General features: G+C 47.4%; 48 protein-coding genes, 5 tRNA genes and 1 pseudogene (1 of these 54 running past the window's edge). 36 read left to right on the forward strand and 18 right to left on the reverse strand.

Annotated elements, in window-relative coordinates; translation table 11 throughout:
• Positions 1-20: 20 nt before the first annotated feature.
• The 19 genes from gspD (at position 21) to GA693_RS13710 (ending at position 20,262) form a co-directional block, all read left to right on the forward strand.
• Positions 21-2,270 carry a type II secretion system secretin GspD gene (gene gspD / locus GA693_RS13620; RefSeq protein ID WP_160241691.1) on the forward strand — a complete coding sequence of 750 codons (2,250 nt, stop codon included), beginning with the start codon at positions 21-23 and terminating at the stop codon, positions 2,268-2,270.
• 66 nt (positions 2,271-2,336) lie between these two features.
• Positions 2,337-3,044, forward strand: coding sequence for an FHA domain-containing protein (locus GA693_RS13625; protein ID WP_160241690.1), 708 nt, complete (start codon positions 2,337-2,339; stop codon positions 3,042-3,044).
• Between the two features lie 63 nt (positions 3,045-3,107).
• Positions 3,108-3,776, forward strand: coding sequence for a phosphoglycolate phosphatase (gene gph / locus GA693_RS13630; protein ID WP_160241689.1), 669 nt, complete (start codon positions 3,108-3,110; stop codon positions 3,774-3,776).
• Positions 3,777-3,884: 108 nt separating this feature from the next.
• Positions 3,885-5,378 carry an anthranilate synthase component I gene (trpE, locus tag GA693_RS13635; RefSeq protein WP_160241688.1) on the forward strand — a complete coding sequence of 498 codons (1,494 nt, stop codon included), beginning with the start codon at positions 3,885-3,887 and terminating at the stop codon, positions 5,376-5,378.
• 98 nt (positions 5,379-5,476) lie between these two features.
• Positions 5,477-5,552, forward strand: a tRNA-Thr gene (locus GA693_RS13640).
• Positions 5,553-5,608: 56 nt separating this feature from the next.
• A tRNA-Tyr gene (locus GA693_RS13645) sits at positions 5,609-5,692 on the forward strand.
• Between the two features lie 36 nt (positions 5,693-5,728).
• Positions 5,729-5,804, forward strand: a tRNA-Gly gene (locus tag GA693_RS13650).
• 15 nt (positions 5,805-5,819) lie between these two features.
• A tRNA-Thr gene (locus tag GA693_RS13655) sits at positions 5,820-5,894 on the forward strand.
• A 148-nt stretch (positions 5,895-6,042) separates the two neighbouring features.
• The gene (gene tuf / locus GA693_RS13660) at positions 6,043-7,233 is read left to right on the forward strand and encodes an elongation factor Tu (protein WP_104513317.1); all 1,191 of its coding nucleotides are present in this window, start codon (positions 6,043-6,045) and stop codon (positions 7,231-7,233) included.
• Positions 7,234-7,284: 51 nt separating this feature from the next.
• Positions 7,285-7,360, forward strand: a tRNA-Trp gene (locus tag GA693_RS13665).
• Positions 7,361-7,432: 72 nt separating this feature from the next.
• Positions 7,433-7,873, forward strand: a complete 441-nt coding sequence (gene secE / locus GA693_RS13670; RefSeq protein WP_005181678.1) for a preprotein translocase subunit SecE — start codon at positions 7,433-7,435, stop codon at positions 7,871-7,873.
• A 7-nt stretch (positions 7,874-7,880) separates the two neighbouring features.
• Complete coding sequence (nusG, locus tag GA693_RS13675; protein WP_005181681.1) at positions 7,881-8,414, forward strand: transcription termination/antitermination protein NusG; 534 nt, start codon at positions 7,881-7,883, stop codon at positions 8,412-8,414.
• A 118-nt stretch (positions 8,415-8,532) separates the two neighbouring features.
• Positions 8,533-8,961: a 50S ribosomal protein L11 gene (gene rplK, locus GA693_RS13680; protein ID WP_004868049.1), complete on the forward strand. Its 429-nt coding sequence runs from the start codon at positions 8,533-8,535 to the stop codon at positions 8,959-8,961.
• A gap of 3 nt (positions 8,962-8,964) precedes the next feature.
• A complete protein-coding gene (rplA, locus tag GA693_RS13685) occupies positions 8,965-9,660 on the forward strand; it encodes a 50S ribosomal protein L1 (protein ID WP_005181684.1) in 696 nt (231 codons plus the stop codon).
• 350 nt (positions 9,661-10,010) lie between these two features.
• A complete protein-coding gene (gene rplJ / locus GA693_RS13690; RefSeq protein WP_075167586.1) occupies positions 10,011-10,517 on the forward strand; it encodes a 50S ribosomal protein L10 in 507 nt (168 codons plus the stop codon).
• Between the two features lie 48 nt (positions 10,518-10,565).
• Positions 10,566-10,937: a 50S ribosomal protein L7/L12 gene (gene rplL, locus GA693_RS13695; RefSeq protein WP_004774018.1), complete on the forward strand. Its 372-nt coding sequence runs from the start codon at positions 10,566-10,568 to the stop codon at positions 10,935-10,937.
• A gap of 309 nt (positions 10,938-11,246) precedes the next feature.
• On the forward strand, positions 11,247-15,335 hold the full coding sequence (gene rpoB / locus GA693_RS13700) for a DNA-directed RNA polymerase subunit beta (protein WP_104470485.1): 4,089 nt from the start codon (positions 11,247-11,249) through the stop codon (positions 15,333-15,335).
• Positions 15,336-15,490: 155 nt separating this feature from the next.
• A complete protein-coding gene (rpoC, locus tag GA693_RS13705) occupies positions 15,491-19,681 on the forward strand; it encodes a DNA-directed RNA polymerase subunit beta' (protein ID WP_075167624.1) in 4,191 nt (1,396 codons plus the stop codon).
• A 224-nt stretch (positions 19,682-19,905) separates the two neighbouring features.
• Positions 19,906-20,262 carry a hypothetical protein gene (locus GA693_RS13710; protein WP_005181692.1) on the forward strand — a complete coding sequence of 119 codons (357 nt, stop codon included), beginning with the start codon at positions 19,906-19,908 and terminating at the stop codon, positions 20,260-20,262.
• 56 nt (positions 20,263-20,318) lie between these two features.
• Here GA693_RS13710 and GA693_RS13715 read toward each other — a convergent pair whose 3' ends face one another.
• Entirely contained in the window at positions 20,319-20,801 is a 483-nt protein-coding gene (locus tag GA693_RS13715; protein WP_045796201.1) for a DUF4442 domain-containing protein, read from the reverse strand.
• Positions 20,802-20,935: 134 nt separating this feature from the next.
• On the opposite strand from GA693_RS13715, the gene GA693_RS13720 reads away from it, so the two are divergent.
• The 5 genes from GA693_RS13720 (at position 20,936) to htpG (ending at position 26,777) form a co-directional block, all read left to right on the forward strand.
• Positions 20,936-21,811, forward strand: coding sequence for an alpha/beta fold hydrolase (locus GA693_RS13720; protein WP_160241687.1), 876 nt, complete (start codon positions 20,936-20,938; stop codon positions 21,809-21,811).
• A 110-nt stretch (positions 21,812-21,921) separates the two neighbouring features.
• A complete protein-coding gene (locus tag GA693_RS13725; RefSeq protein WP_005181697.1) occupies positions 21,922-23,289 on the forward strand; it encodes a Na+/H+ antiporter family protein in 1,368 nt (455 codons plus the stop codon).
• Between the two features lie 357 nt (positions 23,290-23,646).
• Positions 23,647-24,249, forward strand: coding sequence for an OmpW/AlkL family protein (locus GA693_RS13730; protein ID WP_104500484.1), 603 nt, complete (start codon positions 23,647-23,649; stop codon positions 24,247-24,249).
• Between the two features lie 171 nt (positions 24,250-24,420).
• Positions 24,421-24,765, forward strand: a complete 345-nt coding sequence (locus GA693_RS13735; RefSeq protein WP_016659674.1) for a lysozyme inhibitor LprI family protein — start codon at positions 24,421-24,423, stop codon at positions 24,763-24,765.
• 92 nt (positions 24,766-24,857) lie between these two features.
• Entirely contained in the window at positions 24,858-26,777 is a 1,920-nt protein-coding gene (htpG, locus tag GA693_RS13740; RefSeq protein WP_005181707.1) for a molecular chaperone HtpG, read from the forward strand.
• A gap of 61 nt (positions 26,778-26,838) precedes the next feature.
• On the opposite strand, the pseudogene GA693_RS13745 reads toward htpG, so the two are convergent.
• The 4 genes and pseudogenes from GA693_RS13745 to GA693_RS14800 form a co-directional block, all read right to left on the reverse strand.
• A pseudogene (locus GA693_RS13745) lies at positions 26,839-27,801 on the reverse strand (hypothetical protein); the annotation flags it as partial.
• 262 nt (positions 27,802-28,063) lie between these two features.
• Positions 28,064-29,401, reverse strand: coding sequence for a hypothetical protein (locus GA693_RS13750; protein WP_160241686.1), 1,338 nt, complete (start codon positions 29,399-29,401; stop codon positions 28,064-28,066).
• A gap of 9 nt (positions 29,402-29,410) precedes the next feature.
• Entirely contained in the window at positions 29,411-29,590 is a 180-nt protein-coding gene (locus tag GA693_RS13755; RefSeq protein WP_005181710.1) for a hypothetical protein, read from the reverse strand.
• Between the two features lie 322 nt (positions 29,591-29,912).
• Positions 29,913-30,074 (reverse strand): hypothetical protein, encoded by a 162-nt coding sequence (locus GA693_RS14800; RefSeq protein WP_171293443.1) that lies wholly within the window; start codon positions 30,072-30,074, stop codon positions 29,913-29,915.
• Between the two features lie 405 nt (positions 30,075-30,479).
• On the opposite strand from GA693_RS14800, the gene GA693_RS13760 reads away from it, so the two are divergent.
• Entirely contained in the window at positions 30,480-30,680 is a 201-nt protein-coding gene (locus tag GA693_RS13760; protein ID WP_005181715.1) for a dodecin family protein, read from the forward strand.
• 65 nt (positions 30,681-30,745) lie between these two features.
• Here the strand turns inward: GA693_RS13760 and GA693_RS13765 are convergent, their stop codons facing one another.
• On the reverse strand, positions 30,746-31,429 hold the full coding sequence (locus tag GA693_RS13765; protein WP_160241685.1) for a DsbA family oxidoreductase: 684 nt from the start codon (positions 31,427-31,429) through the stop codon (positions 30,746-30,748).
• A gap of 283 nt (positions 31,430-31,712) precedes the next feature.
• On the opposite strand from GA693_RS13765, the gene GA693_RS13770 reads away from it, so the two are divergent.
• Both GA693_RS13770 and GA693_RS13775 read left to right on the forward strand, forming a co-directional pair.
• Complete coding sequence (locus tag GA693_RS13770) at positions 31,713-32,462, forward strand: hypothetical protein (protein WP_104471815.1); 750 nt, start codon at positions 31,713-31,715, stop codon at positions 32,460-32,462.
• A gap of 544 nt (positions 32,463-33,006) precedes the next feature.
• Complete coding sequence (locus GA693_RS13775; protein WP_160241684.1) at positions 33,007-34,368, forward strand: nucleobase:cation symporter-2 family protein; 1,362 nt, start codon at positions 33,007-33,009, stop codon at positions 34,366-34,368.
• A gap of 146 nt (positions 34,369-34,514) precedes the next feature.
• Here the strand turns inward: GA693_RS13775 and fadA are convergent, their stop codons facing one another.
• Positions 34,515-35,687: an acetyl-CoA C-acyltransferase FadA gene (gene fadA / locus GA693_RS13780; RefSeq protein ID WP_075175015.1), complete on the reverse strand. Its 1,173-nt coding sequence runs from the start codon at positions 35,685-35,687 to the stop codon at positions 34,515-34,517.
• Between the two features lie 12 nt (positions 35,688-35,699).
• A complete protein-coding gene (gene fadB, locus GA693_RS13785; protein WP_160241683.1) occupies positions 35,700-37,853 on the reverse strand; it encodes a fatty acid oxidation complex subunit alpha FadB in 2,154 nt (717 codons plus the stop codon).
• A gap of 489 nt (positions 37,854-38,342) precedes the next feature.
• On the opposite strand from fadB, the gene lpxO reads away from it, so the two are divergent.
• The gene (lpxO, locus tag GA693_RS13790; protein WP_075167599.1) at positions 38,343-39,257 is read left to right on the forward strand and encodes a lipid A hydroxylase LpxO; all 915 of its coding nucleotides are present in this window, start codon (positions 38,343-38,345) and stop codon (positions 39,255-39,257) included.
• 122 nt (positions 39,258-39,379) lie between these two features.
• The gene (locus GA693_RS13795; protein WP_005181729.1) at positions 39,380-39,796 is read left to right on the forward strand and encodes a PH domain-containing protein; all 417 of its coding nucleotides are present in this window, start codon (positions 39,380-39,382) and stop codon (positions 39,794-39,796) included.
• On the opposite strand, the gene GA693_RS13800 is transcribed toward GA693_RS13795, so the two are convergent.
• Positions 39,785-40,861: an AAA family ATPase gene (locus tag GA693_RS13800; protein ID WP_127798513.1), complete on the reverse strand. Its 1,077-nt coding sequence runs from the start codon at positions 40,859-40,861 to the stop codon at positions 39,785-39,787. The genes GA693_RS13795 and GA693_RS13800 overlap by 12 nt on opposite strands.
• A gap of 173 nt (positions 40,862-41,034) precedes the next feature.
• Here GA693_RS13800 and uvrC point away from each other — a divergent pair, with 173 nt between their 5' ends.
• The 3 genes from uvrC to pgsA all read left to right on the forward strand — a co-directional run bounded on the left by uvrC (position 41,035) and on the right by pgsA (position 44,439).
• Positions 41,035-42,834, forward strand: coding sequence for an excinuclease ABC subunit UvrC (uvrC, locus tag GA693_RS13805; RefSeq protein WP_160241682.1), 1,800 nt, complete (start codon positions 41,035-41,037; stop codon positions 42,832-42,834).
• A 114-nt stretch (positions 42,835-42,948) separates the two neighbouring features.
• A complete protein-coding gene (locus tag GA693_RS13810; protein ID WP_160241681.1) occupies positions 42,949-43,743 on the forward strand; it encodes a thioesterase family protein in 795 nt (264 codons plus the stop codon).
• Positions 43,744-43,851: 108 nt separating this feature from the next.
• On the forward strand, positions 43,852-44,439 hold the full coding sequence (pgsA, locus tag GA693_RS13815; RefSeq protein WP_034598126.1) for a CDP-diacylglycerol--glycerol-3-phosphate 3-phosphatidyltransferase: 588 nt from the start codon (positions 43,852-43,854) through the stop codon (positions 44,437-44,439).
• An 82-nt stretch (positions 44,440-44,521) separates the two neighbouring features.
• Here pgsA and GA693_RS13820 read toward each other — a convergent pair whose 3' ends face one another.
• Positions 44,522-46,324 (reverse strand): ABC transporter ATP-binding protein, encoded by a 1,803-nt coding sequence (locus GA693_RS13820; protein WP_005181751.1) that lies wholly within the window; start codon positions 46,322-46,324, stop codon positions 44,522-44,524.
• A gap of 137 nt (positions 46,325-46,461) precedes the next feature.
• Here GA693_RS13820 and GA693_RS13825 point away from each other — a divergent pair, with 137 nt between their 5' ends.
• Positions 46,462-47,085 carry an alpha-ketoglutarate-dependent dioxygenase AlkB family protein gene (locus GA693_RS13825; RefSeq protein ID WP_016659661.1) on the forward strand — a complete coding sequence of 208 codons (624 nt, stop codon included), beginning with the start codon at positions 46,462-46,464 and terminating at the stop codon, positions 47,083-47,085.
• Between the two features lie 85 nt (positions 47,086-47,170).
• Here the strand turns inward: GA693_RS13825 and GA693_RS13830 are convergent, their stop codons facing one another.
• The 4 genes from GA693_RS13830 to recN form a co-directional block, all read right to left on the reverse strand.
• A complete protein-coding gene (locus GA693_RS13830; RefSeq protein ID WP_016659660.1) occupies positions 47,171-47,938 on the reverse strand; it encodes an IclR family transcriptional regulator in 768 nt (255 codons plus the stop codon).
• 119 nt (positions 47,939-48,057) lie between these two features.
• Positions 48,058-48,498 carry a Holliday junction resolvase RuvX gene (gene ruvX / locus GA693_RS13835; RefSeq protein WP_005181760.1) on the reverse strand — a complete coding sequence of 147 codons (441 nt, stop codon included), beginning with the start codon at positions 48,496-48,498 and terminating at the stop codon, positions 48,058-48,060.
• A complete protein-coding gene (locus tag GA693_RS13840; RefSeq protein WP_005181761.1) occupies positions 48,491-49,045 on the reverse strand; it encodes a YqgE/AlgH family protein in 555 nt (184 codons plus the stop codon). Before GA693_RS13840 ends, ruvX begins: the two co-directional genes overlap by 8 nt.
• A gap of 109 nt (positions 49,046-49,154) precedes the next feature.
• Complete coding sequence (recN, locus tag GA693_RS13845) at positions 49,155-50,819, reverse strand: DNA repair protein RecN (RefSeq protein WP_104989178.1); 1,665 nt, start codon at positions 50,817-50,819, stop codon at positions 49,155-49,157.
• Positions 50,820-51,529: 710 nt separating this feature from the next.
• Between recN and ppnP the strand changes: the two genes are divergently transcribed.
• The 3 genes from ppnP (at position 51,530) to GA693_RS13860 (ending at position 53,649) form a co-directional block, all read left to right on the forward strand.
• Entirely contained in the window at positions 51,530-51,853 is a 324-nt protein-coding gene (gene ppnP / locus GA693_RS13850) for a pyrimidine/purine nucleoside phosphorylase (RefSeq protein ID WP_075167606.1), read from the forward strand.
• Between the two features lie 105 nt (positions 51,854-51,958).
• Positions 51,959-52,711 (forward strand): 23S rRNA (guanosine(2251)-2'-O)-methyltransferase RlmB, encoded by a 753-nt coding sequence (rlmB, locus tag GA693_RS13855; RefSeq protein ID WP_005181769.1) that lies wholly within the window; start codon positions 51,959-51,961, stop codon positions 52,709-52,711.
• A gap of 17 nt (positions 52,712-52,728) precedes the next feature.
• A complete protein-coding gene (locus GA693_RS13860; protein ID WP_016659657.1) occupies positions 52,729-53,649 on the forward strand; it encodes a DMT family transporter in 921 nt (306 codons plus the stop codon).
• Here GA693_RS13860 and coaE read toward each other — a convergent pair.
• The 4 genes in view from coaE to pilB are tightly spaced (at most 30 nt apart) and all read right to left on the reverse strand, a layout consistent with a single transcriptional unit that may run on beyond the window.
• The gene (gene coaE, locus GA693_RS13865) at positions 53,646-54,254 is read right to left on the reverse strand and encodes a dephospho-CoA kinase (protein WP_075175011.1); all 609 of its coding nucleotides are present in this window, start codon (positions 54,252-54,254) and stop codon (positions 53,646-53,648) included. The genes GA693_RS13860 and coaE overlap by 4 nt on opposite strands.
• Positions 54,255-54,264: 10 nt before the next feature.
• Complete coding sequence (locus GA693_RS13870; protein ID WP_005181774.1) at positions 54,265-55,125, reverse strand: prepilin peptidase; 861 nt, start codon at positions 55,123-55,125, stop codon at positions 54,265-54,267.
• Complete coding sequence (locus GA693_RS13875; protein ID WP_160241680.1) at positions 55,125-56,351, reverse strand: type II secretion system F family protein; 1,227 nt, start codon at positions 56,349-56,351, stop codon at positions 55,125-55,127. Before GA693_RS13875 ends, GA693_RS13870 begins: the two co-directional genes overlap by 1 nt.
• A 30-nt stretch (positions 56,352-56,381) precedes the next feature.
• On the reverse strand, positions 56,382-57,671 hold the 3' portion of the coding sequence (gene pilB / locus GA693_RS13880) for a type IV-A pilus assembly ATPase PilB (RefSeq protein WP_075167609.1). It continues 417 nt past the right edge of the window; 1,290 of the gene's 1,707 nt are visible here — the last part of the coding sequence; its start codon lies off the right edge, out of view; the stop codon is at positions 56,382-56,384.

Below are 57,671 nucleotides of genomic sequence, written 5' to 3' on the forward strand. Positions count from 1 at the left end.
GTTAGGAAACACGGTAGATTATGGCTTTATTAAATCATGAGCGTCCGCTTTGGGCATTGATGGTCGGTGCACCTCTGGTGGCTATGGTAAGTACGGCGAGCTATGCACAAACCTGGAAAATTAATTTACGTGATGCTGACCTGACTGCATTTATTAATGAAGTGGCCGATATTACCGGTAAAAACTTCGCGGTTGATCCGCGGGTGCGCGGCAATGTTACGGTCATTTCCAACAAGCCGTTGAACCGCAATGAAGTCTATGACCTGTTTCTGGGCGTGCTTAATGTTAATGGGGTAGTGGCTATTCCCTCGGGTAATACCATCAAGCTGGTGCCAGATAACAATGTCAAAAGCTCCGGAATTCCGTTTGATGCACGCCAGAATGCGCGCGGCGACCAGATTGTGACCCGGGTCATCTGGCTGGAAAATACCAATGCCAATGACATGATTCCGGCTTTACGGCCTTTAATGCCGCAATTTGCCCACCTGTCTGCGGTGGCCGGCACCAATGCCCTGATTGTTTCGGACCGGGCCAGCAATATCTATCAGCTGGAAAATATTATCCGTAATTTGGATGGCACCGGCCAAAATGATATTGAAGCCATCTCGCTACAGTCCAGTCAGGCCGAAGAAGTGATCGGGCTATTGGAGTCAATGAGCTCGACCGGCAATGCCAAAGATCTCAAAGGCTCGCGGGTGCGAATTGTGGCGGATAACCGGACCAATCGCATTATCATTAAAGGCGATACTGCCACCCGCAAGCGCATCCGCCAGATGATTGAAATGATGGATGTGCCGGCGGCCGACCGTCTTGGTGGCTTAAAAGTCTTTCGTTTGAAATATGCCAGTGCGCAAAGCCTGGCGGAAATTCTGCAAGGGCTGGTATCGGGGCAGGCGGTCAGCAGCTCATCTTCCAATACGAAAAATAGCAGTAACAATAGCGTTAGCAGTCTGGTCAATAACAGCAGTAACAGCACATCCAGCAATAGCACAGGCAGTACCTCGCCAAGTATTACCCTGAATAACGGTTTTGATCAGCAGAGCCAGATCACCAGCTTTAATGGCAATGGCGTCAGTATTATTGCCGATAGTAGCCAGAACGCCCTGGTGGTCAAAGCCGATCCACAGCTGATGCGTGAAATTGAATCTGCGATTCAGCAGCTGGATACACGCCGTCAGCAGGTACTGATTGAAGCCGCGATTATTGAAGTAGAAGGCACCGATGCCGATCAGCTTGGCGTGCAATGGGCCCTGGGTGATTTAAGCAGTGGCATTGGCCTGATCAATTTTGATAACTTGGGGTCTAGCCTGAAAAATATTGCCGCCGGTTATTTAACTGGAGGTGCAGCGGGTGCGGGTGGCGCGATTGGCGCGGGTACCTCACTGGTGTTGGGGGATTATCAGGAAGGCAGTGATGGTTCACGCCGTTTGTATGGCGCGCTGATTCAAGCTTTAAAAGAAACCACCAAATCCAATCTGTTGTCGACCCCATCTATTGTCACCATGGACAATGAAGAAGCCTATATCGTGGTTGGTGAGAACGTGCCGTTTGTCACTGGTTCGGTCAGTACCGGAAATGGTACCGTCAATCCCTATACCACCATTGAGCGTAAGGACGTCGGGGTCACCCTAAAAGTGGTGCCGCACATTGGCGAAAATGGCACAGTGCGTCTGGAAGTGGAACAGGAAGTTTCTGGGGTTAAATCCAGCAAAGGTCAGGCGCAGGACTTGGTCACCAGCAAACGCGCAATTAAAACCTCAATTCTGGCCGAGCATGGTCAGACTATTGTCTTGGGTGGTCTTATTTCAGATAACACTGCCTATTCTCGCCAGGCCGTGCCGGGGTTAGGTGCCATTCCAGGACTGGGACGTTTATTCCGTTCCGATGGCAAGTCCAATCAGAAGCGTAATCTGTTAATCTTTATTCACCCGACCATTGTTGGGGATCAGAATGATATCCGCCGGATTTCGCAGCAGCGTTATAGTCAGCTGTATAGCCTGCAACTGGCACTGGATCAGGATGGTAATTTTGCCAAACTGCCGGAGCGGGTGGAAGATATCTATCAGCAGCGGGTGCCGGTGTCGAAAACTCCACTAAATCAAACCCGTTATCAGCAGGTGCCATCCGCGACACCTGTGGCACAGTCGGGGGCGGCTGTGGTGACCACGCCCGTTGCGGTAGAACCGGCGCTGCAGCGTCAGACCTTAAGCCCGCAAGTCAACAAAACCACCAATACCACCACCACGACCACCTTAAGACCGCGCTCTTAACAGAGCGGACATGGAATCTGGTTTTGAGCATGTTATGATGGGCAAAAATTTAAAGAGAAGTTCGCTATGACTTGGAAATTACAAGCAATTACGGGTGAATTTACCGGGCAGGAAATTAGTGTTGATCATGACATGCTGGTGGGGCGTCATCAGGAAGCTGATGTGGTACTGCAGTCGGCTGAAGTATCACGCAAACATGCTGCGTTGTTGCTGAAGGCTGAAGACTTGTGGGTCCAGGACTTAAATTCATCCAATGGCACCTTTGTGAATGACCTGCGAATTGAGCAGGAAACCCCACTGCATGAGGGTGATATTGTCCAGTTTGCCAGCTTTAAATTTTCAGTCCTGGCACCAGCCAAACCGGAACTGTTGCCGGATGAGCCGCTTGCGCCTGCAGGCACCGAAGTAGAACAGATTCCTGAGCTGGATGTGGTGGAAACCACTACTGCAGCCGAGCCGACAGAAACGGTAGCAGTGAAAACGCCGGCACAGCAGATGAATGATCAGGGTATGCCTGAGCTGAAAGAGCGTGATGCATCGGTGCAACTGACACGTGATGGCATGCCAACCAATGTTGGTGTACCAAAACCGGCACCAATTCCTGAAGGGACCGATTTAAGCGCAGCTACACCTGAACCACAACCAGTACCGGTTGAGCAGCCTGTATCACGGGTTGAGCAGGAAAAAGAGCAGCAGAAAAATGCCTCTGTCGGCCTGATGACCATTATTGTGCTGGTGATCCTGGCAATTATTGCCTGGCTGTTGTTTAAATAAACCGCGACACAGCATACAATCGAGGCATGCTTTGGCATGCCTTTATTTTTTGAGAGGACCAAAATGTCTGTGGCTAAACTTGACACCCGTGAGCTGATTTTATTTGACCTGGACGGTACGCTGGTCGATTCAGCCACCGATCTGTATCGTGCCATGAATATGAGCCTGAATGTTTTGCAGCTACCACTGGTGACTGAGGAACAGGTACGGGTCTGGATTGGTAAAGGAACGTCTAAGTTCTGTGAAAGCGTACTCCAGCATCTGGTAGGAGAAGTATTACCTGCCCAGCATCAGGAATTACTTACGACGTTCCTGGAAATTTATAATGCCGATCCTTGTGTGGATACCAGGCCATTTGACGGAATTATCGAGTTTCTGGAATGGGGTAAGGCTAACGACAAAAAACTGATCTGTGTGACCAATAAACCAGAAGAACCGGCACGCAGTATTCTGGATATCCTCGAAATGGCGAAATACTTTGATGACACCATTGGTGGTGATCGCTTTGCCGAGCGTAAGCCAGATCCGCGTCAGTTGTTGCATTGTGTGGAGCATTATGGCGTGACCAAAGATCAGGTACTGATGATCGGGGACTCAGTCAATGACATCGAAGCTGCGCGCCGTGCGGGTATAGATTGTATTGTAGTCAGCTATGGCTATAATCATGGTGAAAATATAGCAGACTGTGATCCTCAAGAAATTGTTGATGATCTACGTGAGTTGCTTGCTTAAATAGGGTACGAAGGAAATAAGATGAATAGTTGTAAGGTTTTTCGATGGCGTCGCTCAGTCCAATTCCATTTTCATACTGAGTAACCCTAATTTAAAGAGAAAAACCGAATGACAACTTCAGCTCAATTCCAGCAACTTGCATCTCAAGGCTACAACCTGATTCCAGTATACCGTCAGCGTCTGGCTGATACCGATACTCCTTTATCTATCTTTGCCCGTCTAAAACAGCACCAACAGGCTTATCTGTTTGAATCTGTTGAAGGTGGTGAAAACTGGGCGCGCTATTCAATTATCGGTCTGGGTGAATCCACTGTATTCTCCTGTAATGCGGGTGAACTGACTGTTCAGCATCCAGATGGCTCTATTGAAAAACAGCACTGTGCCGATCCATTCCAGTATATCCGTGACTTTCAAGCACAGTTTAAAGTACCTACTCAGGTGGAACTTCCAGCCTTACCAAGCTTTACTGGTGGTCTTGTCGGTTATTTTGGTTATGACTCAGTACGTTATATCGAACCTAAGCTAAAAAATGTGCCTGAAGCCGATCCTGTAGGCTTGCCAGATATCTGGATGATGCTGTCCAAAACCGTCATCGTATTCGATAACTTGAAAGATACCCTGTTCCTGATTGTACATGCCGATGCAGCTGATCCGGCAGCTTATGATAAAGCACAGCAGCAGCTGGATGAACTGGAAAATATTCTGGCGACACCGGTAAGCCTGAAAGCAGAAAAACATACAGCACCGCATTTTGAGTCTTTAACTGGACATGACAACTTTATTGCCTCTATTGAAAAGGTAAAAGAGTACATCCGTGCCGGAGATGTGATGCAGGTGGTGCCAGGTCATCGTATGGTTTCTGATTTCGATGGTGAGCCTTTACAGGTCTATCGCGCATTACGTCACCTTAATCCATCACCATATCTGTTCCTGGTGCAAGGGCGAACCTTGGACAATAACACCCCGTTTCATATTGTCGGTTCATCGCCGGAAATCCTGTCGCGTCTGGAAAATGGTATTGCCACCGTGCGTCCACTCGCTGGCACACGTCCACGTGGTAAAACCAAAGAAGAAGATCTGGCCCTGGAAAAAGATTTACTTTCTGATGAAAAAGAGATTGCCGAGCATTTAATGCTGATTGACTTGGGTCGTAATGATGTTGGTCGCGTCTCAAAAATTGGTAAAGTGCAGGTGACTGATCAAATGGTGATCGAACGTTATTCGCATGTCATGCATATTGTGTCCAATGTGCAGGGTGAAGTGCGCGATGATGTTGATGCATTGGATGTTTTTAAGGCAACTTTCCCGGCAGGCACACTTTCTGGGGCACCAAAAATCCGTGCCATGGAAATTATTGACGAAGTTGAGCCAGTAAAACGTGGAATTTTTGGTGGTGCTGTTGGTTATTTAGGCTGGCATGGCGAAATGGACATGTCGATTGCGATTCGGACCTGTGTTATTCGTGAAAATAAGGTCTATGTGCAGGCTGGCGCAGGCCTTGTTGCCGACTCAAATCCTGAATCTGAGTGGAATGAAACCCAAATAAAAGCTCGCGCAGTGATCAAAGCGGTTGAATTATCGTCAAACGGATTGATTTTGTGAGTTTTTGACGGTTTTTTTAAAAAAAACACTTGCACGGATTTCAAGTTTTGCTAAACTGCACACCGTTCCGATACGAAACGTACGAAACACTAAGAAACGCCGGCATAGCTCAGTTGGTAGAGCAACTGACTTGTAATCAGTAGGTCCACAGTTCGAATCCGTGTGCCGGCACCATCTTAGAGAATTCGAGATGTGAAGTAAAGAACGAGCACTGCAATAAGTGTGATATTGGTGGGATTCCCGAGCGGTCAAAGGGAGCAGACTGTAACTCTGCCGCGTAAGCTTCGAAGGTTCGAATCCTTCTCCCACCACCATTAACTTCGAATGAAGTGGTACATTACCAACAATGTGCGGGAGTAGCTCAGTTGGTAGAGCGGCAGCCTTCCAAGCTGCATGTCGCGAGTTCGATCCTCGTCTCCCGCTCCATCATCGAAGATGATCGCTCTTATAGCTCAGTGGTAGAGCACTCCCTTGGTAAGGGAGAGGTCTCGAGTTCAAATCTCGATAAGAGCTCCAGATACAGTTTAGCAACTTAGTTGCATGAGATTTAAAGAAAGCAGGCTATTTAGTCTGCTTTTTAAGTATTAGGTGTCTAGTTTTTTAGGCGATATGTCGAGGCTGGGTATTACTCAGATTGTGTTCGACGTAAACGAGGAAAATAAACATGGCTAAGGCTAAGTTTGAACGTAATAAGCCACACGTTAACGTGGGCACAATCGGTCACGTTGACCATGGTAAAACAACTTTAACAGCTGCAATTGCAACTGTATGTGCGAAGAAATTCGGTGGTGAAGCGAAAGATTACGCTGCAATCGACTCTGCTCCAGAAGAAAAAGCACGTGGTATTACAATTAACACTTCTCACGTAGAATACGATTCTCCAACTCGTCACTACGCTCACGTTGACTGCCCAGGTCACGCCGACTATGTTAAAAACATGATCACTGGTGCTGCTCAGATGGACGGTGCGATCCTTGTTTGTTCAGCGACTGATGGTCCAATGCCACAAACTCGTGAACACATCCTTCTTTCTCGTCAGGTAGGTGTACCTTACATCATCGTATTCTTAAACAAATGCGATATCGTAGACGACGAAGAGTTAATCGAATTAGTTGAAATGGAAGTTCGTGAACTTCTTTCTACTTACGACTTCCCAGGCGATGACACTCCAGTAATCCGTGGTTCAGCGCTTGCTGCACTTAACGGTGAATCAGGTCAATATGGCGAAGACGCTGTTGTTGCTCTTGTTGAAGCACTTGACTCTTACATTCCAGAGCCAGTACGTGCAATCGATCAAGCATTCTTGATGCCAATCGAAGACGTATTCTCTATTTCTGGTCGTGGTACAGTTGTAACTGGCCGTGTAGAAACTGGTATCGTTAAAGTTGGTGAAGAAGTTGAAATCGTTGGTATCAAAGATACAGCGAAAACAACTGTTACTGGCGTTGAAATGTTCCGTAAGCTTCTTGACGAAGGTCGTGCTGGCGAGAACTGTGGTGTTCTTCTACGTGGTACTAAGCGTGAAGAAGTTCAACGTGGTCAAGTACTTGCTAAACCAGGTTCAATCAAGCCGCACACTAAATTCGACGCAGAAGTATACGTACTTTCTAAAGACGAAGGTGGCCGTCACACTCCATTCTTAAATGGTTACCGTCCACAGTTCTACTTCCGTACTACGGACGTAACTGGTGCGATCCAGCTGAAAGAAGGCGTTGAAATGGTTATGCCAGGCGACAACGTTGAAATGTCAGTAGAATTAATCCACCCAATCGCAATGGACGCTGGTTTACGCTTCGCGATCCGTGAAGGTGGCCGTACTGTAGGTGCGGGTGTAGTTGCTAAAGTAACTGCATAATTATAAAATAAGTTTCACAAGCCGAAGTTTGCGGATTTCGGCTTGTTCTACAGGCCAGTAGTTCAATTGGTAGAGCGTCGGTCTCCAAAACCGAATGTTGGGGGTTCGAGTCCCTCCTGGCCTGCCATTTTTCAAAAAAAGCTTGATGCTGGCAAAACTGGTCATATAATAAGTCGCGAATCCTACGACGAGTACAAAAATGTCGAATGATAAATCGCGTGACGCATTAAGCGAAGCGCCAATTCCTCAAAGAAATAATCCTGCTGAAGTTGTAAATTCGGGTTCTCCATTAGACTACGTGTTGTGGATTATCGCCTTGATTTTATTCATTGCGGCAACCATGGTGAATCAGCATCTACCAGCGTACTGGGCACCGGCAAATGATATTTGGGTGCGCGTTGGGGTAATTTTGGCTTGTATCGTAGTGGCTTTAGGTTTATTATACGCCACCCATCAAGGCAAAGGCTTTGTTCGTTTATTGAAAGATTCACGAATCGAGCTGCGTCGAGTGACTTGGCCAACCAAGCAAGAGACAGTGACCACATCTTGGCACGTACTTGCAGTTGTAGTTGTAGCATCCATTTTATTGTGGTGTTTTGACTACGTTTTAGGTTGGGCAATTAAATTTATTATCGGGTAAGAGAGCTATGAAACGTTGGTACATTATTCATGCCTATTCTGGTTATGAAAAACAAGTGATGCGTTCGCTTAATGATCGAATCCAGCGTAGCGCTGTTGCCGATAGCTTTGGTGAAGTCCTGGTTCCTACCGAAGAAGTGGTAGAAATGAAGGATGGTAAGAAACGTAAATCTGAGCGTAAATTCTTTCCGGGCTATGTGCTAGTCGAAATGGAAATGAATGATGATACTTGGCACATTGTAAAAGAATGTCCAAAAGTATTAGGTTTTATTGGTGGTACACCGGAAAAACCTGCGCCAATTACGCAGCGTGAAGCTGATGCAATTCTTGCACGTGTACGCAATACTGGTGAAGCACCTCGTCCGAAGACGATGTTTGAACCAGGCGAAGAATTACTGGTAATTGACGGTCCATTCACCGACTTTAAAGGCGTGGTGGAAGAAGTCCTTTACGACAAGTCACGTTTAACGTTGACGATTAATGTATTCAATCGACCAACACAGGTTGAGCTGGAATTTCGCCAAGTCGAAAAATCAGTTTAATTCACTGCTGGTTGAAAACGCCCGATTTGTTATGGATCGGGCATTGTTGTTGTAACGGTATCGTTACTTAGAAATCATTGGGGAGCCTAGCGGCGTTTGTACCCAGAGGTAATTGAAAATGGCTAAGAAGATTGACGGCTATATCAAGCTGCAAGTTCCAGCTGGTAAAGCAAATCCATCTCCACCAATTGGTCCTGCACTGGGTCAACGTGGTGTTAACATCATGGCATTCTGTAAAGAATTCAATGCTGCGACACAAAAAGTTGAAGCTGGTCTTCCAATTCCAGTAGTGATCACTGTGTACAACGACAAGTCGTTCACATTCATCATGAAAACTCCACCTGCTGCTATTCTGCTTAAGAAAGCTGCTGGTATCCAGAAGGGTTCAGCTGTACCAAATAAAACTAAAGTTGGTAAGTTGACTCGTGCTCAGTTAGAAGAGATCGCGACTACGAAAGAACCAGACTTAACTGGTGCTGACTTAGACGCGCGTGTACGTACCATCGCTGGTTCTGCACGTTCTATGGGCTTGGAAGTGGAGCTATAAGACATGGCAAAGTTAACTAAACGTCAAAAAGCCATTGCTGCTGCTGTAGAAGCAAACAAAGTTTATACTTTGGAAGAAGCAGTACAAGTTCTTAACAGCCTTCCTGCAGCTAAATTCAAAGAATCTTTGGATGTATCTGTAAACCTAGGTGTTGACCCTCGTAAATCTGACCAGGTTGTTCGTGGCGCGACTACACTTCCTGCAGGTACAGGTAAAACTGTACGTGTAGCTGTGTTTGCTCAAGGCGCTGCTGCTGAAGCTGCTAAAGCTGAAGGCGCGGACGTAGTTGGTTTTGATGACCTGGCTGAAAGCATCCAAGCGGGTAACCTTGACTTTGACGTAGTAATTGCTGCTCCAGATGCAATGCGCGTTGTAGGTAAATTAGGTACAATCCTTGGTCCACGTGGCTTAATGCCAAACCCTAAAGTGGGTACGGTTACTCCTGACGTAGCAACTGCAGTTAAAAATGCAAAAGCTGGTCAAGCACGTTACCGTGTAGACAAAGCGGGTATCATCCACGCTGCGATCGGTCAAGTAGGTTTCACTGCTGAAGCTGTTCGTCAAAACGTTGAAGCTCTTGTGGCTGACCTGAAGAAAGCAAAACCTGCGACTTCTAAAGGTGTATACATCAAAAAGATCACTCTAAGCTCAACTATGGGTCCTGGTCTGACTGTTGATGTAAACAACGTTTCTAACTAAGTTTTGACTTAGACAGAATTTTAAAGTCCTGAGTGAAATTTAAAGCACTGCTTTAAATTTCACGCAAGAGAGGGTATAAGCTTCACTCGAAGCATAGCTTCTCGTCTTGCGGATCGGCAAAGCGTTGCTTTGCTGATCGATCCTCAGGCGGACTTTGAATTGGTAAATGAGAATTTATCAGCGTCAAAGACCTCAGGCGAGGAGAGTTTTATGCTCTTCTCTTAAAATCCCAGCCTGCGTAGACGCGGTGGTGTGATTTATTCCTCCTCCGCGTGTGAGTTCAGTGATGAATTCACGAATTGGGAGTGTATCCCTTGTGGGTACATAAATCACCGTTAGGAGGTTTTACAATGGCTCTTCTTATCGAAGACAAAAAACAGATCGTAGCAGAAGTAAACGAAGTTGCTTCTCGCGCGTTCTCTGCTGTTGTTGCTGACTATCAAGGTTTAACCGTTGAGCAATTAACTGCTTTACGTGTTGAAGCGCGTAAGCTTGGTGTTACGACTCGTATCGTGCGTAATACTTTGGCTAAGCGTGCATTCGAAGGTACTCAATTCGATATCTTGAATGCAACTCTTGTTGGTCCAACAATCTTAGCTTTCTCGACTTCTGAAGACGACATGGGTGCAGCTGCACGCTTGTTCGAAGATTTCGCTAAAACAAACAAAGCATTTGAACTTAAAGCTGCTGCATTTGACGGCAAGGTTTATCAAGGTGCTGAAGTTAGCGTGATTGCAAATCTTCCGAACCAAGAAAAAGCGCTTACTATGCTTGCAAACGTTCTTCAAGCTCCTATTTCGAAATTGGGTCGCCTTATTACAGCACTCAAAGAGAAAAACGAGTCAGAAGCAGCTTAAGCTTAAATCAATTTACACACCATTCAATTTCCATTTGGAGTTATTCTCATGGCTTTAACTAACGAAGAAATTTTAAACGCAGTTGCTGAAAAAACTGTTCTTGAACTTGTTGAACTGATCTCTGCTTTCGAAGAGAAATTCAACGTATCTGCTGCTGCTGTTGCAGTTGCTGCTGCTCCAGGCGCTGGCGCTGCTGCTGCTGAAGAGCAAACTGAATTCAACGTTGAGTTGACTTCTTTCGGTGCAAACAAAGTTGCAGTAATTAAAGCAGTTCGTGAAGCGACTGGCCTTGGTCTTAAAGAAGCGAAAGACATGGTTGAAGGTGCTCCAGCAGTACTTAAAGAAGGCGTTTCTAAAGAAGAAGGCGAAGAGCTTAAGAAGAAACTTGAAGAAGCTGGTGCTACAGTTACACTTAAGTAATAGCTTAAGCGGAGTCGATTTTTTTATAATCGACTCCAAAAAATGGCTGATGGCTCTTGGGTCATCAGCCTTTTTGCGTTACAATAATCGGCTCGATTTTTGTTTGCATGATATAAATTTCATACAAATTAAAAATAAAGATAACAATCAAACGCTTACCAATATTTTTCAATGTTAAAAAATATTGTTAAGCGTTTTAATACCACTAAAAATTGCAGCATTTGTAAAGAGTGGTGGCCATATCGGCCTGCGTAATTCCTTCTGAGCCCGTTCTGCAGGCGGGCTTGGTTTACTTTCCGAGGACTCCAGATGGCATACTCATATACCGAAAAGAAACGGATCCGTAAGAATTTTGGTAAATTGCCCCAAGTCATGGAAGCACCGTACCTGTTGGCGATTCAAGTCGACTCGTACCGTACTTTCTTGCAAGATGGCAAATCTCCAAAAAACCGCGAAGATATCGGTCTCCAAGCCGCATTTCGTTCAGTTTTTCCTATAGAAAGTTATTCTGGCAATGCTGCTTTAGAATTTGTTGAGTATAGTCTTGGTAAACCAGAGTTTGATGTACGCGAATGTATCCTTCGCGGCTCAACTTATGCGGCACCAATGCGCGTTAAAATTCGTTTGATCCTGAAAGATCGTGAAACGAAATCAATCAAAGACGTACGTGAACAAGAAGTCTATATGGGCGAAATGCCATTGATGACGGATAACGGTACTTTTGTGATCAACGGTACCGAGCGTGTAATCGTATCGCAATTACACCGTTCACCAGGCGTATTCTTTGACCATGACAAAGGTAAGACTCACTCAAGCGGTAAAGTGCTGTATTCAGCGCGTATCATTCCTTACCGTGGTTCATGGTTAGACTTTGAATTTGATGCCAAAGATTTAGTCTATGTACGTATCGACCGTCGTCGTAAATTACTAGCGACTGTGGTTCTGCGTGCCCTGAACTATAACAACGAACAGATTCTTGACCTGTTCTACGAAAAAGTTCCTGTTTACCTGGATATGGGTAGCTATCAGATCGACTTGATTCCAGAACGTCTGCGTGGCGAAATGGCACAATTCGATATCATTGATGCCGATGGTAAAGTCATTGTTGAACAAGGTAAGCGTATCAACGCACGTCATGTTCGTCAAATGGAAGCCTCTGGTCTGACCAAACTGTCAGTGCCGGATGAATACTTGTACGAGCGTATTACTGCCGAAGACATCGTGCTGAAAGATGGCGATGTGATTCCAGCCAACACCCTGTTAAGCCATGAAGTGATGGTGAAACTGGCTGAAGGCGGCGTGAAGCAGTTCAACATCCTGTTCACCAACGACATCGACCGCGGTTCATTCATTGCAGATACGCTACGTGCCGATACGACTACAGGTCGTGAAGAAGCACTGGTTGAAATCTACAAAGTGATGCGTCCAGGCGAGCCACCAACCAAAGAAGCAGCTGAGAACCTGTTTAACAACCTGTTCTTCTCTTCTGAGCGTTATGACCTGTCACCAGTCGGCCGTATGAAATTCAACCGTCGTCTGGGTCGTCCTTACGAAGTGGGTACTGACCAGAAGTCGCGCGAAGTTGAAGGCATCCTGTCGAACGAAGACATCACTGATGTACTGAAAACATTGGTTGAAATCCGTAACGGTAAAGGTGAAGTCGACGATATCGACCACTTGGGTAACCGTCGTGTTCGTTCAGTGGGCGAAATGACCGAAAACCAGTTCCGTGTGGGTCTGGTACGTGTTGAGCGTGCTGTAAAAGAGCGTCTATCACAAGCTGAAACTGACAACCTGTCTCCGCAAGATCTGATCAATGCGAAGCCAGTGGCTGCAGCCATCAAAGAATTCTTTGGTTCAAGCCAGTTGTCTCAGTTTATGGACCAGAACAACCCATTGTCTGAAATCACCCACAAACGTCGTGTATCGGCGCTTGGTCCAGGTGGTTTGACCCGTGAACGCGCAGGCTTCGAAGTGCGTGACGTACACCAGACTCACTATGGTCGTGTGTGTCCAATTGAAACGCCTGAAGGTCCAAACATTGGTTTGATCAACTCGCTGTCTGTTTATGCCAAAGCCAACAGCTTCGGTTTCCTGGAAACACCATACCGTAAAGTGGTTGATGGCCGTGTAACAGACGAAGTTGAATATCTGTCTGCGATTGAAGAAGTGGGTACTGTGATTGCACAGGCCGACTCGGTTGTAGATCAGGACGGTAACCTGACTGAAGAATTCGTTTCTGTACGTCACCACGGTGAATTCGTACGTATGTCACCTGAAAAAGTGACGCATATGGACGTATCTGCTCAGCAGGTGGTTTCTGTTGCAGCATCGCTGATTCCATTCCTTGAACACGATGACGCCAACCGTGCATTGATGGGTTCCAACATGCAACGTCAGGCCGTACCTACATTAATCGCGGACAAACCGTTGGTTGGTACGGGTATGGAAGCCAACGTGGCACGTGACTCAGGTGTGTGTGTGGTTGCAGGCCGTGGTGGTGTGATCGAGTTTGTTGATGCATCACGTATCGTAATTCGCGTGAATGAAGATGAAATGATCGCTGGTGAAGCAGGTGTAGATATCTACAACCTAATCAAATACACGCGTTCAAACCAGAACACCTGTATCAACCAGAACGTTGTGGTACGTTTAGGCGATAAAGTTGCACGTGGTGACATCCTGGCGGATGGTCCATCGACAGATGGCGGTGAACTGGCCCTGGGTCAAAACATGCGCGTGGCGTTCATGACCTGGAATGGTTACAACTACGAAGACTCGATCTTGCTTTCTGAGCGTGTGCTTCAAGAAGACCGTTTAACGTCGATTCACATTCAGGAACTGTCATGTGTTGCACGTGATACCAAACTGGGTGCTGAAGAAATCACGGCTGATATTCCAAACGTCGGTGAAGCTGCGCTGTCTAAACTGGACGAATCAGGTATCGTTTACATCGGTGCAGAAGTGACTGCCGGTGACATCCTGGTGGGTAAAGTAACACCAAAAGGTGAAACTCAGTTGACGCCTGAAGAAAAACTGCTTCGTGCCATCTTCGGTGAAAAAGCAGCGGATGTGAAAGACTCCTCTTTACGTGTTCCATCGGGCACCAAAGGTACAGTCATCGACGTTCAAGTCTTTACCCGTGATGGTCTGGAAAAAGACGAACGTGCACTGGCGATTGAGAAAGCGCAGCTTGATGCATACCGTAAAGACTTGAAAGAAGAATACAAAATCTTCGAAGAAGCAGCACGTGAACGTATTGTCCGTCTGTTAAAAGGTCAGGAATCGAATGGCGGTGGCGGCACTAAACGTGGCGACAAACTGTCTGAAGATATGCTGTCTGGTCTTGAACTGGTTGATCTGCTTGAAATCCAGCCAAGTGACGAAGCGATTGCGGAACGTTTAACGCAAATTCAAACCTTCTTGAAAGAGAAGAGCTTTGAAATTGACGAGAAATTCGCCGAGAAGAAACGCAAACTGTCTACAGGTGATGAACTGACCACTGGCGTACTGAAAGTAGTTAAGGTTTACCTTGCGGTGAAACGTCGTATCCAGCCAGGTGATAAGATGGCGGGTCGTCACGGTAACAAGGGTGTTGTATCCAACATTCTGCCGGTTGAAGACATGCCACACGATGCCAACGGTGTGCCGGTAGACGTGGTACTGAACCCACTGGGTGTACCATCGCGTATGAACGTGGGTCAGATTCTGGAAACGCACTTGGGTATGGCAGCCAAAGGTCTGGGTGATCAGATCGACAAGATGCTGAAAGAACAGCGCACCATTCTTGAACTGCGTGAATTCTTGGACAAGATTTACAACAAGGTGGGCGGCGAGCAAGAAGATCTTGACAGCCTGACGGATGATGAAATCTTGGCGCTTTCTGGCAACCTGCGTGCCGGTGTTCCATTGGCAACACCTGTATTTGACGGTGCTGAAGAAGGTCAGATCAAAGACTTGCTTGAACTTGCGGGTCTGTCACGTACCGGTCAAACCGTATTGTATGATGGCCGTACGGGTGAGCGTTTCGACCGTCCAGTTACTGTCGGTTACATGTACATGCTGAAACTGAACCACTTGGTTGATGACAAGATGCATGCGCGTTCGACTGGTTCTTACTCATTAGTAACACAGCAGCCGCTGGGTGGTAAGGCACAATTCGGTGGTCAGCGTTTCGGTGAGATGGAAGTCTGGGCACTGGAAGCATACGGTGCAGCTTATACGCTTCAAGAAATGCTCACTGTGAAGTCGGATGACGTTGAAGGTCGTACCCGCATCTATAAGAACATTGTAGATGGCAACCATTATATGGATCCGGGCATGCCTGAATCGTTCAACGTATTGACCAAAGAGATCCGTTCTTTAGGTATCAACATTGAACTGAAAAATGGTGACTAAGAATCTCCATTAAATCTCCCTAAATCCCTCTTTGTAAAAGAGGGACTTTTCCCCCTTTGAAAAAGGGGGATTAAGGGGGATTAAAATTCAGTTAAAAAACAATATTTGTGACCCAGTCGGAAAGTGAAAATCTTACCGGCACACGGAGAAAAAAATTGAAAGACTTGCTCGATATCATGCGCAAAAAGACGGACTCAGACGGTCATGCTCCTGTAGAGTTTGATCGCATCCGTATTGGTCTTGCGTCACCAGAAATGATTAAGTCGTGGTCTCATGGTGAAGTTAAAAAGCCTGAAACCATTAACTACCGTACCTTTAAACCAGAACGTGACGGTTTGTTCTGTGCCAAAATCTTTGGTCCAGTCAAAGATTACGAATGCTTGTGTGGTAAATACAAGCGTATGAAATACAAAGGCGTCATCTGTGAAAAATGTGGCGTTGAAGTAACAACTGCAAAAGTTCGTCGTGAGCGTATGGGTCACATCGAGCTGGCATCTCCAGTAGCACACATCTGGTTCTTAAAATCACTGCCGAGCCGTATCGGTCTGTTATTAGACATGACCTTACGTGATATCGAACGTGTTCTGTATTTCGAATCTTATGTAGTGACTGACCCAGGTATGACTCCATTTGAGAAATACCAGCTTCTGAACGATGAAGAATACTTCAATGCGTTGGAAGAGCACGGTGATGAATTCACAGCGAAAATGGGTGCAGAAGCAGTTCAGGACCTGTTAAAAGACATCGATCTTGAAAACGAAATCTCACGCCTGCGTGAAGAAATTCCACAAACAACCTCTGAGACGAAACTGAAAAAAGCGTCTAAGCGTTTGAAATTGATGGAAGCGTTCAAAGAGTCGAACAACAAGCCAGAATGGATGGTGATGAATGTACTGCCAGTACTTCCGCCAGACCTTCGTCCGCTGGTTCCGCTTGAAGGTGGCCGTTTCGCAACGTCTGACCTGAACGACCTTTACCGTCGTGTGATTAACCGTAACAACCGTTTGAAGCGTCTTCTTGACCTTGCAGCGCCAGACATCATCGTACGTAACGAAAAACGTATGTTACAAGAGTCTGTAGATGCATTGCTTGATAACGGTCGTCGTGGTCGTGCGATTACCGGTTCGAACAAACGTCCGCTGAAATCTTTGGCCGATATGATCAAAGGTAAGCAAGGTCGTTTCCGTCAGAACTTGTTGGGTAAACGTGTTGACTATTCAGGCCGTTCGGTGATTACCGTAGGTCCTACTTTACGTTTGCACCAATGTGGTCTTCCGAAGAAAATGGCGCTGGAACTGTTCAAGCCGTTCATCTTTGCGAAACTGCAAGCCTCTGGTCAAGCCACTACCATTAAAGCTGCGAAGAAAATGGTTGAGCGCGAGACGCCAGAAGTTTGGGATGTTCTTGCATCTGTGATCCGTCAGCATCCAGTGATGTTGAACCGTGCGCCAACCCTTCACCGTTTGGGTCTGCAAGCGTTTGAACCGATCCTGATTGAAGGTAAAGCGATCCGTCTGCACCCGCTCGTTTGTGCTGCATTTAACGCCGACTTCGACGGTGACCAGATGGCGGTACACGTACCATTAACACTTGAAGCGCAATTAGAAGCGCGTGCGTTAATGATGTCGACCAACAACATTCTGTCTCCAGCCAACGGTGAGCCAATCATCGTACCGTCTCAGGACGTGGTCTTGGGTCTTTACTACATCACCCGTGATGCGGTAAATGCCAAAGGTGAAGGCATGGTGTTCGCGGATACGCATGAAGTTAACCGTGCCCTTGCAACCGGTCAGGTTGATTTGCATGCTCGCGTAAAAGCGCGTGTATACCAAACTGTCATCAATGACAACGGTGAGCGTGAGCAACAAACTATTGTTGTGGATACGACACCAGGTCGCTGCCTGCTTTGGGAAGTTGTGCCAGAAGGTTTAAGCTTCGAGCAAATTAACGTTGAGATGACCAAGAAAAACATCTCCAAGTTAATCAACTCTTGCTATCGTAAACTGGGTCTGAAAGACACGGTCATCTTTGCTGACCAATTAATGTACTTGGGCTTCCGTCAAGCGACGCGTTCAGGTGTATCGGTTGGTATGGAAGATATGGTTATTCCACCAAGCAAACAGGCGATCATTGACAAGGCAGAAGCTGAAGTTCGTGAAATCGAACAACAGTTCGAACAAGGTTTCGTCACTGCTGGTGAACGTTATAACAAAGTCGTCGATATCTGGGCACGTACCAATGACCAGGTAGCGAAAGCGATGATGGACAACTTGTCTTTCACCACTGTGAAAAACAAACAGGGTGAAGACGAGAAGCAGAAATCATTCAACTCGATCTACATGATGTCGGATTCTGGTGCCCGTGGTTCGGCAGCTCAGATTCGTCAGCTTGCAGGTATGCGTGGTCTGATGGCGAAGCCGGATGGCTCGATCATTGAAACGCCAATTAAGGCGAACTTCCGTGAAGGTTTGACCGTACTTCAGTACTTCATTTCAACGCACGGTGCGCGTAAAGGTTTGGCCGATACTGCACTGAAAACTGCGAACTCGGGTTACCTGACGCGTCGTCTGGTTGACGTTGCGCAAGACTTGGTGATCACTGAGCCAGATTGTGGCACCATGGCTGGTCTGGTGATGACACCATTTATTCAGGGCGGTGACGTGATCGAGAACCTGGGTACGCGAGTACTGGGTCGTGTGGTTGCTGAAGACGTGAAGAAAGCCGGTTCAGATGAAGTGATCCTGCCACGTAACACCTTAATTGACGAAAAACTTGCCAACTTCCTGGAAGAGCAAGGTGTCGACGAAGTGAAAGTACGTTCAGTAGTATCATGTGAATCGACCTTCGGTGTGTGTGCGAAATGTTATGGTCGTGACCTTGCACGCGGTCACTTGGTGAACCCAGGTGAATCTGTGGGTGTTATGGCGGCACAATCAATTGGTGAGCCAGGTACACAGTTAACCATGCGTACCTTCCACGTGGGTGGTGCGGCAAGCCGAACTTCTGCTGCCAACAGCGTTCAAGTGCGTAACAAAGGTACCGTACGTTTCCACAACGTGAAAACCGTACAACATGCCAAAGGTCACCTGGTATCGACCTCTCGTTCAGGTGAAATCGGTATTGCGGATGATTTGGGTCGTGAGCGCGAGCGCTATAAACTGCCTTACGGTGCATCTATCTTGCTGAAAGATGGCGAAGCTGTAGAAGCTGGCGGTATCGTGGCAACTTGGGATCCGCATACACATCCATTGGTAACAGAAGTTGCTGGTAAAGTACGTTTCAGCCAGATCGCTGATGGCGTAACCGTAACGTCGAAAACTGATGATGCAACAGGTATGTCAACAATCGAAATCCTGCCAGTGACTTCACGTCCTGCGTCAGGTAAAGATTTGCGTCCTGCGGTTGTATTAGACACAGTGGATGGTGGTGAACAGTTCTACTTCCTGCCACAAAACACCATTCTTTCTGTCCGTGATGGCGAAACAATTGGTGTCGGTGACGTTATCGGTCGTGTACCACAAGAATCTTCACGTACCCGTGATATTACCGGTGGTCTGCCGCGTGTAGCTGACTTGTTCGAAGCACGTAAGCCGAAAGAGCATGCGATCCTTGCAGAAGTGTCTGGTATCGTAAGCTTCGGTAAAGAGACCAAAGGTAAGAACCGTCTGGTGATTACTCCGGATGATGGTTCTGAAATCTACGAAGAGCTGATTCCGAAATGGCGTACCATCAACGTGTTCGAAGGTGAGCATGTGAACCGTGGTGAAACCATTTCTGATGGTCCACAAAACCCGCATGATATCTTACGTCTGAAAGGTGAAGTGGCGTTGACCAACTACATCGTGAACGAAGTTCAGGACGTTTACCGTCTGCAAGGTGTAAAAATCAACGACAAGCATATTGAAGTCATCGTACGTCAAATGCTGCGTAAAGTTGAAATCACTGACGGTGGTGATACCAGCTTCATCAAAGGCGAACAGGTGGATTACATCCGCGTGGTTCAAGAAAACCAGGCTGTACTTGCACAGAACAAGTTCCCAGCGAAGTTTGATCGCCAGTTGATGGGTATTACCAAAGCATCGCTGTCGACGGATTCGTTCATCTCTGCTGCATCGTTCCAGGAAACCACACGTGTGTTAACTGAAGCGGCTGTAACCGGTAAAGAAGATGATCTACGTGGTCTGAAAGAAAACGTCGTTGTTGGTCGTCTGATCCCAGCGGGTACAGGTTTGGCTTACCACTTAGAGCGTCGTCGTCAGGAAGCAGAAGCTGCAGAATTTGAACTGCAAAATGACTTCTCTGATGTAGACCAAGCATTAAGTCAGGCATTTAACCAGGAATTCTAAGCTGGCGAAATGACAACCAAGAGACGCCTTCGGGCGTCTTTTTTTATGCCTGAAAAAAGGGTATCGCGCTGTACTTTGGCGTTAGATGGGCCGGGTTGCTGCTGCAAAGCGGGTGTTTTTACATAAATCCTCTATTGGTTACCAAGTTGGTAACATATTGCTCAGATTCGACCCATCAATATCGAATAAGCTAAAGCTATGACCAAAACAGGGGAAGAGCGATCATGAAAAAAGTTATCGGTGTTATGGCAGCCGCCACCTTATCTACCTTTATGCTGGCCGGCTGTGAAAGTATGTCTCCAAATGAACAGCGTATTGGTGCAGCGGCCTTAGGTGGTGCAATTGGTGGTGGTGTCGGTGGTAATGTCGGCGGTACTGCAGGTGCAGCCATTGGTGGTGGTGCCGGTGCAGCGGTCGGTAGTAAAACCCAGGATGGTTCAAACCGTAACGCGACCTATAGTGGTGTCGGCGGTGCAATTGGTTCTGCGGTAGGTAAAAGCATCTTCGGTGGTAGTACTGGTGCAGCGATTGGTGGTGCGATTGGTGGCGGTGCAGGTGCCGCGATTGAGCAGAACCGCTAAGTCTGGTTTAGACGATCTCACATAAAAAAAGCGCTTAAAGATAAGCGCTTTTTTATTTAGCCGGCAGCATGCGGCTTTTTGCGGCGGATGTATACCGTCTTTTCTACCTCGGCAATACGTACGCCGGCTTCATCAAAAATATTCAGGCGGTAGTTGCGATATACCGGTGCATAATTCTCGGCCAGTTCGCGAATGGTGTCGACTTCCATGGCATTGAGGCGGATATCGGCATAGACCATACTGCGACCGGGCGCTAAAAAGCGGATGGTCGCGGCTTTATCCCAGACAATATATTTTGAGCCAAGATGATGCATCAACAGCAGCATATAAAACGGATCAACCATGGCATACAGGCTACCGCCAAAATGTACCCCGACAATATTCTGGTTTTTACGTGTCAGTGGCATTTTGACACGAATGTGGTAATTGGCCAGATCCATTTTCTCGACCGCAATACCGGCGCCGCGATAGGGGGCATAGCGATTGATCAGGAATTTGGACAGGGTCGGAATTGTCTGTAGTTTTTTTAAAAGGCTCATAAGGGTCAATTATTTTTATTGCACTGATCTGCATACTAGAACAGAAACCGGCAGGTGGCATTGATTTGATTGACTGCGCTTGCCAATAAACAGCCAATACAAGAAATCACCCATAAACAGAACAGGATGTCATCATGCACGCTCATACGCAGTGGATTCATACCTCAGACCAGCAGCGCCTGTATGTCAAAAGCTGGGGCAAGCCCGACAATCCGGCGCTGGTACTGGTTCATGGTTATCCCGACAATCAGGAAGTTTGGGAAGCTGTTATTGCCCAGCTGATTCAGGATTTTTATATTGTGACCTATGATGTGCGTGGGGCCGGTCAGTCTTCCATTCCAAAGCATATTCGTGATTATCGGCTGGCACGCCTGTCTGAAGATTTACTGACCGTGGTGGATGCGGTGCTACCTAACCGGCCATTTCATCTGGCCGCGCATGATTGGGGTTCAATTCAGTCCTGGGAGTCGGTGACCGATGCCCGGTTTCGCCAGCGGATTCTTTCTTACAGCAGCATTTCCGGGCCTTGTCTGGATCATGCTGCATTCTGGATGCGTGCGCAGTTACAGCAGGGTAAGGCCAAATTCTTAAAACAGCTGGGCAAGTCCTGGTATATCGCTGTGTTTCAATTGCCCTTACTGGCACCGATGGTGTGGCAATACATGAGTGCAGAGCGCTGGGGCAAAATGCTACAGCAGCTGGAGCAAAGCCCGGGTCTGGCCTTAAACCCGAATATCCAGCAAGATGGTCAATATGGCGTCAACCTGTATCGGGCCAATTTTATCACACGTTTGCTCAAACCACGTCAGCGTGTGGCGATTTGTCCGGTACAGGCCGTGGTACTGACCGAAGACCGCTTTGTCAGTCCGGAGCTGATTGATGAAGTGCCGAACTGGGCAGCAGACTTCCAGCGAGTGGAGATTGCGGCCAATCACTGGGCAATTTTAAGCCAGCCGGAGCGGATTGCTCAACATCTTCGGGATTTTGCATTTTCAAAATCAGGCAGTTAATTTGACTGTTACTGGCAAGGTCAAGACAAATATCGGACAGCGCAACAACAGCAGCTAAATAGCGATCAATCTCTGATAAAATAGCGTTTTTTCTCGATCCGTCTTTTCTTATGTTTGCAATTCTTGCCGCCATCGCAGTCATGTTCGGGCTGTCGTTGGCACGTGTTCCTGTTGTTTTTGCACTGGTCATTGGTGCCGTTACGGGTGGTTTGCTGGCTGGTTTGGGCCTGCAAGGTACTTTAGAGGCGTTTAATAATGGCCTGGGCGGTGGTGCTAAAATTGCTTTGGCCTACGGTATTTTAGGTGCTTTTGCACTGGCTCTGGCGCGTTCAGGTTTACCTGATTTATTGGCCTATAAAATGATTCACACCTTAAAGGGTGAGGCCGATCTGAAAGCGCAAAACCGGGTCAAATACTTTATTTTCCTGGTGGTGGCCATTGCCGCGGTATTCTCCCAGAACGTGATTCCGGTACATATTGCCTTTATTCCGGTGCTGATTCCACCGCTGTTGATGGTATTTAACCATCTGAAACTGGACCGTCGTCTGGTGGCCTGTTTATTGACCTTTGGTCTGGTGGCCACTTATATGCTGGTGCCGGTCGGATTTGGCGCCATCTTCCTGAATGATATTCTGGGCCATAATATCAATACCTTTGGCAAGCCGTATGGATTTGAGATCAGCTATGACCAGATTCCAACAGCGATGGCCATTCCGGTATTCGGGATGTTTGTCGGTTTGCTGATCGCGGTGTTTTTCTCATACCGTAAGCCACGTGAATATAAAGACGTGCATATTGAAGAGCAGCAAAGCATTTCGGCTGAAATGGGTGTGGCACAAAAATCAGGTCAACCTGAAGTGGCGACGTTCACCATCTGGATGGCAGTCATTGCGATTCTGGTAACCCTTGGCGTGCAGCTGTATTCAGATTCGATGATTCTGGCCGGTCTGGTTGGTGTAGCGATTCTGAGCTGTGCCGGGATCTTTAAGTGGAAAGAAGCGGACGATGTCATTATTACCGGTATGCGGATGATGGCACTGGTTGGCTTTATTATGATTGCTGCGCAAGGTTTTGCTGCCGTGATTGAGGCAACAGGACAGGTTTCTGCGCTGGTTGAAGCGTCGGTTGACTGGATTGGTAATAGCCAGGCACTTGCAGCCTTTTTAATGTTGTTGATTGGTTTGCTGATTACTCTGGGTATCGGTTCATCATTCTCTACCATTCCGATTCTGGCGATTATTTATGTACCGCTCTGTATTCAATTTGGTTTTAGTCCTGCAGCAACTATTGCGATCATTGGGACTGCGGCTGCACTGGGCGATGCCGGTTCACCTGCTTCGGATTCGACCTTGGGGCCAACCTCAGGCCTGAATATGGATGGTCAGCATGACCATATGAAAGACAGTGTAGTGCCGACCTTTATTCACTTTAATATCCCGCTGATGATTTTTGGCTGGATTGCCGCCATGGTGCTTTAACCTGAAATATCCCGGGAATAAAATCCCGGGATTTTTTTTGAATCATAGATGTATTTATAATAAATCTTATAATCATTCTGATAATCTAATAATAGATGTATTTAAAATATATATTATAGAGCGTTTAAAATAAACCTGAGTATTTTAATCTGAATATTATTATTTAATCTTGATAAAGAAGGTTGGTATTTAAAACCAAGTTGTGTGGTTGGTTAAAATAAATTAATTTAATAATCAATAGTTTGAAAATAATATAAAATTATTATATCGGGTAAGTATTGCATATTAATTTCTAACGTGTTTATTATTAATTAATGTTTAATTTTTGAATAAATAATCTTCCAGTGGGGTATTAAAATGTTAAAGCAAATTACACTCGTTGCATTAATGGGTCTTTCTGCTTCTGCGATGGCAGGCCAATGGCAAGTCAAGCTGGGCGGTTCGGTTGTAGCACCTACTCAGGATACTCAGACTGCGTTAGGTGTTGTTGAAGCTGATCATGAATATGCATTTACCCCGTCAGTTGAATATTTCTTTAATGACAATATTTCGACAGAACTGCTTTTAGCTGCACCAATTAACCATGATGTTCAGTTAGCGGGTACAGATGTGGTACGTATTAAACATTTACCACCAACGCTGACGGCAAAATACCATTTTAAAAACAATACCGGTTTTACACCGTACATTGGTGTCGGTGGTACCGCATTTGTGGCTTGGGATGAGCGTGGTAAAAATGCCTTAGCTGATGCGGATATTAAAGTAAAAGAAGATTTTGGTTTTGCCGGCCAGATTGGTTTTAACTTCCAGCCTGCAGATGCCAAAAACTGGGGCGTATTCTTTGATGCACGTTATGCGCAACTTAGCCCTGAAGTTACTTTAAGTGGTGATGTGGCAGCCCAATTCGATTTAGATATCGATCCAATGGTGTACACCATCGGTTATAGCTACAAATTCTAATTATAAAAAAGTACCAATAATAAAATTCAGCGTAGCCCCATCCTGGTGATGGGGCCTTTTTATTGCAAAATGATAACAATAGAACAAAATCAGAATATTGAGTTAAGTATTCGTTTTCATTTAATTTGTAGTGAATGAAATGAAAGAAATGAAAAAGTGAGAAGATCAAATATGAATAGAAATACAACCTTTGCCTTGGTCTTCGCCAGTTTGATCAGCCTGCCTGCCGCTGCAGCCAGCTTTAATTGTGAACGTGCTCAAACCCCAACCGAACATGCCATTTGTGAACATCGTAATGTTAATGATGCCGATGTGAAGATGGCCACCACCTATAAAATTATTAACCGTCTGGTACCGATGGGGACACGTTCGGCTATACGGGATGAACAGGTGCGCTGGCTGGCCCTGCGTGACCGCTGTGGCCAGTCGGTTGAATGTCTGACCCAGGTTTACCAGATGCGTCAGCAAAAGCTGGAGCAGTATATGCAGCGGGTCTATCAGCAGGGCCCATTTTAATATTTTTTTGTTTTCCTATTGAAAAATCGTCGCCTCACTCCAATTCATAAGGCATTCCAATACAACAATGCTGTCAATTTAAGGAGTGATGAATGAGCGAACAAAGCGCACAAAAACACAGTTTCCAGGCTGAAGTGGCTCAGCTTTTACATTTGGTGACGCATTCTCTTTATTCCAACCCTGAAATTTTTCTGCGTGAACTGATTTCTAACGCCTCTGATGCCTGCGATAAATTGCGTTTTGAAGGCATCAACCATCCTGAATATTATGAAAATGATCCGGACCTGCGCGTGCGTGTGCGTCTGGATGCAGAGAACAATACCCTGACCATTTCCGATAACGGTATTGGTTTAAGCCAGCAGGAAGCGATTGATAATCTGGGGACCATTGCCAAATCCGGCACCAAAGACTTTATGTCCAAGCTGACCGGTGATCAAAAAGCCGATGCCCAGCTGATTGGCCAGTTTGGGGTGGGTTTCTACTCTGGCTTTATTGTGGCCGATAAAATTACCGTAGAATCACGCCGTGCCGGTCTGGACGCATCGGAAGGTGTACGCTGGATCAGCGGTGGCACCGGTGAATTTGAAGTCGAGCAAATCAACAAGGAAGGTCGTGGCACCGACATCATCCTGCATTTACGTGAAGATGCGCTGGACTATCTGCAAAGCTATAAAGTGAAGCAGATTATCAATAAATATTCTGATCACATCAGCCTGCCCATTCAAATGCAAAAAGAAGTCTGGCAGGAAGAGGAAGTAGCGGAAGGTGAACAGCCAAAAGGCGGCCAGTATGTGAAAACTGATGAATGGGAAGCGATTAACTCGGCCAGTGCTTTATGGACCCGCAGTAAAAACGAGATTAGCGAAGAACAGTATATCGAGTTTTATAAAAACCTGAGCCATGATTTTGAAGCGCCGCTGGCCTGGTCGCATAACCGTGTCGAAGGCAGCACCGAATATACCCAGTTGCTGTATATTCCACCAAAAGCACCACATGATATTTTTACCCGCGAAGCCAAAGCTGGCATCAAGCTGTATGTCAAACGCGTGTTTATTATGGATGATGCTGACAACCTGATTCCAAACTATTTGCGCTTTGTACAGGGTGTGGTGGATAGCGCCGATTTACCGCTGAACGTCAGCCGTGAACTGCTACAGGAAAGCCGCGATGTGAAAACCATACGTGAAGGTAACGCACGCCGTGTGCTGACCATGCTGGATGGTCTGGCCAAATCTGAAGATGAAAAAGACCAGAACAACTTCAAGACTTTCTATCGTGAATTTGGTTCGGTCTTAAAAGAAGGCCTGGGCGAAGACTTTGGTAACCGTGAGCGTATCCTGAAATTATTACGCTATGCGACCTCCACCCAGGATGAGGTCAGTACCTCACTGGCAGATTACAAAGCGCGGATGCAGGACGGCCAGAAAGCCATTTACTATGTAACCGCAGATAGCCTGACCGCGGCCAAGAACTCGCCGCAGCTGGAGCTGTTCAAGAAAAAAGGCATTGAAGTCCTGCTGATGACTGAGCGTGTTGATGAATGGGCCATGAACTTCGTACATGAGTTTGATGGTACACCGCTGCAAAACGTGTCTAAAGGTGCGGTCGATTTGGGCGATCTGCAAGATGCTGAAGAGAAGAAGGCACTGGAACAGGCGGCAGAGCAGTTTAAGCCAGTGGTGGAGCAGCTGTCTGAATCGTTGAAAGACAAAACCAAAGAAGTGCGCGTGACCACACGACTGGTTGATTCTCCAGCCTGTCTGGTTACGGCTGACGGGGAATTGTCGCCACAGCTGATCCGCATGCTGAAAGATGCCGGTCAGCCGGTGCCAGAAATGAAACCGATTCTGGAAATTAACCCGCAGCATCCGTTGGTGCAAAAACTGCAAGGTTCGGCCCAGTTTGATGATCTGGCCAATGTGATTTTTGATCAGGCCCTGATTGCAGAAGGGGGGCTACCAGAGAATCCGGCAGAGTACCTGAAACGCATCAACAGCTTATTATTGAAATAAGCCCATTAAAAAAACCTCCTGCGGGAGGTTTTTTTAATGCACGATTATATTGTCGACGGCTTTAGAACAGGGCTTCTAAACGCAGCAAGACACTCGGGAAATGGCTGCGGTCTTCACGGTCATCATTATAGTAATTCAGGTCGCCCTGCACAAAAAACCATTCGCGCAAGAACGGCTGACGCCAGGACACAAATGGCCCCCAGCTGTTCAGGCGTAAATCATCATTATGATAATAACCGCCGGTGTAGAGCCCGTAGTTAAAACGGTTGCCGTGGAAGAACTGGTGCTGTCTAAAGCTGTAGTTGTCCCATCTGAGGTCATCATCCTGTTCATCGGCATAGGTCAGGCTAAACTGGTTGCTTAAAAACGGATGATCGGGCCGGGCATGAATAAGTTCCAGGTTGGTTCTTAAATAGTTTTCACTGTCGAGGCCGTAACGGTAAATCTGCTCGGCATGAAAGGAAAAGTCATTGACCAGTTCCCAGTCCTTGGCAATTTTTAAACGGGCATAAATATCATCGCCGGAACGCACCCCGAGGTCGGCATCAGTTTCAAAGGGTAAGCGTTCAGTGAAGTCAGACCAGCGTAAGGCCAGCGAGCTGTTGTCTTCACGTGCCCGTCGGCCATCCAGGGTTTTGTCCGGGCTGTTACTGGGGTTTTCATTGGTAATGGCAACACTGTTTTGCAGTTCGTTATCCAGCGAGTCATCACCAAAGACCAGACTTAATTTGCGTTCCAGTGTCGGCAGTTTAATCCGGCCACGTACCCGCGGTTTAATATCGTAGTCATCATATTTGTTCCAGCGACTGTCGACCAGAATACGCAAGGTCGCAGAGGCGGGTTCTTCGGGGCTGGTTTCTCCAAACCAGTTATCAATTTTATGTGCGGTATTGTCTGCCCAGTGGCGAATCTGTTTCTGGCGCCGGTCTACCCAGCTCTGTTCTTCGGTTTCATGCGTGGGCGGCACAATCGGTTCATTCGACTGTTCCGGCAAAATGGTTGGGGTGGCATCAATCAGGCGCGGCAGGGTATAGAAAAAACCATTACCCGCCTCAGTTTCGGGCACCAGCGGCACCTCATAACCTGGTGGTGCGGTCTGCGGTTCTGTCTCCAGGTTGGTATTGTTGTCTGCAACCGTATATCCACTGCCTAACAGGCAAAATAATAATAATGATGGCGCTATAAAATGTACTTTTCTTGGCATTATTTACTGATCTTTAAGCTCTTTTTGCTAGTGTTGAAAATCTTCAGGCGAAAAGCAAGATGCAGCTACAAAAACATAAACATTAATTGGCGGTGAGCTGTTGAATGGCCTGAACCAGACGTAAAGGGTCGACTGGCGCAGGCAGGTGATTCAAGACTTTTTGAATAATTTGCCAGCTCACGCCCTGCTGACGATCGAGCAGAATATAGGGGTAGGCCTGTTCGGTACGCGCCAGTTGTAAACGCTGCTGGCCATGAATCAGGCGAATTTTTTGTCGCTCTTTTAATAAAATCAGCGGGGTGGCCAGCGTGGCTGCTGTTTCTTCAAACTGGATAAATTTCTGGGTATGAATCAGTTGTAGCGGAATAAACGGATAATAATCTTCTTTGTGCCAGATCATCTGCTCGGCATGTTGATAGCACTGAAACAGGCTGTCCAGCGCAAACAGCTGGCTTTCCAGTACAGCGCTGTCTATTTCACGGATTGCTGCAATTTCATGTTCATGCTGCTGGCTAAAGGCATGGGCAAAACGGGTGGCCTGCATAGCATCCAAGGCGCCAAACAAGACCAGATATTTAATAAAACGACCTTGGGCATTGATCTGCTCGGCCACATAACCGGGGCGTTTGAGCAGAGCCGCTTGCTCTGCATCATGAACCAGCACATCGGCATACTGCATCACTTCAGGCCGGGCTGGTAAAAATACCCGGCACAGTTTTTCCGCCGGCAGATGGTCCAGGGGTAATTCGGAAATCGGGCAGCTGAGCTGATTGAGCAGCAGATGACGGGCGCTAGACTCTGCTTCGGGTACTGGATCTGCTTGCTGTTCAGGCTGAACAGGTGCTGCTTTGGTAGGCTTGAGTTGCTGAGCTGCTGCTTCAGGTTCTATCGCTACAGATGAACGTGCTGTGACGGTATTCTGAAAGGCCTGCGTTGCGGCATAGTTTTGCTGGTTAAGTAATTCCAGATCGGTGTGCAGACTGCGATACTGATGCTGCTGTTGCAACATCCAGCGATAGACCTGTTCCAGATTGCCCCAGTCACTGAGCAGGGCAGTACGTGCGGGTGCCGGAATCAGCCAGATTTGCCAGCCGGAGGCGGGCTGATACAAGATAGCCCAACCTGAATCGGGCTGGGTATATAAAGCTTGTTCTAGAGCCTCGACCTGCTGAAACACCCCCCGAAAAGAACATGCATAAATGGTGTCGCGCGCAAATTCTTCGGCAGAACGTTCCGGCTGCACCTGTGCCTTATAGGCCAGAATCTGTTTTTTAAACAGCGGCTGGTCGCATTCAACAAAAATACTTTTAATCCGGCTTTTGGCCTTGGCGGTTTCATACAGACTCAAGGAACGACGCTCCAGTGCGCCCGTCAGGTCATGCAGTTCTTTAATCAGCCGGGATTTTTCTAAAGTATTCATGGTGGAAACTTAAACCAGTTGTTGTGCTTTTTCCAGATAACTGGCCAGGACAATATTCAGGGCCAGTTCAACCAATTTGTATTCGGCAGAATGCGGCTGTGAATAATGTTCCGCCAGCGCCACCAGATTTTCTACATTAATCTCTTGTGGAGAAATTTTTCTCTGAATCAGGGCTTGAAGTTCGTGCATTGCTCTCTCATCAACCTGTACTTAAATAATTGTTTTGGATCACTTTGATTATAGGTATTTCACTAAAAATTACATGAAAAAAAATGTCAGCTTTTGTGGATTTTTAGGCATTTATGACAGAAATTGGGATTTCAATATAAGAAATATTAAAAAATTTTTTAGATAAATTTCAGTTAAATCAGAGAATAAACAGATCATGCTGCCGAATTGACAAAAAATGTCAGTCTCAAATTGTCCGGTCGGATCAGGTGTCAGCCGCAGAATTGTTCTAAACCGCAATAAAAAAAGCAGACCTGAGGTCTGCTTGTATTTAAAGAAGTGCTTAAGCTTCTTTGTTCTGTTCAGCGCTTGCAGGCTGATCGTTGCTCACGGTTTCAGTGTGGGCTTTTTCAGTCGGGAAGCTTGGTACATAAACCATTTCTGCTGATACATTGGCTGCATACAGGGTGACCATAAACAGGCCAAGCACTTTTAAAACGTTCATCAATCTTACCTTCACAAAAAAAGGATGACTTGGGAGAAAAGTCATCGTGGGAGAGTGTATTCAAACAACAGCTATGATAGCGCGTTGTGATTGAGAGAAAATGATCATATCGGCAAGTTTAAGTCTTTTTGTTAAAAAATAACATTTAAAAACAATAAATTAGAATAATTACTCTAATCATTTAGCTACAAGATTTAAATTAATGATGATTTTTACAAGAACGAGATCATCCTGTTTTAAGATGAAAAAATCTCCAGATTTTTTGCCCCATCCACGCGTCATCTCTGTACAAATCCCTTGATCTGTATAGAGATGTAAGTTTTTGACGCGGTATGGTTAAGCGCTCTTTTATTGTCTATTTTTTATTCTAAGATGAACGTTTATACCAACACTGAGGGATCAATCATGGCGATTGCAAAAGTAGTAGAAGTGAATGCCAGCAGTAATAAAAGTTTTGAAGATGCCATTCAAAGCGGCATTGCCAAAGTCGGTGAAACAGTCAAAAACCTGCAGGGTGCCTGGATTAATGAACAGAAAGTGGTGATTAAGGACAATAAGATTACCGAGTATCGGGTTAATTTAAAAATCAGTTTCCTGGTGGAATAAAGTACATAGAAAAAAATCCCCGTAAGGGGATTTTTTATGGCAGCGATGCTTAAGGATGTAACTACTTATTGTTCCGGTACATCGCACTGGTCATCCTGACATTGCGCGCCGTTGTCTGTAGGTGTTTCCAAAGCTTTTTTCAGCACCTGTTCAAACACTTCCCGTGGCTGGGCACCGGCTAAAGCAACGCGCTGGTCAAATACAAAAAAGGGTACGCCCGTCACTTTAAGCTGATCACGTGCTACATCCTGATCAAATTTCACAAAATCGGCATAGGCATCGGAATCGAGCACATCATCGACTTCCACCGGGTTTAAACCGATACGTGCAGCGACATCTTCCAGCGTTTCGCGTTCGCCAATGGCCAGACCTTGGGTCATATAGCTGTAGAAAAAAGCCTCTTTGGCTTCATTGCCCAAGCCTTTGCTTTGCGCCAGATGAATCAGACGGTGGGCATTCAAGGTATTGCCGGAATTGGCCTGTTCCCAGTTAAACTGGATGCCTTCTTCAGCAGCCATGCTGGCAATATTGCGCTGCATGTCTTCTACTTCTGCCAAGGTACGGCCATATTTTTGTGCCAGACGTTCAGAGTTGGAAATTTCCTGACGTTCCGGTGCCTCCGGGTCAAGCTGGAAGCTGTGCCAGTGCACCTCAAGTTCTACGCCGACCTGTGCTGCCGCGGCTTCAAGACGTTTTTTGCCGATATAACAGAAAGGGCAGACCACATCGGACCAGATATCTACACGCATGAATATTCTCTTTGCCTTGTTTTCAACTATTGATGGGGATGATTTGCCTGAATTAAAGCCGAGATGGGTACTTTGCCGCCAGCAAACCGTATTTTTCATCCTCATCACTTTATATTTTTTGAAAATGAGCTAAACAATAAAAAATTAGCTGAATAAAATAAATCACTTAAGTCATTTTTATTGTTTGATCTTTTGTGTGCTTTGTTGAATAATTTTGTCTAAAAAACAGGCGATACAACAACAAAGCGTTATGATAACGAGAAATACAACAAGAGGACAGGATATGCGACGTATAGTGTGGATCATCGTCCTCGTGACCTGTGCCGTGTTTGGATTGATGTTTTATCAATATCAGGCACAACAAAAAGAACTGACCCAATTACACGAATATCAGAACGTACTGTATGACAAGGCCGAGCAGATTTATGTACAGGCGCAGGATTGGTCGACCCCGATTCAGGTTGATCCGTCCGATCCGCGTTTAAGCGGTGATTATGCCCTGATGGCTGAATTTGTGATTAGCCATCTGGTGCAAAGTGCCGAAGCGCGTAACAGCTATTTACGCGAACTGAAAGCGTTGCAATGGGATCAGTTTCTGGATATTAAACGCCTGAATGAAGATAAAAAACAGGACTATGCCGAAACCGAAGCCATGCTGTCACAGGTCAAGGCTATGATGGAGCTATATCAGGAGCATCTGACTGAACATGAAGCACAGGCGCTGGCCCAAATTGAAGAATTACCGATTAAATCGCATCTACGCCGTCAGTTAAGTGAATCTCTGCTGGAAAGCCGCCAGAATGATGAAGGCACAGTGCTGTTTGAGCTGGAAAAACAGAGCCTGAGTCAGGCCTATGTGCTGCTTGGGATTCTAAAAAATAATCGCTGGGAAATGAAAAACAACCTGTTTATGTTCTATGAAGATGCAGGCCTGAAACAGTTTAATCAGGCCTATCAGGACATGCTCAAGCTGAATCAGCAAATGCAGGAGATTACCCAGGCGCATCAGCAGGCATTGGCTGAAAAACTGTAAGTAACAGCTCAACTTCTTGCACCTGTTTTAAGCCAAAGCTTAATACTGCCCCAACACCGTCATGGGGCAGTATCGGCAGATGCAAGGTGCATTCTTAATGATCACCTGGCCACAGGCTCAGGACATATTTTAGTGCTGCTGCTGGCCGCGATGGCTGTGAAAATGCACTGTGAGTGTACAGCCTCTAGCGCTTTTTAAGGGTGTGGATGGCTACGAGTTATATACATGGACAGCATCGTGCGTGATCCATTTAAAAAGAGGAAAAGAATAAAATTATGAATGAAAAAATATTGGTATAAGTAATTGATAAAATTCTAAAATTTTAGAAAGTATCTCTCTATTTTTTCCTGTCTTTAACTAGTTCATCTCATCCTCATGTTAGTGTCGATTTACCAGCAAAATCCGCCAGATTTTTTAAAATGGCATAGTAATTGCTCCAATCCCGCAGGAATCGCGCTTGTCTGCAACATGCAGGCAAGGGCCAGTATATTTTTAAGGATGGCTTCAGAGAAAAGCATCACTAAGCTGCGGCGTGGGGCTACATATGACAACGAGCAAACAGAATATTTCGCCCGAAGATGAATTTTTAGGGACAGGAAAAAGCCTGACTTATGGCTTACAGCATGTATTAACCATGTATGGCGGTATTGTGGCACCGCCATTAATTGTCGGCACAGCGGCCGGTTTAACTGCTGCGCAAATCGGGATTTTGATTACTGCTTCATTATTTATGGGCGGACTGGCGACCCTGTTACAAACCTTAGGCGTGAAATATTTCGGGGCACGCTTGCCACTGGTACAAGGCGTGTCCTTTGCCGGCGTGGCCACCATGGTGGGTATTGCCACCACGGGTGGCGGTTTTAATGCCATTCTGGGCGCGGTGATTGCCTCCTCCTTAATCGGGTTATTGCTGGCGCCGTTTTTTGCCAAGATTATCCGTTTCTTTCCACCGGTGGTGACCGGCTGTGTGATTACCATCATCGGCCTGTCTTTATTGCCGGTGGCTGTGCGCTGGATTATGGGCGGCAATAGCAATGCACCCGACTGGGGTTCTATGCAAAATATTGGTCTGGCCGCCATGACCCTGGGGATTTTGCTGCTTCTAAGCCGTTTTGGTTCTGAAACCATTCGCCGTACCGGAATTTTACTGGCAATTCTGATCGGTTCGATTCTGGCTTATGCTTTGGGTTTTGGCGATTTTTCCAAAGTGGGTGAGGGCGCCTGGTTTGCCTTTCCTGACTTTTTAGCCTTTGGCGCACCAACTTTTCATCTGTCCGCAATTCTGGCCATGACCATTGTGATGGTGGTGGTTTTAACTGAAACCACAGCTGATATTATTGCGGTGGGAGATATTGTCGGTGCCAAAGTAGATGACAAGCGTATTGCCAATGGCCTGCGCGCCGATATGATTTCCTCAGCAGTAGCGCCCTTCTTTGGCACCTTTATGCAAAGTGCCTTTGCCCAGAACGTGGGACTGGTGGCGATTACCGGTGTGAAAAGCCGCTTTGTGGTAGCTGCCGGTGGCCTGATTCTGGTGATCTTGGGTCTGCTACCGATTATGGGCCGTATTATTGCTTCCATTCCTACGCCGGTATTAGGCGGCGCTGGTCTGGTCCTATTTGGTACAGTGGCGGCCAGCGGAATTCGTACTTTATCTAAACTGGACTATAGCGATCAGAAAAACCTGATTATTGTCGCGACGTCTCTGGCTGCCGGGATGATTCCAATTATTGATCATTCCTTCTATGCCCAGTTTCCAACCTGGTTTAAAACCCTGTTCCATTCGGGCATTAGCTCGACCTGTGTGATGGCAATTTTTCTGAATATCCTATTTAACCATCTTCATTTTGGTAAAAAGACAGTGGTTGAGCCGGTGTTAACCACAGTGGCCAAGCCGGAACATTAAGGCGATGAGCTGAAGCTTGTTTCAGTCGTGATTGAGATGCAATTTAAAAACGCCCGATGTAGCACATGGGGCGTTTTTATTAAGTGATTTCTGCGAATATAAAAAACCCCGTATTAAGCGGGGTTTTTTATCTTGGTATTTAAAGATTAAACACGCTCGATAATGGTCGCGATGCCTTGGCCCAAACCAATACACATGGTCGCTAAACCGATTTGTGTATCTTGCTGTTCCATCACGTTAAGCAGCGTTGTAGTGATACGCGCACCCGAACAACCCAATGGGTGACCCAATGCAATTGCACCACCGTTCAGGTTAACGCGGTCTTGCTGGTCATAAATACCCAAGCCTTTCAGTACAGACAGACCTTGTGCAGCAAATGCTTCATTCAGCTCGAAGGTTTGAATGTCAGCAATCGACAGGCCAGCGCGTTTCAGGGCTTTTTGCGTTGCTGGTACTGGACCATAACCCATAATTGCCGCATCACAGCCGGCAACCGCCATTGAACGGATTACGGCACGTGGTTTCAGACCCAAAGCCTGCGCACGTTCATAAGACATCAACAGCATGGCAGATGCACCATCAGAGAGGGCAGATGAAGTGGCTGCTGTGACAGAACCGCCTTTCGGATCGAACACTGGGCGTAATGCCTTGAATGCTTCCAGGTTAGCATCTGGACGAATTACTTCATCCACATCGCATAGCTGCAGTTTGCCTTCAGCATCATGACCTTCAATACCGACAATTTCATTCTTGAAACGGCCTTCTTGGGTCGCAGCCCAGGCGCGGCGGTGAGATTCCACACCAAACGCATCCTGTTCTTCACGGCTAATGCCGTTCATACGACCCAGCATTTCTGCTGTTAAGCCCATCATGTTAGATGCTTTGGCATAGTATTTAGAGGCTTCAGGATTCAGGTCGATGCCGTGCATCATACCCACATGGCCCATATGCTCAACACCACCAATAATGAAAATATCACCCTGGTTAGTGGCAATTTGCGCCGCTGCAGTATGAATCGCCTGCATGGATGAACCACATAAACGGTTCACGGTTTGACCCGCCACAGTTTTTGGCAGTTCAGCCAGTAACGCAATGTTACGGCCAATGTTCATACCTTGTTCCAGAGTCTGGTTGACACAGCCCCAGATTACGTCTTCAACTTCGTTGACATCAAATTGGTTACGAGCAACTAAAGCGCGAACCAGCTCCGCAGACATGCTGTCAGCACGTACATTGCGGAACATACCGTTTTTGCTTTTGCCCATGGCAGTACGTACGCCATCAACAATCACAACGTCACGTGGATTTAAAGTAGCCATTCACGTCGCTCCTTAACCGTAGAATTTCTTGTTGTTTTCAGCCATGTCACGCAGCATTTGCGGCGCTTCATATGCTTTACCTAAGTGCGCATATTTATCGCAAAGCGCAACATACTCAGCCACACCTGTCTGGTCGATGTAACGGCATGGACCACCACGGAATGGAGGGAAGCCTACACCCATGATCATCGCCATATCGGCTTCAGATGGTGTTGCGACAATGTTGTCTTCCAGGCAACGAACCGTTTCGTTACAGAACGCCAGCATCATACGGTCAATGATTTCTTGTGGATCAAACTCGCGTTTTTCACCAGTCACCACGCCTGCAATTAACTCATAAGCAGTTGAATCAACGGTCTTGGCTTTTTTGCCTTTTTTGTCCAGTTCGTATTTATAGAAACCGACATCGTTCTTTTGACCCAGACGCTGGTTTTCATACATTACCTGGATTGAGCCTTTGTAATCTGGTTTCATACGGTCCGGGAAGCCTTCTGCCATCACTTCTGCGCCGTGAACGCCAGTGTCGATACCAACCACGTCCATCAGGTAAGCAGGACCCATTGGCCAGCCGAATTTTTCCATGACTTTGTCGATTTGCTGGAAGTCAGCACCATCTTTCAGTAACAGATCAAATGCACCGAAGTAAGGGAACAAGACGCGGTTCACCAGGAAGCCCGGGCAGTCATTAACCACGATTGGGGTTTTACCCATTTTCTGCGCAAGAACAACCGTTGTCGCAATGGCTTCAGCAGAGGTTTTCTCACCACGGATCACTTCTACCAGTGGCATCATATGTACCGGGTTAAAGAAGTGCATACCCACGAAGTTTTCTGGACGTTCCAGATTTTCAGCCAGACGCGTGATTGAAATTGTAGACGTATTAGAAGCAATGATCGTATTTTCACGAACTTTGGCTTCAGTTTCTTTCAGTACGATGCCTTTGACTTTTGGATTTTCAGTCACAGCTTCAATCACGATGTCGACTTCTTTAAACTCGTCATAGCTTAAAGTCGGGCGGATACGTGCCAGGGTTTCACCCATTTGCGCCGGTTTCATCTTCTTGCGTTCAACCTGCTTGGTCAGCAGTTTGTTCGCTTCAGACATACCTAAGGCCAGTTGCGGGTTACCAATGTCTTTCATGATAATTGGTGTGCCTTTGCTTGCCGCCTGGTAAGCAATACCACCACCCATAATCCCGGCACCTAAAACAGCGGCCTGGTTAACAGGATGAGCACCTTTTTCATGTTTTTTTGAAGTTTTCTTTACGACCTGGTCGTTCAGGAACAGACCAATTAAGGCACCCGCTTGTGGGGTGACCGCAGCTTTGGCAAAACCTTCCGCTTCTGCTTTTAGGGCATCATTACGGCTCAGGCCAGCGCCGGCTTGTAATGAATCGAGTAACAGTTTTGGTGCCGGATATTGAGCCGGATTGGCTTTGGCCAGTACCGCACCTTTGGCTGTGTTGAACGCCATCATCTGTTCCAGCGGGTTCAATATCACCGGATCGAGTTTTTCCTGACGCTTGGTTTTCCAGTCCAGACGGCCAGCTGCTGCCTGTTTAGCCAGATCAACCGCTGCTTCAGTCAGTTTGTCTGCGGCAACAACGGCATCTACTGCACCATCTTTTAATGCTGCGGCTGGTTTTTTCGGATTGGCCATTGCCATCCATTCCACCGCATTGTCGATCCCGATTAAACGGCTTAAACGTACTGTACCACCAAAGCCCGGGAAAATTCCCAGTTTGATTTCTGGCAGGCCGACTTGCGCCTGTTCGGACATGACACGGTAGTCACAGACCAGACACATTTCAAAACCGCCTCCCAGCGCCATACCATTAATGGCAGCCACTTTAGGAATATCTAAATCTTCAAAGCTGTTGAAGATGTCGTGAACAGGCAAGGCCCATTCCACAATTGCTTGTTCGCCTTGTGCGAAGTTTTCACCAAACTCAGTGATATCTGCACCCACGATGAAGGTCGATTTACCTGAAGTGACCACCAAGCCTTTAATTTCACTATTGGCTTTGACAGCGTCAATTGCAGCTTTAAAATCTTCAATCGTTGCACGGTTAAATTTGTTGACCGACTCACCTTGTAAGTCAAAGCGGAATTCTGCAATTCCGTCCGAAAGCATTTGGACGGTAATGGCATTGCCAGCGTGGATCATGCCTGATCTCCTTTATTTTGGAGGATTTCTAAGTTGATGTTGTGAAGCGAGTGTGCATTTCCCGCACACTTCTATGCCTCGCTAATCTTACGATAACTATATCGAAAAAGAACATAACAAGTTGTATCAAGCCGTGACGCTAGGGTCATCAATTTTTCTATGCCCAATCAAGGTCTTGTTCCCTTTCTTCTCCTGCTTATTTCGCTTAAAAGCCAATGAAGTACTTGTTTCAGTTTTACTTTTTTGGCGCAGTTGCCCTCTGTTTATAACGGAAAAAGCTGGCGCTGCCTATGCCGGAGTTGTGGTGTTTTGGTCAAAAAAGTCAATTCGTGTGAATGGGCAGGGCAGTACAGGTACCTGAACAGCGCCAGTTTTGCAACGCTGTGTCTTAAACGACCGGCTGATTGGCCTGGCTAAATCTGTTATGCTCGCCGATATTTTGGCTTGTCTGTCGTCCCTGTACAGGGCGGCAATTTCCCGGATGTTGCTATGCTTAAGTGGATTATTCTGGCCATCTTTGTCATTTCAGCGTTTTATATCCAGCAACGCGGCAAAGTTCGGCATTCGTTTTATCGTCAGTTCTTTGACCATTCGACCCTGTTCGCCCCGATTAATTTTCTGATGTACCGTTTTTCACGCGTACCGAATCAGCCCTACATCGACACCCAGCATTTTCAGGATTTAAAAGTGCTGGATGAACATTGGGAGATGATTCGCGATGAGGCCAAAGCGCTGTATGAACAAGGCGGCATCAAGGCCTCCAGCAAATATGATGATCTGGGGTTTAACTCTTTCTTTAAAACCGGCTGGAAACGCTTTTACCTGAAATGGTATGACACCGCGCATCCTTCTGCGGCCGAGCTGTGCCCGAAAACCACGGCTTTATTAAAAACCTTGCCAAGTATCAAAGCGGCAATGTTTACCGAACTGGCACCGGACAGCCGCCTGGTCCGGCATCGCGATCCTTATGCCGGTTCGCTGCGTTATCATTTGGGCTTAATGACCCCGAATGATGAGCGCTGTTTTATTGATGTCGATGGCCAGCGCTATTCATGGCGTGATGGTGAAAGTGTGGTATTTGATGAAACCTATATTCACTATGCTGAAAATGGCACTACGCAAAACCGGATTATTTTCTTTGCCGATGTCGAGCGGCCGTTAACTACCCGTTGGATGCAAAAGTTTAATCACTGGTTTGGTAAAAAGGTGATGACGGCGGCCAGCTCGCCCAATGAAGTCGGGGACCGCACTGGCGGCCTGAATAAAGTCTTTGCCTATGTTTATCAGATCCGGATTCAAGCCAAGGCCCTGAAAGCCAGAAACCGGACCCTATATTACATTTTAAAATGGGTGCTGATGTTGGGGCTATTCTTCCTGATTTTTATCCGGCCTTATCTGTTTTAAGATGACATTCTGATCTTTTGCACTCCAACCCAAACGCCCACATGGGCGTTTTTTTTCTGCACGGCCGAATACAGCAGCCCCCATAAATTTTGTGTAAGATACAGACAGTAAAGGGGAAAATAATGCAGAAATTTCGTTCCAAAATTGACTGGTGGGTGCTGGCCTTTCTGATCTGTATGACCGGGCTGCTGGTGCAATTGTTACTGACCATGCAGGCCAAAGGCACCATGCAAGCGTATCCGGTGCATACCGCGGTGTATCTGCTGACCATTGTGGTGATCTGGTGGCCGGTGTGGAATACCCGCTATCGTGTGAGCGAAGACTGCCTGACCATCCGCTGCCTGTTTTTAAGCTGGCGCATCCCATTGGCGCAGATTCAAAAAGTATCACCGACCAATAACTCGGTGGCATCTCCGGCCATGTCCTTAAAACGCTTAAAGATTGACTATCAGCAAGATGGCGTGAACAAGTTTGTGCTGGTGTCGCCGCGGCATCCGGAGCAATTCTGCGCCGCGATTAAACAGCCTTTATCGTCCTGATTCAGTGCTGGTCGCTGGGTCCGGCTGAATCAACAGCTGCTGATCCTGACAGTCCAGACACAGACTAAGCTGCTCTGGATGACTGAGGAAATACAGCGCCAGAATCGGTTCCAGTTCGGTGCGCATGCGGCGGCCCAAATGCCGGGCGCCATAGCGAATATCATGTCCCTGATAAAAGTAGGCTTTGGCGGCATCGGTCAGCTGCACCTGACGTTTCTGATGCTGCAGGCGTTTGTTCAGTTTTTCCAGTTCAATCTCGACCAGTTGCGGCAGGGCATTTTCCTGGACCGGCGCATAATGCAGGGTCCGGTCAATCCGGTTGAGAAATTCCGGATCAAAACGGCGCTGCATCACCTTTTCAATAATCTGTCTGGCCGGCAGACGTTTTAGACAGAGGTCCTGCATTTTTTTCGGGAACAGATTCAGCTTGTCCAGATATTGCTGCGCAGCTTGAGCACCGACATTACTGGTCATGAAAATCATGCAATTGCGAAAGTCGATGGTTTTGGTGCCAGAAGTCAGGGTCAGTTTGCCGGTGTCCAGCACATTCATTAGCCCGCGCAGTACTTCAGTCGAGGCTTTTTCCAGTTCATCAAACAGCACAATGCCGGGGCGGGTGTGACTGCCTGCAATCGCAGTTTCATCAAACAGGCTATGGCCTTCTTTGGAGCCAACATAGCCCGGCGGTGCACCGGTGAGTGCTGCTGCATAATGTTCCTGTGCCAGCGTGTTCATATCAATCCGGCAAAAAGCATCCGGGCGGCCATAAATCGCTTCACTGATCAGCCGGACAGTTTCAGTTTTACCGACGCCAGTTGGCCCCAGCATTAGCGTCACCGACAGCGGACGTTCCGGGCTGGAAAAATCTGCCTTGACCACATGCAGCATTTTTTCAATTTCAGTTAAGGCTGTGTCCTGTCCAATAATCCGGGTTCTGAGCAGCTGCATCACTTCACGCGGTTCAAAATGAAAGCGCGGTTTGCCAATCAGGCGGTCTTTTTCCGATGTCGCATGTGTTGAGGTGGTCGGCTGAATAATATGCATGGCAGAGTGGGCGGTGTGCATAAACTGAATCCTGAGCGGGACAAGCTGTTCAGCATAGCAAAATTTGTCTGTGGCACTAAGACTTTGTAGCAATCATGTCATTTCTGCCGGCATGCTTGCGCGGCAATGCTTGAAAATAGCAGAATCACCATCACATCATGCTAGAGCAGACGAGATCGATAAATAGGCTGAATGTGAACGAAAACGCACGCGAACATATTGTCAAAATTCTGGCCAATATGACCACCTTGCCCGGTATTTACCGCATGCTGGGTAAAGATGGGGAACTGTTATATGTGGGCAAGGCCAAGAATCTTAAAAATCGCGTGTCCAGCTATTTCGTAAAAACCATCGAACATCCGAAAACCCAGGCGCTGGTGGCGCGGATTTATGATATTGAAACGCTGGTGGTACGCTCTGAAACCGAAGCCTTGCTGCTGGAACAGAACCTGATCAAGCTGCATCGGCCGCCGTATAACATCATGCTGCGCGATGACAAATCTTATGTCTATATTTTTGTCTCCAGTGACAAGCCTTATCCGCGGATTGCCAGTGGCCGTGGCAAAGGCAAGCATCAGGTCGGTAAATTTTTCGGGCCTTATCCAAGTGCCTACAACGCCCGCGATACTTTAATCGTGCTGCAAAAGCTGTTTAATGTGCGCCAGTGCGAAAACAGCTATTTTTCCCAGCGCAAACGTCCCTGCCTGCAATATCAGATCAAACGCTGTTCGGCGCCTTGTGTCGGGCTGATTTCACCGGAAGCCTACCAGGAAGATGTGCAGAACTCGATCCGCTTTTTACAGGGCGATACCCGTGAATTGAATCAGGAACTGATTGCCAAAATGGAAGCCGCGGCGGAAGCACTGGAGTTTGAAAAAGCGGTGTTTTATCGGGACCGAATGGCCTTGCTGCGCGATGTACAGGCACAGCAGGCAATTTATAAGGTCAAAGGCGAAGCCGATATTCTGGCAATTGCCTATCAGGCCGGGGTGACCTGTGTGCAGATTATGCATGTGCGCAATGGCAAGATGCTGGGCGGGAAAAGCTATTTTCCGGATATGCTCGGAGATGATCAGGGCCAGATGCTGTCCGATTTTATCGCCAACTTCTATTTTCAGGTCGCCGATGAAGTACCGGCCGAGCTGATTGTCAATGTAGAACTGCCAGATGCCAAAGAGCTGGAGCAGGCGCTACAGCAGCAGTTTCAGCAGAAAGTCCAGATCAAGCACAAAGTCCGCGAAACCCGGGCCGAATGGCAAGAACTGGCACAAATGAACGTGCAACACGCGATTAAAGGCAAGCTGGCCAATCACTTCGAGCTGAATGAGCGTTTTCATCAGCTGGAGCAGGTGGTGGGGTGTCCTATTGACCGGATTGAATGTTTTGATATTTCCCACACCATGGGCGAAGCGACCGTGGCGTCTTGTGTGGTGTTTGATTCGGGCGGTGCGCGCAAACGCGATTATCGCCAGTTTTCCATCAATGACATTACCGAAGGCGATGACTATGCCGCAATGCGTCAGGCCCTGACCCGACGCTATAAAAAAGCCATGCTGCCGGATTTACTGCTGATTGATGGCGGTAAAGGCCAGCTGCATATGGCGATGGAAGTGATGCAGGAACTGGGACTGGAAGCCTTTATGGTCGGCGTGTCCAAAGGCGAGGGGCGTAAACCTGGACTGGAAACCCTGCATTTTACCGATGGCAGCAAAATCCAGCTGCCGGAAGACCATAAAGCCCTGCATCTGATTCAGCAGGTGCGGGATGAAGCACACCGTTTTGCCATTACCCGGCATCGGGCCAAACGTGATAAAAAACGCGGCAGTTCGGTGCTGGAAGTGATTCCCGGCCTGGGCCCGAAACGCCGCCGTGATTTGCTGACCCATTTTGGCGGGATTCAGGGCGTGCTAAAAGCCTCGGAAAAAGACCTGATGCTGGTACCGGGACTGGGGCAGGTCATGGCGCGGACCATCTATAAAATTCTGCACGAATAAGTCCGGCATATTTGACCTATTGGCAAAAATAGTCACTGGCCAGTATACGATTGACCATTCACATCCACACTGAAAAGCTGCAAGATGAAGCGCACTCAATAAAAAGGAAAATATATGTCGCTGCGTTCTGTATTTGCCGCAATCGAGCAGGATGAATGGATTCAGATTCCAACAGGCTGGTTACAGGGTCGAACCATCTATGGCGGACTGGTGGCCGGACTGATGATGCAGAAAGCCCTTTCGGTGATTGCCGACCCGGATAAACGTCTGCTCAGTGCATCGGTGACCTTTGTCGGGCCGGTGCGGGAAGACCGGGCCAGAATCAGTGCAGAAATTTTGCGACAGGGCAAGTCGGTGATCACGCTGGAAGTGCGCTTATGGCAGGATGATGCGGTACAAAGCATCTTGCTGGCCAGCTTTGGCGCGGTGCGTGAGTCCACTATTCAGGTACAGCAGGAACCGTTGGCGCCGGATTATCCTGCACCAGCGCAGCTTAACTATTTACCGGTGCATCAGCTGATGCCGGAATGTTATCAGCAGTTTGAGGTGTGCTGGGCCGAAGGTGATTATCCGTGTACCGGCAGCCAGCAGTCCGATTTTGGCGGCTGGTGCCGCTATACGCCAGAAAAACATGCCAACCGCGACTTTACTGTGGCCGATCTGGTCACACTGATGGACATTTGGCCACCGGGTGTACTGCCTTTATTTAAAACCTTGTCACCGGCCAGTTCGCTGACCTGGCATATCACTTATGTGCATCCGATCCGCCACCAAGTGCATGATTGGTTTAAATATAAAGTGATTACCGAGCATGCGGCAGATGGCTATTCTACTGAAACGGCGCATCTTTGGGATGCTGAAAACCGGCTGATTGCCATTTCGCGGCAAACCGTAACGGTCTTTGCCTAGTGACACTTTCTGCCATTTCGTATAAAGTGAAGCCTATTAACGATGGATAAACCCTCAAAAAATATGTGCATTTAGCTCGTGCATAACGGGGAAGCATTGGCGGTGTCTATGACAACAGGTCGAATCCTGAACATTCCAAATATTTTAACTTTAGCGCGTATAGCCTTAATTCCCGTATTTTTATTGGTGGCCTACTGGCCGCCTGCCATGGGAATCCATGATCATGATGCAGGGATGACCCGGCATCTGATTCTGACCGCTATTTTTGTGATTGCTGCCGTCACTGACTGGTTTGATGGCTATCTGGCACGAACCTTAAACCAGACCTCAGCCTTTGGCCGTTTCCTGGATCCGGTGGCGGATAAACTGATGGTGGCAGCCGCCCTGATTGTCTTGGTGCAATGGCAGCCGACCATTTCCATGGCCTTTGCCGCGATTGTAATTATTTCACGTGAAATTACCGTGTCGGCCTTGCGTGAATGGATGGCAGAACTTGGCGCGCGTACCAGCGTGGCGGTCTCTACCGTCGGGAAATATAAAACTGCATTTCAGATGATTGCGATTTCCGTGTTCTTGCTGAACTGGGAGCCACTGGAATTGCTTGGTTATGCCTTACTCTATACTGCGGTGGTGCTGACTTTGTGGTCGATGTTTATTTATTTAAAAGCCGCCTGGCCGTATTTAAAACAGCCTTAAGGCAAAAAAGCTCCTGTACAGGAGCTTTTTTTATGGATTAAAAAATACAGAATCATTCCTTCATCTTTAACCGGATTGCGGTTTAACTATGGGTTTCTTCTTCTGCGTCATCTTCAAAGGTTCGGGCAATCTTTTCAATATTCAGGCTTTTGGCCATCGCATCAAAAATTTCTTTATAGACACCGTCCTGATGGTAGAGCGTGTCATGTTCGCCGTGTTCGGCAATCGCGCCTTCTTTCATGACATAGGTGTAATCGGCATCAATAATCTGCGACAGACTGTGTGAGATAATCACCACGGTACGGCCCTGTTTAATTTCATCCAGACTCTGCTTGATCTGCTCGGTGGCAATGGCATCCAGACTGGCGGTTGGTTCATCCAGAAAAATAATCGGTGGATTTTTCAGGAACATCCGCGCCAGTGCAATCCGCTGCTGCTGACCGCCCGAGAGCATCAGGGCATCACTGTCATAGCCTTGCGGGAGCTGCAAAATCTGCTCATGAATCGAGGCTTTCTGGGCGGCCTGTATCACTTCTTCCTGAGAAGCATCGGTTTTGCCATAGCGGATATTGTCAAAAATACTGCCCTGGAAAATATGGTTTTTTTGCAGCACCAGCCCGATATGGTCACGCAGGTATTGGGTGTCGATGTCTTTTAAATCCACTCCATCTAACTGAATGCTGCCCTGCTGTGGTTCATAGAATTTATCCAGCAGGCTGATCAGGGTCGATTTCCCTGCACCGGACAGGCCGACCAGTGCGGTAATCTTGTTGGGCTGAATGCACATCTCGATATTTTTTAAGGCATGATGCCCGTTCGGATAATAAAACTCGACCCCGCTTAAATTGAATTGCCCGCGAATTACCGGTTTTTGTGCACCGCTGGCTTCAATTTCATCATCGGCCTCCAGAATCTGGAAAAAGCTTTCCGAGTAGATCATGGCATCATTCACTTCATCATAAATCCGGTGCAGTGAACGGATTGGTGCCGACACGTTATTAAACAGCAACACGTGATACATGATCATGCCGATACTCATCTGGCCATCCAGCACAAAATAGGCAGTCAGGATAATAATCAGCACAATTCCGATCTGTTCAATAAAGGTTTTCAGGCCATCAAACAGGAAGCTGGTCTGCCGGGTATGCATCTGGTTATCGGTCAGTTCCTTTTGCAGTTTTAGCTGTTTGTCCGATTCGATATGTTCCCGGTTAAAGGATTTGATCACGGTAATCGAGTTGATAATACTCAGAATACCCTGGCTTTTCCGTTCGCGGCCATCACGTAAATTGCGGCGCCAGCTGCCAAGTTTCTGGGCCTGTTTATAGGTCAGCCAGAAGTAAATGGGCACAATGGCCGAGGCCACCAGTCCGACATAGAAATTGGCCCAGTACATCAGCCCTAAGGCAATAATCGCGCTGGTAAATAACGGTAAAATATCAATAAAAAAGATTTGTACCAGCCGGGTGAGGGAGCCAATGCCGCGGTCAATCCGGGTTTGCAGCTTGCCGGCCTGATTGTTATCCTGATTAAAAAACGCCAGCCGGTAAGTCAGGAACTTCTCAATAATGCCTTGAGCCAAATCCTGCGACACAAAAATCCGCAGTTTTTCACCATAAAATTTCTGCCCGAATTGGACAAAGGCATTAATGATTTCCTTGCCCAGTAAAATGGCGCTAATGGTTATCAGAATCTGCCAGCCTTCAGCCAGCCCCTGACCGGCTTCTACCAGCCGGTTAATGCTGTCGACGGCATATTGCAGGGTCAGGGCATTGACCTGTGCGGTCAGAGAACCAATTAAAGTCAGAATCAGCGTGGCAATCACCAGCAGCCGATACGGCCGCACAAAGGGCTTGAGCTTCTGAAAGAGCTGCCATAAGTTCATAAGCAATTATTTTTTATTCTAAAACCTGTTTTTCAGTCTATGTCGATTTGGCGTGGCTCACAAGCACAGAGAATGTTTTGATTTGTGAAGCCGTTTTGGGTTTAAACTGAAGTTCCGCTTCGCAGGAAAACGCCACAATGAATCTGGAACTGTTTCCGCCCGAGCCGCGGCAGAATCTGTTGCCCTATGAGGGGATCGTGCAGGATTATGGGCTGATTCTGTCCGCTGAGGACAGTCACGCTTACTTGCAGCAATGTTTACAGCAGCTGGCCTGGCAAGCCGATGAAGTCACCTTATTTGGCAAACATTATGTCACCGCGCGGAAAATTGCCTGGTATGGTGATGAGTATTATCAGTATCGTTATTCGGGCAGTTTGAAGCAGGCGCAGCGTTGGCATCCGGCTTTGTGGCAGTTAAAACAGCAGATTGAACAGATCGTGGGACATCCATTTAATTCCTGTTTAGCCAATTTATATGCAGATGGCAGTCAGGGACTGGGCTGGCACAGTGATGATGAACCGAGTCTGGTCGCATCTCCGGGTGCAGAAACGGTGATTGCTTCTTTAAGTCTGGGTGCAACCCGTAAATTTAGCTTTAAGCACAAACACAGCGCAGCAAAAGTCGAGCTGCTGTTACAGAGTGGTCAATTAATTGTGATGCGTGGGCAGACCCAGCGCTACTGGAAGCACAGCCTGCCCAAATCCAGCCGTGTGGTGACGCCGCGAATCAATTTAACCTTTCGCTATTTTTATCCACTCTAATGCTGGTTGTGATCCAAAGGCCGGGCAGGGCAGAGATTTATCTCACCACGCTGATCTTAACAGCTGTATTTTGATAAAGATCAATCTAGGTATGTGGATTCAGACTTTCAACTTTCTGTTCAATCAGCGCGGCATTTTCCTGCAAAATGGCAATCAGCTTTTCGACATTGACAAATTCAAAGCGGTTTTTGGAGGCCAGTAAGGTCAGGGTGAATGGTGCTGTTTTATTGGAGAGTCTGATCGGCACCGACAAGCCGGCCAGTTGCGGTTCCAGTTCACCACTAGAATAGTAATAGCCCTGTTTTTTGATCTTTTTCATTTTGCTGATGAACTCGGCTTCATCCTGGGCAAAACCGGACTGACGGAACTGCACGGCAAAACGCTGATAATAATTCAGCATTTTCTGTTTTGGTAAATGCGCCAGCATGATTTTCGGTGACGAACCCATATACACCGGACGTGGGCAGCCGCGGCCATAGGACAGCAGATTCATATGCTGGAATACTTCATCATGCAGGTCGATACAGGCATCCTGATTCAGATAGGTCAGTACGCAGCAAAATTCGGTACGCTGCACAATATCCTGCATAAACGGAATGCTGATTTGCACCAGTGGATCGGTGGTGCGGGAAATATAATCCAGCACTGCAATTTTCGAGCCGAGGGTGTAATCGCCCGAAGTCCCACTTAAACGCTGCAATAATTCGGCCGAAACCAGTTCTTTTAAATAGCGGTAGCTGGTCGGTTTGGACAGGCCCAGTTCTTCACTGATCATATCGACATTAATCACCGGACGTGACACTGAAAATAAATTCAGAACCATCAAAATTTTGCCAAAACTCGATATTGCCATCAGTGATTACTCTACAACGTGAAAAAAGATCAATGAAAAAATCCGGTACTGACTATCATAACAGACCGGATTGAGCTGAAAACCAAGAGAAAGGGGATTTGGACGTCAACAGCGAGATTTTAAGGCTGGACACCTTGCGGATAACGATACCAGCTTTCAATGAACAGGGCGGCCGCAATACTGTCGGCGGCAATTTTTTTACCACGTCCCTGGGCCTGATAATGATCCAGTTCATCACGGGCTTCACGCGTGGTCAAACGCTCGTCCACCATCAGGGTTTCGATATTGGTCTGATGACGTAAACGTCGGGCAAACTTGCGCGCCCGGGTCGACAGCTCTGACTCGCTATCATCCATGTTCAGTGGCAAGCCAACCAGAAATAAATTTGGCTGATACTGTTTCACCAGTTTCAGCAGTTCGTCCCAGTTTGGAATACCATCTTTCATGGGAAACAGGGCCAGCGGCGTGGCGCTTTCGATCAGGGATTGACCCACCGCCATGCCCATTTTCTGGGTGCCAAAATCGAAGGCCATAATCATGTGTGCAGCAGACTCAGGCATGGCCAATCTCTGATGCAAGCCAGGTGCGGTCAATTCCGATTTTCCGGTAGGCGGCATCCCAACGGTCGCTATAGGGCAGGTTAAAAATCAGGTCCATATCTGAATCACAGATCAGCCAGTCACCACGCGAAATTTCTTCTTCCAGCTGGTTTTTACTCCAGCTGGCATAGCCGAGGGCAATCTGGTAACGGCCTACGCCTTCGTTATGGGCAATGGCATCCAGAATATCTTTGGAAGTGGTAATACAGACATTTTCACCAACCGCAATGGATGAATGCCAAGTTGGCTGGCCAGTATGCAGCACAAATCCGGCTTCCGGACGCAGCGGCCCGCCTTGCAATACTTCATGTGGATGGACATGATCGGCTTCAATATCCAGATCATTCAGTAACTCTTTAATTTGAATCCCTGCCGGACGATTGAGAATAATGCCTTGCGCCCCGTCTTCATCATGACGCGCCAAATAAATGACAGTATTCGCAAAAAAGTCATCATTTATCTCGGGTGGCGCAATAAGACAGCGATGTGTCAGATATTGTTTGGTCACCTAAGCCTTTCTCCTAAAATGTATGTTCTGATATAGATATAGGTCTTAATCATCACGTTACAAGAGGATTGCTATTTCACCAAACATTTTTTGTGGTTTTTCAGTGATTTTATGCGCCAGATTGAAACTTGAGCTGACGCAACTGCTTGGCATGCTGCAAGGTGGTTTCGTTAATTTCGACGCCACCGGTCATCCGCGCCAGTTCCAGAATCCGCTCTTCTTCTTGCAGCATTAAAATAGTACTGCTGGCCGGATCGGTCTGCTGTTTTTTCACCAGCAGGTGCTGGTCAGACTGAGCCGCAACCTGCGCCTGATGGGTAATACACAGAATTTGTACATGCTGTCCCAGACCGGCCAGTAAACGACCCACAATTTCCGCCGTACCACCACTAATCCCGACATCAATTTCGTCAAACACCAGCACTTCTGCTTCGGTTTTTTCAGCATTCATGACCTGCATCACCAGCGCAATACGTGACAGTTCACCGCCCGAAGCGACACGCGCCAGTGGTTGTGCTGGAATGCCTTTATTGGCTGTAAACAGCAGCTGGATAAAGCTTAAGCCTTCACTCGATGGCTGCTCTAAAGGCTCAAATTTAAATTCAAAATGTGCTTCTGGCAAGGCCAGCTGTTTCACCTGTTCGGTCAGCTGTTTGGCCAAAGGTCCGGCAGCTTCACGTCGAATCTGGTCTAAATGTTCGGCCTTGGCCAAAAAGTCCTGATAGGACACTTCGACCTGTTCGGCCAAGGTTTCCGGATCTTCCAGCTGATGCAGCTGTTCCAGCTCGGCCTGCCAGTTGTCATATTCGGTTTTCAATAATTCTGGCTGGGTGCGATATTTACGGGCCAGACGATGGAAAATTTCCAGTTTGGAATTCAGTTCTTCCATCCGCTCCGGATCGAAACTCTGCCGGTCAATAAAATGACGCAAACTGGCGGTGGCATCTTCAATTTCACTTTGCGCATTCAGCAGGGAAGTATAAATTTCTGACAGCTGTTCACTACGGCCGGCATGGCTTTCCAGACGCCGTAAAATCGAGGACAGTTCCTGGCTCAGGTTTGGCTCTGCTTCATCCAGCCCGTTCAGACTATAGGCACAATCCTGCATAATCGCTTCATGATGGCTTAAGCGATCAAATTCCTGTTCAATATCGGCATAATCGACCTGGACCACTTCTTCTAATTCTTCCAGCTGCAATTCCAGTGTGTCGATGCGCTGTTTACGCGTCGCCTGGGCATCCAAAGCCGCCTGATGCTGGCGAATATCTTTTTGCCACTGGCTATAGGCATCGCGTACGGCCTGGGCTGGCGCATAAAAATTGCTATAACGATCCAGCCAGTGTTTTGGATAAGGCGGTTCTAACAGCTGCTGCTGGCTGTGCTGGCTATACAGCTGCACCAGCAAACGGCCAATTTCTTTGAGCTCAGACAGACTGCTCGGACGGCCGTTAATCCAGGCCTTGCTGCGTCCGGTGGCGAAAATTACCCGGCGTAAATGGATTTCACCCGATTCATCATCCAGTTCCTGCTGTTTCAGCCACTCGGCTTCCGGACTGCCGTCATGATAACTGAAGGTGGCAGTGACATCGGCCTTGTCTGCGCCATAACGGACATAATTGGTGTCGGTGCGTTCACCTAGACAGGCCGAAAGCGCATCCAGCAATAATGATTTTCCGGCACCTGTTTCCCCGGTCAGGACGTTAAAACCAGATTCAATATCAATGGCTAAACGGTCGGCTAAGGCAAAATTGATCAGGGTTAAATGTGTCAGCATAAACGCATCCAGGCTGCGAAAAGTTTGAGTTGAAGAGTGTCAGGTTGGGCAGTGCAAAGCATCGCCCTTTATTTTAAGCAACTGAAAAAACACGATCATTCTAGCTTAATTTTTGCAGAAAAATAAAACTTCTCGGTACAGAATATTCAGCGGCATGCTGTGAGCAGAGGTTCTACATCCACCATGTAGATCAAGTCGCTACTGTTGCAATCGAAAGATCAGCTGTTATCTTCATCTGAAACAGAAAACTGTGTCCAGTTTCATGTGCTTGCAATACAGCGCCGGCAGAATGGTGCATAACTTTATCTGCCAATCATCAATTTTTTGTGATTATCAGACAAGCTGAAGACGAGCAGGAAGGTGCTCACTATATTTAGAGATTCAGATGAAAATCAGTCAGATGCATAACCCGAATTGAACCAGTTCGGCGCAGGATTTGTCAGGCTGAAAATACAGATGGTCGGAGAGTGCAATGGGGGCGTTGAACTTTAGTTCATCTGCGATTAAAAGGTATTTGTACTTGCCTGAAAGTTGATTTAGACTCTCGCAAAAATGAGGTGAATTTATTCGCGTGCCAGGCAAAATGACTTGCCTGAAACGACAGGAAATAGAGTGATTTACCTTAGATGAAGATTGATTGATTAGTTCAGTAGGCAGCATTACACTACCTCAATCATAAAATATAAAAACGCGTTAGCTGGAGAATACGCATGTCAGCTCAGTTTGATCATGTATCAGTGGTAAAAAAATCCAATGTTTATTTTAGCGGGCTCTGCATTAGTCATACGGTACAATTTGAAGATGGCACCAAAAAGACGCTAGGTGTGATTTTACCGACTGAACAAGCCTTAACTTTCGAAACGCATGTTCCTGAACGGATGGAAATTATTTCAGGTGAATGTCGTGTGCAAATCGCCGATAGTGAAGAAAGTGAGCTTTTCCGTGCCGGTCAGTCCTTCTATGTACCGGGCAACAGCCGTTTTAAGATTGAAACTGATGATGTACTGGACTACGTTTGTCATTTAGAAGGCTAAGCATTTTTAGCTCAAATCGGTTAAACTAGGCCGACACAGAAATCCTGTAAAGTTTCCTTTGCAGGATTTTTCTTTTGGATTTACAGCACAGCGTTGAGGTCATTCATGGCAAAACCAGAATATTATTATGGCGTTCATTCGGTAGAGTCATTGTTAGAACTTGAACCGGAGCGTGTATTAACCCTGTTTACCCTCAAAGGTCGTGATGACCAGCGTTTACAGCGTATTCTGGAACTGGCAGAGCCGTTTGGTATTAGCGTACAAAAAGCCAGTCGTGACAGCCTGGAAAAACTGGCCGGTTTGCCATTTCATCAGGGCGTGGTGGCTGCGGTGCGTCCGCATCCAACCTTAAATGAAAAAGATTTGGAACAGCTGTTGCAGCAGTCCAATCAGCCACTGTTACTGGCTCTGGATCAGGTCACCGATCCGCATAATCTGGGCGCCTGTATCCGTACGGCAGCAGCCATGGGTGTAGAAGCGGTGATTGTACCGCGTGACCGTTCAGCCAGCCTGACCCCAACGGCGCGTAAAGTGGCTGCTGGTGGCGCCGAGAAAGTTAAATTTATTCAGGTTACCAATCTGGCCCGTACTTTGGGGCAAATCAAAGAGCAGTTTAATGTGCGCGTGGTCGGCACCATGCTGGATGAAAAAGCCTTGCCGATCCAGAAGTTTGACTTCACCGGTACGGCGGTGTGTGTGGTGATGGGAGCCGAAGATACCGGTTTGCGCCCAATCACCCAGTCGCAGTGCGATCAAACCGTATATATCCCGATGATGGGCAATCTGCAAAGCCTGAATGTTAGTGTGGCCACTGGTATGGCGCTGTATGAAGCCTGCCGTCAGCGTCAACCGGCTTAAGCGCTCTTTCCATCTTAATGATCAACGCACGCCAGCAAGGCTATCTGTTACTGGCCATCACCATGTGTATTTGGGGTGGCTTTACCCTGAGTACCCGTTTAAGTGCCCTGTGGGGCATTAGTGCTTGGGATCTGGTGGCCTTGCGTTTTATGCTGGCCTTTTGCCTGCTGATGCCGGTTTTGCTGTATCGCAAAGATACGGCATTTTTATGGACCCGACAGTCCTTTATCCTGGCGATGATTGGCGGTGTCGGTTACTGCCTGACGGCTTATAGTGCATTTCATTTTGTGCCAGCGGCGCATGCGGCGATTTTCTTGAATGGCTGTATTCCCTTATGTACTGCACTGGCGGCCTGGTTGCTGTTTCGACAGCCCTTTGACCGGCATACCTGGATCAGCGTATTGATCATGCTGCTGGCGATTGCTGCCATGAGTCTGCTGATGTATCAGGAAACCGGTGTCGCTTTCGGTTTTGGCGATCTGCTGTTTTTCCTGAGTGCCTTGTGGTGGGGCGTCTTTACGGTGCTGTTGCGGCAATGGAAGCTGTCGGCCTGGCATTCTATGGCCAGTGTAGCCATCTGGTCAGCTTTGGTGTATGTACCTATTTATTGGCTATTTTTTCCGAAAAACCTGAGTGGTCCTGAACCACTGCATTTAATTGGTCAGACCCTGTTTCATGGAATTTTTGTGGTGATTATTGCCACGCTCAGCTATGTCGAAGCGATTAAGCGTTTAGGTGCTTTTAAGGCTGGCAGTATTGTGACCTTGGCACCGTTTATTGCCGCTATTCTGGCGGTACCGTTACTGAATGAGCCATTGAGCCTGGCGATTGTCTGTGGTCTGCTTGGTATGGGCATTGGGGCGTTACAGCCTTGGCGCTGGTGGGGCCGGAAAGACAGCTTAAGCCAGCAAATCGAACGACAAAACAAGCCGTCTTAAACCGACTGCTGCTGTTGCGCCAAAGTCATATAGTGTTGATGTAAGGGTTGAAGCTGGGCATAGAGATGCTCCAGATGACCATCATTCAGCACAATATCATCTGCCCGCTGGCGTTTGTCTGCGCGTGACATCTGTACCTGAATAATCTTGCGAATTTGTTCAATACTTTGTCCATCGCGTTGTGAGGCGCGTTGAATCTGCAGTTCTTCAGAGGCATCAATTAACAGGTTGCGCTGGGTCAGTTCATGCTGGTTGCTTTCAAATAACAGTGGAGACACCAGCACCACATAGGCACTGCGGGCTGCCTGTAACTGCTGGATGATCGACTGGCGAATGGCCGGATGGGTAATCGCTTCCAGGGTTTTGCGTGCTGCCGGTTCTTTAAAAATATGCTCGCGTAAGGCACGGCGGTTGAGCTCGCCATTGAGCAGGACCCAGTCGCCAAAGGCCTGATGAATCTGGGTCAGGGCCGGCTGGCCTGGCTCAACCACTTCACGTGCCACCACATCTGCATCGACCACCACAATGCCTTGGGTTTCAAACCAGTGACTTGCTGCCGATTTACCGCTGCCAATGCCGCCAGTTAAACCCAAAACAAATGTCATCCTGTTGTCCTTATTGACCTAAATAAAGCTTCATGATTGCATCACCCCACAAAAAGGCGATCCAGCCGGCAATGGCAATATAAGGGCCAAAGGCAAAAGGCTGGTTCTCTTTGCGGATTTTCAGCAAAATAATGCCAATGATTGCACCAACCAGAGAAGATAGCAACACAATCAGCGGCAGCATCAGCGGGCCCATCCAGGCACCTAAGGCGGCCAGCAATTTAAAATCGCCATAGCCCATACCTTCTTTGCCAGTCACCAGCTTAAACAGGTAATACACCACCCACAGACATAAAAAGCCAATGATATATCCCCAAATGGCAGAGCTAGCGGAGGTGTACAGGGCATAGCTGTTCACCCCCAAGCCGAGTGCAGCCAGGGGGAGGGTATAGCGGTCAGGCAGCAGCTGGGTGTCAAAATCAATAAAGGTCAGGGCAATTAACACATAGGTCAACACCAGGCCAAACAGCATTTGCAGGGTCGGGCCAAAAACCGCGACTACGGTTAAGGCACACACTGCGGTCAGCAGTTCAATAAAAGGATAACGAATACTGATCGGGTTTTGGCATTGGCCACATTTGCCACGTAGAAGCAGCCAGCTGATTACTGGAATATTCTGATACCAGCGAATCGGGCTGTGGCATTTCGGACAGGTCGAGGCTGGCTGACTGAGGCTGATTTTGCTTTCATCAATGATGGCCTGTTCAGGATGCAGCAGCATTTGACAGTCATTGCGCCATTCCTGTTCCATCATTTTTGGCGTGCGGTAAATCACCACATTCAGAAAACTGCCAATACATAAACTAAAAATCCCAACTACGAAATACAGCGCAGTTGGGTGTTGAATCAGATAATGAATGAATTCTTGCATTAAACCACAGAGCCCATTTGGAAGATTGGGAGATACATCGCGACCACCAGACCGCCGACCAGAATCCCGAGAACGGCCATAATCAGTGGTTCCATCATCGAGGTTAAGCCATCGACGGCGTTATCGACTTCGTTTTCGTAGTGGGTCGCGACTTTATCCAGCATCGCATCCAGCGCACCGGATTCTTCACCAATCGCAACCATCTGCACGGCCATCGAAGGGAATTTATCCGTGACCCGCATGGCAAACTGCAACTGCTGACCGGTGGCGACATCTTCACGGATTTTCATTACCGCTTCTTCATAAACCACGTTGTTGGTGGCGCCGGCAGTGGATTCCAGTGCATCAATTAAGGGAACACCGGCAGCAAAGGTGGTGGCCAGGGTACGGCTATAACGCGCAATAATCGCTTTATAGACCAGATCACCAAAAATTGGCGCTCTCAGGGCGGCTTTGTCCAGCAGGTCACGGAATTTCTTGCTGCGTTTCTTGGCTTCCAGAAAAGCTGCAATGGCAAAGCCGATGACAATAATCAGCACAAACCAGTATTTCTGGGTCCACTGCGACATATTTACCACCATTTTGGTGAAGGCCGGTAAGTCGGCACCAAAAGAGGTGAAGAGTTCTTCAAATACCGGTACCACTTTGACCATCAAAATAATCGTGACAATCACGGCCACCACAATCACCGTTGCCGGGTATTTCATGGCTTTCTTGATTTTTTGTTTGAGTAATTCGCTCTTTTCTTTATAGATCGCTACCCGGTCCAGCATAGTTTCTAGAGCACCCGACTGTTCACCCGATTCAACCAGCGAGCAAAACAGATTATCGAAATGTTGCGGATATTTACGCAGTGCACCAGCAAAGGTATTGCCCCCTTCGACTTCGCCTTTAATCCCCAATACCACTTCACGCATGGCCGGGTTTTCCAGACCTTCAGCCACAATTTCAAAGCTTTGCACCAGCGGTACACCGGCTTTCATCATGGTCGCCAGCTGGCGGGTAAAAATCGTGATGTCCAGGGTCGAGACTTTTTTCTTCATCAAGCCTTCAAGAATATTTTTCTTCTTCTGGCGGATGGTTTTGATGGTGATCCCTTGCTTGCGCAACGTGACCTTGGCCAGCGCCATATTACGTGCTGGCAGTTCCCCTTTAAGTTTTGCCCCTTTGCGGTCAATCCCTTCATAAATAAAGGTGGGCATCATCTGTGCTTTTTTGACAGCCATGCGTGTTTATCCTTATTTTAAATGCTTCATCTATTCGCTGGTCACACGATTCACTTCCTGTAAAGAAGTGACCCCCTGCATGACCTTGATTAATCCTGAACGGCGTAAATTGTTAAACCCGGATTTTGCCGAGGCTGCTGCAATCTGCAAGGCATTGCCATCTTCCATAATAATGCGTGAGATTTCCGGGGTGACTTTCATCACTTCATAGACCCCGACACGGCCTTTATAACCTTCACGACATTCCGGGCAGCCAACCGGCTGATACAGCTGGAACTCTGGCTGGTTTAAATCTTCTTCGGTAAAGCCGAGCTCCAAGAGGCTCTGGCGTGGAATCTCCACCGGGGCCTTGCATTTCTGACACAGACGACGTGCCAGACGCTGGGCAATCACCAGGTTCACCGAGGTGGCGATGTTAAATGAAGGGACGCCCATGTTGCGTAAACGGGTCAGGGTTTCGGGTGCACTGTTGGTGTGCAGCGTCGACATGACCATGTGACCGGTTTGTGCAGCTTTAATAGCAATTTCTGCAGTTTCCAGATCACGGATCTCACCGACCATAACAATATCCGGATCCTGGCGCAGGAATGATTTTAGTGCTGCGGCAAAGGTCAGACCCACTTTCGGATTGACGTTGACCTGATTAATCCCTTCCAGGTTAATTTCCACCGGATCTTCGGCGGTAGAAATATTGGTGTCTTCGCGGTTGAGGATATTTAAGCCGGTATATAAAGACACGGTTTTACCGGAACCGGTCGGACCGGTAATCAGTAACATGCCTTGTGGTTTGTCCAGCGCCTCCATAAACAGCTCTTTTTGCTCCGGTTCATAACCAAGTGCATCAATCCCCAGCATGGCGCTAGATGGATCGAGAATACGTAGTACAATTTTTTCTCCAAACAGGGTCGGCAATGAGTTGACACGGAAGTCGATGGCTTTGTTTTTTGACAGCTTGAGCTTGATCCGGCCATCCTGCGGAATACGTTTTTCTGAGATGTCCATTTGTGACATAACTTTTAAACGTGAGGCGAGGCGTGTGGCCAGCTGTAACGGAGGATTGGCAATCTGGCGCAAAACGCCGTCAATCCGGTAACGGACCCGGTAGCTTTTTTCATAAGGCTCGAAGTGCAAATCCGAGGCGCCCATACGGATTGCATCGACCAGTAACTTATTAATATATTTGACGATTGGGGCTTCATCGCCTTGTGGCTCATCGTCATCTTCTTGTGTTTCGGGAGCGTTGTCGCCAACTTCCAGATCAAAGTCTTCATCAAAGTCAAAGGTGCTGTCTTCGGTAAAGTTCTGTTCAATCAGCCGTTC

Origin of the sequence: Acinetobacter indicus (assembly GCF_009914475.1) — a bacterium.
Classification (GTDB): Bacteria; Pseudomonadota; Gammaproteobacteria; order Pseudomonadales; family Moraxellaceae; genus Acinetobacter; species Acinetobacter indicus.

Bases quoted from the DNA above. Each gene is read 5' to 3' on its own strand.
- GA693_RS13870 (WP_005181774.1), bottom strand. From the start codon at position 55,125: ATGCAAGAATTCATTCATTATCTGATTCAACACCCAACTGCGCTGTAT.
- htpG (WP_005181707.1), top strand. From the start codon at position 24,858: ATGAGCGAACAAAGCGCACAAAAACACAGTTTCCAGGCTGAAGTGGCT.
- GA693_RS13720 (WP_160241687.1), top strand. From the start codon at position 20,936: ATGCACGCTCATACGCAGTGGATTCATACCTCAGACCAGCAGCGCCTG.
- ppnP (WP_075167606.1), top strand. From the start codon at position 51,530: ATGTCAGCTCAGTTTGATCATGTATCAGTGGTAAAAAAATCCAATGTT.
- gph (WP_160241689.1), top strand. From the start codon at position 3,108: ATGTCTGTGGCTAAACTTGACACCCGTGAGCTGATTTTATTTGACCTG.
- GA693_RS13875 (WP_160241680.1), bottom strand. From the start codon at position 56,351: ATGGCTGTCAAAAAAGCACAGATGATGCCCACCTTTATTTATGAAGGG.
- trpE (WP_160241688.1), top strand. From the start codon at position 3,885: ATGACAACTTCAGCTCAATTCCAGCAACTTGCATCTCAAGGCTACAAC.
- recN (WP_104989178.1), bottom strand. From the start codon at position 50,819: ATGCTGACACATTTAACCCTGATCAATTTTGCCTTAGCCGACCGTTTA.
- GA693_RS13625 (WP_160241690.1), top strand. From the start codon at position 2,337: ATGACTTGGAAATTACAAGCAATTACGGGTGAATTTACCGGGCAGGAA.
- coaE (WP_075175011.1), bottom strand. From the start codon at position 54,254: ATGACATTTGTTTTGGGTTTAACTGGCGGCATTGGCAGCGGTAAATCG.
- lpxO (WP_075167599.1), top strand. From the start codon at position 38,343: ATGCTTAAGTGGATTATTCTGGCCATCTTTGTCATTTCAGCGTTTTAT.
- rplL (WP_004774018.1), top strand. From the start codon at position 10,566: ATGGCTTTAACTAACGAAGAAATTTTAAACGCAGTTGCTGAAAAAACT.
- tuf (WP_104513317.1), top strand. From the start codon at position 6,043: ATGGCTAAGGCTAAGTTTGAACGTAATAAGCCACACGTTAACGTGGGC.
- GA693_RS14800 (WP_171293443.1), bottom strand. From the start codon at position 30,074: ATGAACGTTTTAAAAGTGCTTGGCCTGTTTATGGTCACCCTGTATGCA.
- GA693_RS13830 (WP_016659660.1), bottom strand. From the start codon at position 47,938: ATGGCAATATCGAGTTTTGGCAAAATTTTGATGGTTCTGAATTTATTT.
- fadA (WP_075175015.1), bottom strand. From the start codon at position 35,687: ATGGCTACTTTAAATCCACGTGACGTTGTGATTGTTGATGGCGTACGT.
- GA693_RS13860 (WP_016659657.1), top strand. From the start codon at position 52,729: ATGATCAACGCACGCCAGCAAGGCTATCTGTTACTGGCCATCACCATG.
- nusG (WP_005181681.1), top strand. From the start codon at position 7,881: ATGAAACGTTGGTACATTATTCATGCCTATTCTGGTTATGAAAAACAA.
- GA693_RS13730 (WP_104500484.1), top strand. From the start codon at position 23,647: ATGTTAAAGCAAATTACACTCGTTGCATTAATGGGTCTTTCTGCTTCT.
- fadB (WP_160241683.1), bottom strand. From the start codon at position 37,853: ATGATCCACGCTGGCAATGCCATTACCGTCCAAATGCTTTCGGACGGA.
- GA693_RS13760 (WP_005181715.1), top strand. From the start codon at position 30,480: ATGGCGATTGCAAAAGTAGTAGAAGTGAATGCCAGCAGTAATAAAAGT.
- GA693_RS13820 (WP_005181751.1), bottom strand. From the start codon at position 46,324: ATGAACTTATGGCAGCTCTTTCAGAAGCTCAAGCCCTTTGTGCGGCCG.
- GA693_RS13795 (WP_005181729.1), top strand. From the start codon at position 39,380: ATGCAGAAATTTCGTTCCAAAATTGACTGGTGGGTGCTGGCCTTTCTG.
- ruvX (WP_005181760.1), bottom strand. From the start codon at position 48,498: ATGCCTGAGTCTGCTGCACACATGATTATGGCCTTCGATTTTGGCACC.
- GA693_RS13755 (WP_005181710.1), bottom strand. From the start codon at position 29,590: ATGCACGAACTTCAAGCCCTGATTCAGAGAAAAATTTCTCCACAAGAG.
- pgsA (WP_034598126.1), top strand. From the start codon at position 43,852: ATGACAACAGGTCGAATCCTGAACATTCCAAATATTTTAACTTTAGCG.
- GA693_RS13810 (WP_160241681.1), top strand. From the start codon at position 42,949: ATGTCGCTGCGTTCTGTATTTGCCGCAATCGAGCAGGATGAATGGATT.
- GA693_RS13710 (WP_005181692.1), top strand. From the start codon at position 19,906: ATGAAAAAAGTTATCGGTGTTATGGCAGCCGCCACCTTATCTACCTTT.
- GA693_RS13800 (WP_127798513.1), bottom strand. From the start codon at position 40,861: ATGCACACCGCCCACTCTGCCATGCATATTATTCAGCCGACCACCTCA.
- rplA (WP_005181684.1), top strand. From the start codon at position 8,965: ATGGCAAAGTTAACTAAACGTCAAAAAGCCATTGCTGCTGCTGTAGAA.
- GA693_RS13825 (WP_016659661.1), top strand. From the start codon at position 46,462: ATGAATCTGGAACTGTTTCCGCCCGAGCCGCGGCAGAATCTGTTGCCC.
- GA693_RS13775 (WP_160241684.1), top strand. From the start codon at position 33,007: ATGACAACGAGCAAACAGAATATTTCGCCCGAAGATGAATTTTTAGGG.
- rlmB (WP_005181769.1), top strand. From the start codon at position 51,959: ATGGCAAAACCAGAATATTATTATGGCGTTCATTCGGTAGAGTCATTG.
- rpoB (WP_104470485.1), top strand. From the start codon at position 11,247: ATGGCATACTCATATACCGAAAAGAAACGGATCCGTAAGAATTTTGGT.
- rplK (WP_004868049.1), top strand. From the start codon at position 8,533: ATGGCTAAGAAGATTGACGGCTATATCAAGCTGCAAGTTCCAGCTGGT.
- rplJ (WP_075167586.1), top strand. From the start codon at position 10,011: ATGGCTCTTCTTATCGAAGACAAAAAACAGATCGTAGCAGAAGTAAAC.
- secE (WP_005181678.1), top strand. From the start codon at position 7,433: ATGTCGAATGATAAATCGCGTGACGCATTAAGCGAAGCGCCAATTCCT.
- GA693_RS13770 (WP_104471815.1), top strand. From the start codon at position 31,713: ATGCGACGTATAGTGTGGATCATCGTCCTCGTGACCTGTGCCGTGTTT.
- gspD (WP_160241691.1), top strand. From the start codon at position 21: ATGGCTTTATTAAATCATGAGCGTCCGCTTTGGGCATTGATGGTCGGT.
- GA693_RS13750 (WP_160241686.1), bottom strand. From the start codon at position 29,401: ATGAATACTTTAGAAAAATCCCGGCTGATTAAAGAACTGCATGACCTG.
- GA693_RS13765 (WP_160241685.1), bottom strand. From the start codon at position 31,429: ATGCGTGTAGATATCTGGTCCGATGTGGTCTGCCCTTTCTGTTATATC.
- GA693_RS13725 (WP_005181697.1), top strand. From the start codon at position 21,922: ATGTTTGCAATTCTTGCCGCCATCGCAGTCATGTTCGGGCTGTCGTTG.
- GA693_RS13735 (WP_016659674.1), top strand. From the start codon at position 24,421: ATGAATAGAAATACAACCTTTGCCTTGGTCTTCGCCAGTTTGATCAGC.
- GA693_RS13715 (WP_045796201.1), bottom strand. From the start codon at position 20,801: ATGAGCCTTTTAAAAAAACTACAGACAATTCCGACCCTGTCCAAATTC.